Below are 57,671 nucleotides of genomic sequence, written 5' to 3'. Positions count from 1 at the left end.
AGAAGAATTGGTCATCTTAGCTCGCGATCATTGGAAGGCGCGATCGATCAGAATCGCGCTCGTCGATAGTAGCGGAATAAACTGCAGAATATTCTCAAGATTACGGCGGCCGACAGAGTCGCCGACCGTGACGATATCACCTGGATAAATCACTGGGTCTTCGTAATTTCCACGCTGGATGGCTTCGATATTGTAGACACCAATATAACGCTGATTATCGACCGTGCGCATTACCAGCACATCATCAACCTTGGCATATTCGGCCAATCCACCCGCATTATTCACCGCACGCAGCAAAGTCTGTGACGTTGCTGCAGGATAGGTTCCAGGGGCGGTCACTTCACCGCCGATTGAAATCGATGGAGCAATCATGCTCGACGGGCGAACGCGAACTTGCGGATTGACCAGATACTCGCCGCGCAGGCGATCAGCGATCATCCGCGCAGTTTGGTTGGGAGTCTTACCGGCTACGAATAAGTCGCCAACAAGCGGGAAGGCAATATAGCCTTCTGCATCAGTCAGGAACGTACCGCTCAGCATTTCCGCGTCTGCCACGGTAATTTCAAGCTGCTCCTGCTTGCCAACAGTATATGGCATTACCCCGGAAGGAGCAGGGAGCTGTGATAAAGCAGCGACTTCGATATTGGGCGCGAGGCCTACCGAGCGATCTTTGGAGGCGCAGCCAGCTAGTGAAAGCGCCATCGCCATCGATACCAGCACCGTTTTGGTCAAACCTGTCATGATGTCCTTCACGTCGCGAGAGCCGTCGCCTTAACCATACGCCCACCATAAGCAAAGAGGTTTTTCCCGGCAATCATCCTATTCGCCTCTGCTTTGTCATGCATATTGAGCCGGTTAGAGCCGCAATGCCATCCCCAAATCACCTGTGTGCAATCGCGGTTGCTCGCTCGACTGACAATATCGCGACTAGCCAAATCGCGATCACCTGAAACAATGGCGTCCTGAGTGGATAGTCGAACAGGCTGGCAAAGATGATGATCGCAAAGGTCGTCAGCCAAAATACAAGCTTGGATAGCCGGTCATGACCGGACCGAACAACATCGCGCATTGCCCGCGCCGCCCACACCAGAAATGCAATCAATATCGCGACAGCAGGCAGGCCGCCCTCGATAATAAGCTGGGCAAGATCGTTATGCGCCTGATTGACGTAAGACGGGAACATCAACGAAGCGGGTTCATGGATATGGTATAGTTCTTCAAAAGAACCGAAACCGGCCCCAAACAAGCCGTAGGTCATCACCATTTCGCGCAGCACCGGAAGCAAGATCCAGCGCAAACCCTCAAACGTACCCGCTTCAGTGACCCGCGCCAGCGCTGGGATGCGGTCAAAGATAGCAAACATTCCAACGATCGCGACCAACCCTATTGCAATGGCGCCAAAGACCAGTCCTGGGCGAACTGGCAAGCGCCCCACTTCGCGCACGTTCGTCTGCTGCTGGTTCTTCCATGCAGTGCGGAATAGGAAGCCACTTGCCGCGACAGCCATAATCGTCGTCAAAAGACCTGCTCTCGAGCCACCGACCAGCGCAACCAGGAGAACAAGTAGGTAGACCGCTCCAAGCAAGAAGCGCTGCCATGGGCGATTGATGGCAAACGCCGCGCTGGTCATCACATAGGCTATGACCAGCAGCGTCAACGCGGCGAAAACTGCGCTGTGATTGTGGTTTGCGAAGAACCCAACCGCGGATCCAAAGTTAGTGATCTCATAGAAAAACAAGGCACGGCTTTCGCCGCTGACGACTTGCAATATCCCTAGCAGCGCATTGGCAGCACCCAATCCGATCAGGACCAGAAATGGCATCGCACGGCGCGCGCCCATTGCCGCAAAAAGCAGCAATGCGGTACCGGGCAGCAGCAGGCTGAACAGCGCATTATACCCGCGCGAGGGAACCATCGAGATTGGTCGCCAAAGATCGGGTTGCCCTACCTGTGCACCCATAGCAGCAACCGGTTCGCGTCCGGGCAGCGACTGCCAAATTCCGGGCGGAAGCGGAATGAGCTGGATCACCATCCATAGCGCTAGCAGGCCAAGCAGCATCGCCGGCGTTTTGAGATCGGCCAACTTCTCTCGCGAGAAAAAATACAGTGCCGGGATCAGAAACAACGCGGCGAGTGGCCTCAGCACCGTAATCTGCACAGCGTCGTAGCGCGAACTGCCACCCAGCAGCGCCGCGACCACCGCGAAAAGCCCAAGAGCTATCCAGCCATAAGTGAGCGTCGACGTCTGTTGTCCGCGGGCAATTTTCATGAACGGTTCCGGTTCTGCAGCATGACTTTGGCCCCTCCATCTGAATCCGCGCACGCTCTCTTCCGGCAGGCCGCGAGTGTCAAGTCGCAGGTGCGGGCGCGCGCGTCAAATTTTGCTATGGGCCATTGCGGCCTTGACTGACCGCACTGCATCCGTAACGCAGCGGCGCAATCACGAATGCTAGTTTCGCGGACCGATTCTGGACCGCAACAGTGCTTCTCTCAGGAATAGTTCCCATGAATCTTAGTGACGCAAAAATCGCAGTTATCGGACTCGGCTATGTCGGCCTGCCAGTGGCTGTCGAATTCGGAAAAAACCGCGATGTGCTTGGTTTCGATATTCGCGAGGGCCGCGTTGCGCAGCTGCGTGACGGACATGATGAAACGCTGGAAGTCGATGCCGACGAACTGGCGGAAGCGAAGCACCTGGCATTCAGCGCCGATCCCGCAGACCTTCACGATTGCAGCGTGTTTATTGTTACCGTGCCGACCCCTATCGATGGCGCCAACCAGCCCGATCTAACCCCGTTGCTGAAATCTTCTGAGACTGTTGGCAAAGCTCTGAAAAAGGGCAGCGTCGTGATTTACGAATCGACGGTCTATCCCGGCTGCACGCAAAACTATTGTGTCCCGGTACTCGAACGCGTTTCGGGACTCACACACAATGTCGATTTCTTCACCGGTTACAGCCCCGAACGGATCAATCCGGGCGACAAAGAGCGCCGCCTCCCGCTGATTACCAAAATCACGAGCGGGTCGACCCCCGAAGTGGCCGACGCAGTGGACGCGCTTTATGGTGAGATCATCACCGCAGGCACGCATAAAGCCGCTTCGATTGAAGTGGCCGAGGCGGCAAAGGTAATCGAAAACACCCAGCGCGACGTGAACATTGCGCTGATCAACGAACTGGCGATCCTGTTTGAAAAACTGGGGCTCGATACACGCGAGGTTCTCGCTGCAGCAGGTACCAAATGGAACTTCCTACCCTTCACACCCGGCCTAGTGGGTGGGCACTGTATCGGGGTTGATCCGTATTACCTGACCCACCGCGCAGCGCAGGTTGGCTATCACCCTGAAATGATCTTGGCTGGTCGCCGCGTGAATGACGGAATGAGCGCCTATGTAGCCGATCGGGTCGTGCATCTGATGCTCAAAAACCGCGTGCCGGTAGCCGATGCCAAAGTGCTCGTGCTTGGACTGACCTTCAAAGAAAACTGCCCCGATCTGCGCAATTCCAAAGTTGCAGGCGTAATCGAACGGCTCCGCGAATTTAACGCCGATGTCGATGCCTATGATCCTTGGATCGACCATGACGAGGCGGAGCATGAATTTGGCATTCGGCCATTGGCCGATGCGCCTGCCGAGGGTGTGTATGACGCCGTTATTCTCGCAGTCGGACATCACCAATTCGCCGACATGGGCGCAGACGCTATTCGCGCACTGGGCCATCAAAATGCCGTGTTCTTCGATGCCAAAGGCCTGTTCCCGAAAGACCAAAGCGACGGGCGTTTGTGACGGAGGCTACCGCGCCATCTACTGACCGGGACACGCCCATGATAGACGCGGTTCTTCTCAATGACACGCGGATTGACCGCCATCACGGTTGCACAACCGTGATCGAAACCATGGACACGCTCGCCGCACGTTCGGGCATCCGCTATACTGCTAAAAGTCCCGCTCACAGTGATTGGTGTAGCGATACAGCGATCACCAACGCTATCGAGAGGGCAGATCTAGTCGTCATCAACGGCGAAGGCACAATCCATCACGACCGGCCTGCCGGGATCAAACTATTGGAGGCCGGAGAATTCGCCAAGAAGCATGGCACCAAGGCTGCTCTGATCAACTCGACCTGGCAAGCAAACAGCGCGGACGCGCTTAGGGCGCTTGAGCATTTCGACATTGTGACTGTACGCGAAAGCGCCAGTCAAGCGGAACTCACTTCGCATGGCATCGAAGCGCGGCGCATTCCCGATCTCGCGCTGTTCCATCAACCGCTTCAAGCAGAAACACGGACCGGTGTCGGCTATTGCGATAGCGTGCAGGGGCCAAAGGCATTGGCGCTCTACAAGCAAATGTGGGCGGCAAAGGCCGAACCATTGCCGCTGGTCCAACTTGATCTTGAGCCGATGACTACACTGCGGTGGTTGCTTCGCTTTGGTCAGAGCAAGAGCGCGATCTTCAATCCGATCCACGCTGCATCCGCCCTCCGGGCGACCTGGCAGGATTACCGCGAGCAGGAAGCGGAGCGCGATGTGACTACCGCTAAAGTCGCCGCGAAAGAGCTGGTCGTAACAGGCCGGTTCCATATGCTGATCTTCTGCCTCGCTGCACGCACCCCGATGCTGGCACTATCCTCCAACACGCATAAGAACGAAGCGACTTTGGCCGATGCCGGGCTGGAGCCATGGCGTTTGGTGGTATCACCGCAGGACCTCGACGCCGAGATTCTTGCGCGATCCGCACAATGGCATGGTGACGAGGCGCAGAATCTCGACCGCTTCCTCTCTGAAGGTCGCTCGGCAATGGAAACACTGTTCAAGGACCTGGCAACTTTGGCTACACGCTAAGGACGTATGCAAACACCGCAGGACATCACGGCCCGGGTCAGCGCAATGGTCGGCGAAGTATCCGATCCACTCTGGCGTTTTGAACTGGCAGCGCTGGCAACGCAGAACGGTGCACAAGAACGCACGCCAAGCAGCATCTTTATTAGCGCGATTGCACAGATTGCAGCGTTTAAATTGGCTATCGCCACGCTAGGATGGTTGATCCTGCGTCATGGAGGGTCGTCGCCACGGCTTGCTCAAACCCACCTCGCAACTGCGGAAACAATTGCCGCAATCCATGGCGAAGATACCACGCGCACGCGCCATCTATGCGGCGCTTTGCGAGAAAATCAGCAAGCGCACCCTCAAAGCCGAATTCCGATCGTACAATTGGGACGCCCCGCTGCATCGATCACAGATACAAAGGTTCTGCTCGATCTACAGAGCGATCTAACGGAATGTGTCATGATGCGCCCGCTGTCCTTTGGCAGTTATCTGACCGCATTCCCAAAGATGCTCGGGCAAATGTTCGCGAGCATCGGCCAAGTCTCGCGATATCGCGGCGCCATTCCCTTTCGTGAACGCGTAGCTGTCGCCTATCGCATGGTGCAGGGCGCCGCCTATGCGAAGTGGTGGGGCCAAGCCTCACGAGGTTCTGCGGTGAGGCACGCGCTGTTTGGCCACACCGGAAATGCGGATAGCTCTCAGCTAGAGCAAGCCATGCAGGCGCGCGGCACTATAACTGCACATATTGTCCACGGGACCAATGTGGGCTGGCCCTTTGCCGGCCTATCCGACATCGCGATCTTTCCCAGCGGCGCGGATGCCCGATTAGGGGCTTCTCTGCCCGCCTATGGTCGCACGACCGCACTTCCCTTGCCGCGACCTGCTGTGTCCGTCGGCGACGGCAGTTGGGCGCTGCTGACGTCGTACACTCACTTACAACACCCTGCCTATCACAAGAATGGTGCCGACGCCGATATTGCTCTCGTCAATATGGTTTGCAAAGCAGCGCAAGCCCTTGGTCAAGAGCCGGCCAGAGTATTTTGGAGGCCACACCCGCAAATCGACATGGTCGATCTTGCTGAAAAGGCGCGGTTAGAAAATGCCATCGCCGAGGCGGGCTTCACACGCTGGCCAGACGATTGGCCCTATGAGCGGCTAAGCGAGTTCTCCGCCGCCATAACATCGCCATCCACAGTACTTTCAGATGCGTTGAGGCTCGGTCAACCCGCGATTGTCGCAAGCCTTACGCCACTGCAGAGCGACCTGCTCTACGCCGCGCACCCGCTGCTCATCAAAGACCGCGAGGGGTTACTCGTTGCACTGGAGCGCGTGCTAGATTCTTCGCAGCGAAACGCCACGTTCAATCATGCTTGGTCGGCAATCAACCCCGGCGCGAAGCCCCAAATTCGATCAATAATCGACGCGATTGAAGAGCGCTAAGACTGCGCGGCAACAATCAATTCAAAACGCCAGTTTCCCATTCAAAAATATCGATCATGAGAAAATTGTCATATGGGAAGTGTGCGATGGCGTTGGCCGAGAAAGTTAGCCACGCCACCATCTGAGCGACAAACACAATGGCAAGACCAAGCAGAATCAAAGGCCTATTTTTCTCTTGAAACATGTACGGCACGGCTGAGAAAACAAACATCGTCATGGGGAAAACGTAGATCAGCGCGCGGGCTGTCGCCACGGGGAAAAAGTACCCCAATGGCGTCAGAAGTAATGCAAAAATGGCCATTTGGAAAACCAACCGATTTCCGAATAATATATGCCGTTTGCGCCACAGCAACGGCAGAGCCAGTGCAGGCGTGACAGTAAGAAGCATTTGCAGATATGACCCGCTAGACTGTGCGTATTCCTCCTGTGACAGATATGTCTCCTGAGCATAGTCGAGCCGTCCGGTCTGGCTCAAAATGTAAATAATCACGACGCCTGCTAGCGCGGCAGCAAAATATTTCACGACCTTGGGCATTTTCAGATCCAGCCCAACGAACAGCATAAATATCAGCGCACTTACGTGGAAGCAGGAAGCCAAAGCGATTACTGCGAGCTTGGCAATGGGAGTCGCCCTGTTCCAATGCGCAAAAATGAGCATGAGTATGCCGGCAGCCAGCGCTTGCCGATTGGCAGACATCGCCACCACGACGGTGAAAAACGGGATCCCGGCAAGCAGTGCTAGCCGGGGCGTCGGGCAACGCCGCGCAAACGCCACTAGACCTGCCGCAAAAATCGCTGCTGTCACAAGATTGGCAAAATAGATGCCGATGCCTGACAGCGAAGAAATATAGAGAAGCAACGCGTAGCCAGGCTCGGCTATGTCAAAGATCGATCCGCTATGCGAACTCCAGGCAACCGCGCCCATTTGCCGCAGATAGTTGTTCCAATCCATTCCAACATGGTGACGCAATCCGACGAACACCGTAATCACTGCAAAGCATGTGGCTGCCCAGACGGAAGAGATCGTTTGCCTTCGCACCCCCATTGCCGAAACCGTGAAAAAAAGAATGAATGCAAGATATGGCCACATGGCGGTCTTTGGCTTTCGTGCTTTAGGGGCTTTGCTTCGGTTAGATGCTTCCCTATGAACGCGCCAACCCGCGAAAACAACGTCACACTTTTTGATCGCCGCACAGCAGGAGCACCCCATGCGCGCTGCCAAGACCATTTTTTATGAGCTGAACGAAGTTCCAAAGAGAATTTTCGAGCATTTTGCTGCGATGGACGGTTTTGATGGCCTAAAGCGATTGCAAGCGCATGCTCGCAAGTATGTCACCGTCGCCGAGGATACAGGCCACCTTTCACCGTGGATTACTTGGCCGACACTTCATCGCGGAATTAGCAATGAAGAGCACGAGATCTCTGACTTCGGTATGGACCTGAGTCACGTCGATCGCGAGTTCCCATCGATTTGGCGCTTGTTGCAGCGGGGCGGGAAAAAGGTCGGGATGTTCGGATCACTCCACTCATATCCGCTCCCCGAGGAAGTTGAGGATTACGCATTCTACGTTCCCGACACATTTGCGGCGGGCCCGGAATGCTTCCCGGCGGATTTCGAGGCTTTTCAGAAGTTCAATCTGTCCATGGTTCAGCAAAATGCTTTGAACGTGAACAATAAATTGCCGCTCCTCGGTGCTGCAGAGTTCCTCGCCAAGGCGCCCGGATTAGGCCTAAGCGGAGCAACAGTAGGTAAAGTTGCAAAGCAGCTCGCTTCTGAGCGCGTCAATAAGGACCGCGTGGTTCGCCGCCGGACGACGCAGGGGCAAATTGCGTTTGATTTCTTCATCAACGCCGTTCGCAAGAACCGTCCGGATGCCGCTTTCTATTTTACCAATCACGTCGCCTCGTCGATGCACCGCTATTGGCCAGCATTGTTCCCGCAAGATTATGAGCAGGGCCGCTTCGCGCCGGAATGGTCGCAGCAGTGGGGGGGTGAGATTCCTTTCGCCATCAAAGAGGCAGACAGCCAGATCCGCCGTTTGATGGATTTTTGCGACAAGCACAGCGAGTATCAATTGGTTGTCACCAGCAGCATGGGGCAGGCCGCGGTTGACGACCGCAAGCCCGTCAACACGGCAGTTACAATCTCCAGCCTTTCTAACCTTATGTCGTCCCTCGGCCTGTCGGACGATGAGTGGAGCCGCCGGCCATCTATGGCGCCCCAATATAATGTCCTGGTTGCGGATTCGGCTCGTGATCGTCTCAAACAAAAATTGGGCGCCCTGAATATCAATGGCCATCACATTGTGGTCGATGAATTGGGATCGGGTATCTTGCGGCTCGAACTGAAGGCCGAGAATCTGGAAGCGCTTGAAGTTGATTTCGAAGGTGAGCGGATTGACCCCGCTGCGTTCGGGCTCAAAAACCTTGAGTTACAGGACGCCGCCGGCGCCAATGCCTATCACATCCCGGATGGGATTATGCTGATCTACGATCCAGCAAAATTGGCCGATAATGAGAGCTTCGAAGAACATCGGATATCAACTGTGGAAGTCGCTCCATCGATACTAAAAACTTTCGATATCGAGCGGCCGAATTACATGGCGTCAGCTCAGGCATTTTAACAAGGGACTGAGCTGTGGCCCAACCCATATATCGTCGTTCCGGAAAGATATGGCTGCTTCTCGCGTGCCTGATAGCTCCGCTGCCATCGTTCCTTAAACGCCCGCTTTATCGTGGGCTGTTTGGCTATCATATCGGCAAGCGCGTTCGGATTGGTCTGAGCGTTATCATCGCTGGCGAATGCACGATCAAGGACGATGCAAAGATCGGCCACTTCAACCTATTCCTGCACAATGGACGGCTTGAAATAGGCAGTCTGGCACTGATCCGGTTTGGTAACATCATCCGCGGCGGACGCTGTGTAGTTATAGCCGATCGCTGTCTGATTGATCGTTTTAATGAGATCAATTCCATCATTGACCCGGAAGTGGACGCATTGCCCGTCGCGGCGGACTCATTGGCTGGGACGTTTGAGGCCGGGCCAAATACCGTAATAACCGCGCAGCATAAGATAGATTTCACTGGCGGCGTAAGCTTCGGCGAGAGCGTGATCTTGGGTGGGCGGCTCTCAAGTTTATGGACTCACAATCGCCAGGCGGATGGCGCAATCACGGTGGGCCGCAACACCTATCTTGGTTCTGGACTGCAGATGGTGCCACACTCTTCAATCGGTGAATATTGCGTCGCGGGAATCGGGACCGTCGTTACCAAGCCACTCGCCGGGGATTACTCGTTAATTGGGGGAGTGCCGGCGAAAATCATCAAGCCGCTTGATGATGACCAAAAGATACTTGTGACCTATCCGACTCGGCCCGAACTGGAGGGTGTCGACGATACTCTCCCGACGGCAAGCTAGACGGTCATGCGGCTGCTCTTCGCAATCAAGGGGCTCGTTATCGCGGGCGGCGGGGCCGAACGCGTATTCGTTGATGTGGTGAATGCCCTGGCTCAGCGCGGGCATGACGTGCACGTCGCAACCTTCGACCGGTCAGACCAGCCGCTGTTCTACGATCTTGATCCTACGATACCGGTCCATCGTTTTGGAGCTGGCGACCCTGGGGTGCGGACCCCTCGCTCCAGCATGCCCAAAGTTGTGCTCGGGATTCGCAAGCTCGCGAAAGAACTGAAACCCGATGCAGCGATAGCCTTTATGCACTCCACCTATGTTCCGGTGGCATTCGGACTGCTTGGGACAGGCATTCCGATGATCCTTAGCGAGCATACCGCCGGCGCGCATTTTGAAGACCGGCGTTTACAATTGGCGCTAACCCGGCTGACCCAGCGCCTGTCCTATGCCAAAACTGTTGTGTCACCGGTAATTCGTGATGAGCACCCAGAGGCCTATCGGCGCAATCTGGTAGTGCTACCAAATCCGGTACCGATGGACGCCTTTGCGCCCGCAAAAGATGTCACGCCCGAGAAAGTCGTTCTCTGCGTCGGCGGATTGCGCGTCGAAAAGGGCCAAGGCGTATTGATCGAAGCTTTCGAAAGAATTGCGGGCGATTGTCCGAATTGGCACCTGCGATTTGTCGGAGACGGCGTAACGCGACCTGAAATTGAGACGCAGATCGCCGCATCGCCATTTGCCGATCAGATTGAACTTCCCGGCGTCCTGCGTGACGTGCCGAGCGAATACGCCAAGGCTGCCTTCGTCGTTGTACCTTCACGCTACGAATCGCTCTCCATGGTCGCGATCGAGGCCATGGCGAGCAGCCGCGCTGTGATAGGCTTTTCCGACTGCGCTGGCCCGACGGCCCTTATCAAAGACGGCGCGAATGGCTTGCTAGTTGACCCCGGACAGGATCGTGTTGGCGCACTGGCGGCAGCGCTCAAGCATCTGATCGACAACCCCGAAGAGTGTCACCAAATGGGCTCCCGCGCACCTCAAACCGTAACGGCGTACTCATCCAAACATGTGGTCGGCCAATGGGAGGCGCTGTTACAGGCTGCGGCAGCCAATCAACCTGTTCCCACGGGGAACGCATAATGCCAGAACAGGCGAAACGATCCATTTGGGCGCTGCTTTTCCGTATCGCATTGATTGCAGCATTATTGCTGGCCGCATTGGTTGGCTGGTATGTAACTGGCCCTGCCAGTGCGGTGCCCTATATCAATCGGGATGGCGTCCCCGAAAGTGCATGGCCCGAATTGACAGCGACCACGGTCCAAGACCTGCCACTCAGCTGCTCATTCGTCGCCCGCGATATTACCGATCCCGAGACCGGAAAACGCCCGCATCGTAACCACACATACCTCGCGAAGCATGACGGACAGTATTTTATCATGTTCAGCTATTGGTACGGCGCAGAGGACAAGCCCGGCCAGGTGATCCGCTATGCGATCTCTGACGACGGAATGGCATGGTCCGAGCCAAAACTTCTCGCCAGCCCGAAAGAGGGTCACGGTCTCGTCGCACGCGGCTTTGCGCAGCGCGATGGCAAGCTGTTTGGCCAATATGCCACACATGACGGCAAGGGTGTGTTTCAGGACATTCAGGAAGAAACTGGCAATTCTCTCGCCATGATTGAGGCCGAATGGCTGGGCGCAGAGAATGGCTGGGGACCTGAACGCGCGATGCTGGACGGCTACATCAATAACTACCCTGCGCGAACATTCGACGGCCAGCTGGCCATGGGTCTGCGCGACCGGTTCCGCCAAACCTACCTAGGCACCAGCGATGATGACGGCCAGACTTGGCAAATTAGCGCACGAATGCCGGTGCCCGACTTGCCCGATGACGGAGAGCAAGGTCTGGTGCTGCCTGACGAGCCGATTATCGCTGACTACGCGGACGGCGAAGCGACAGTCATGCTCCGCAATAACAGTCCATGGGACGGCCGACTATGGGCGGCAAATCTTGGTGCAGACGATGCGTGGTCGCAGCCTTATCCGCTGGCCTTTCCGTCGGACACGTCAAAGTTTTTCCCGTTCAAATTGGCCGGCGGGACCACTGCTATGGTGGGCAATTTTGACCCCACCGTGCGCCGCGCCTTGATGCACATCGCGCTGAGCGACGATGGCAAAAATTACGACCGACTTTATCGACTGGCGCTCGATGGCCAATACGGCAATTTCCGCTGGCGGTCGCCGCAATATCCGCATGTTATTGTCGATGGCGACACCATGTTGCTCGGCGCGTCCTATGGGAAATACGCGATTACCGTGTGCAAAGCACCAGCGACCGCGGCAGCCCTAGAGGAGCAATCCGAGTTTAAGCTGGTACCGCGGCTCGCACAGGGTATTTGCAGCAAAAACCATCCGCAGTTCCTGCGCCGACTGTTTGGCTATATGGGCTGTGTCGAACATTTCGTGTGGGGATAGCCTAGCATGTGCGGCCTGACAGGCGTTTTCGGACCGATAGATCAGCTAAATGGGGGTGACTATACATCGCTGACCAAGGCGATGTCTGACGCCATCGCACATCGCGGACCCGACGCAGAAGGCCTGTGGGTCGATGAGGAAGCGCAAATTGCGCTGGGGCATCGGCGGCTCTCTATCCTCGATCTGTCACCGGCCGGTGCCCAACCCATGCAATCGCAGAACGAGCGCTTCGCACTCGCGCTGAACGGCGAGATTTACAACTTCATCGAGCTGCGAGAGCAATTGGAAGCCCGCCACGGTGCGATCACATGGCGCGGACACTCAGACACGGAAATCCTGCTCGAGAGCTTTTCCCGCGACGGGATTCAGCCGACGCTGGATTTCCTCGATGGCATGTTCGGCATCGCTCTGTTCGACAAGCAAAAGCGCGCACTGACTCTGATCCGGGACGCTTTCGGCGAGAAACCGTTTTATTACGGTCTGTGCAAGGGCTGCCTGCTTTTCGGTTCGGAAATGCGCACGCTTGAGGCGGTTCCCGGTTTTGCACCGCAAATGAACCTCGATGCACTGGGTGATTTCTTCAAATATTCGTACATCCCGGGAGCGGCATCAATCTGGCAGGGCGTGGCCAAGCTTTCGCCCGCACATCGCATCACAATCCGCCCTGAGGATATTGCTGCTGGCAAATTGCCGGAGCCGCAAGCGTGGTGGGACATGTCCGGCGATGCGCTGACCAGCCGCGATGCAGGGTTTGACGGAACACTCGATCAAGCGATTGACCGCGCCGAAACCTTGATGCGGGCGGGCACTGCACGGCGGATGATTTCTGACGTACCGCTGGGCGCATTCCTTTCTGGCGGGATCGATTCCTCGCTGACGGTCGCGATGATGCAAGCGGGTGCAAGCACGCCGGTCCGCACTTTCTCTATAGGGATGGCCGAGGACGGTTTTGACGAGTCTCCTGCGGCCAAAGCAGTGGCCGAACATCTGGGCACCGATCACACCGAACTGGTGCTGACACCAAAGCAGGTACAGGACGCCGTTCCCACTATCTCTGGCGTTCATGACGAGCCGTTTGCCGATTCAAGCCAAGTACCGACATTCCTCGTCGCACAAATGGCGCGGCGCGATGTGACAGTGGCGCTATCGGGTGATGGCGGGGACGAGATATTTGGCGGCTATAATCGCTATTTCCAAGGACCGCGCGTATGGGCCAATGCCTCGCGCCTTCCAGGCCCCTTGCGGCGATTAGCTGGCGGCGCTTTGGCGAGCATTCCGGGCGGCTTGGTCAATGGGGCGGTACGCCTCGCTGGATCGCTCGCGCCGAAAGAACTGGCCGCAGGACGTCCGGCCGAAAAACTCCAAAAGCTCGCCCGCGTTATGGCGATGCCCAATGAAGCATCGTTTCATGATCGGCTGCTGGCCACATCGGATGATCCTCTGTCCATCATGGCAAAAGAGGTCAGTCTTTCCGCCCTCCCGAGCGCCTTGGACACGAGGGCTACCGGCCTATCCTTCGCCGAACGCGCGATGCTAGTCGACACTGCTACATACATGCCAGACGATGTACTAGTTAAGGTTGACCGCGCCGCGATGGCTGTCGCGCTGGAAACCCGCACACCCTATTTAGACCGGGATCTGTTCCGCTTTGCGTGGAGCCTGCCTGCGGAAATGCGCTATGGCAGCGGCGAAGGCAAAACACTGCTGCGCGAATTGCTGTATCGTCATGTGCCCCGCCAATTGGTGGATCGCCCCAAGGCCGGTTTTGCTATTCCGGTTGGGCGCTGGCTGCGTACAGGCTTGCGTGATTGGGCTGAGAGCGAACTGTCAGAGGTTGCACTTAAAGAGAGCGGCCTTCTCAATGCTGCGACCATCCGGCAACGCTGGTCCGAGCATCTTTCGGGCAAGCGCGATCACGAAACGATGCTGTGGAACGTGCTGATGTTCCAGGCGTGGCGATGCAGGCAATCGAGCCGCTGATGCTGCGCAAGCTGATCAAACAATCGCTCTCGGTCGCGGGGTTGCGGATCGTCGGTACGGGCCTATCGGTCGGCGTCTCAATTGGCATCGCGCGACTGTTCGGCGCGGAGGCGCTAGGGGTCTATGCCTATTGCATCGCTTTGTTGGGCCTCGCCGCCGTTCCGATCTCCAACGGCTGGTCTGCAATGGTGCTTCGCGCAGTATCCAAAGAGGGTATTGTCAGCGGTACCGCGCGCGCAATGACATGGATGGGTGCAGGCGGCGCTTTGATTATGGCGATCCTTGCCGGGACCATGGGCTTGATCGCGATTGATCTGGCGCAAACCGAGGTGGCCGTACTGCTCAAACCGATTGCGTTGCCCGTTGTCGGTCTGATCGCTTTTACACTGTTGTGCGATCAGATTTCGGCAATGCGGATGGCTTCCATCCGGGGCGTTGATCGGCCTGCTGTCGCGCAGATTCCCGAAGTTCTCGTCAGACCATTGCTGCTCCTCAGCGGCATGTTCCTTGGCTGGCATTTCTACGGTGTACGCGGCACTGAATACGATCTGCCGATGATTTTTGCTGCGCTGGCGCTGGCAGCTTTGATTGCCTTCGCCATTGGGCAAGTGGTTATGATGGTTATCACTGAACGCCAACCGCGTGTTGAAGTGACAAATGAGCAACGCAAGTCCTGGATTGCCAGTGCAGCCGCACTAGCGGGTAGCGCCGGACTGGTGCAGCTCAATGGCTATGTCGACATGCTGCTGCTGGGTAGTTTCGCTCCTGCCGCCGATGTTGGACTGTACCGGGCGGCGCTGCAGATCGCGATGCTGGCGAGTTTTGGCTATATCGCGCTCAACATGCTCGCGGGGCAGCGGTTCTCTAACTTCCTCGCCAAGAATGACCGCGAAAGTGTAGCGCGCACAGCCACCTTGCTCGCGCGGCTGGCACTGCTTAGCGCAATCCCGTTGCCGCTCATCATCTGGTTCTTCGGGCCGGAACTGCTCTCGCTGCTATTTGGCGCGGAATTCTCAGGGTCGGCAACGCCTGCCCTCATCATCGCCATCGGCTTCTGCTTCAGCGCATCCATCGGCATGGCGCACTCGCTGCTCATTATGAGCCATTATGAGGTGCTGGCATTGCGACTCACCGCCGTGGCGCTGGCGATCAATGTTACGCTGTGCCTGATTCTGATCCCGCCCTTCGGCCTCGTCGGTGCGGCCTGCGCCAATATGGTCGCGGCGGTGTCGTGGAATGCGCTGCTATGGTGGTTTGCCCGCAAGCATACCGGCTTCGATACCAGCCTGTTGGGTATGCCCGCTAAACCTGCCCCGCAAGCATAGGGCAATTGTCAGCCGCACCGGCAGCCTGTAGGGGCGGCCCGACTATTCCAATCCAAGACAGCGAGCATCATGTCGATCAAACAATCCCTTAAATCCGGAATGCGTTCGGCTTTGGTCAATCCGTGGATCAATGCCGCCGTTCTACCAGTCGCCAAAGCAATGCCAGGCGACACATGGCAAAAGCGCCTGCCCGTGGCGAAGCCGCTTTCCGCACTAGATCTCGGCAAAGACGGCAAAGTGTTTCTGGCACAGCCCGATCGCTGCCATGTTGCTCAGGAAATCTATTGGGGTGAGGGCAAGCTCGATTCCGGCCAAGATCGGTGGGCGCTCGACGCTGCACTGGCATTCGCGCGCCAATCTACCGTATTTCTGGATATCGGTTCTTACACTGGCCTGTTTGCAATTGCGGCAGCCAGGGTGAACCCGAAACTGCAATCCTACGCCTATGAAATCGTTGGCGAGAACTATCTCCTGCTATCTGAGAACATCCTCCACAACGATCTGGCTGCGCGCGTTGAGCCACGCCTCGTCGCGGTTGGCGATGAAGATGGCGCAATCAAGATTCCTTACGCGCAATCGACCGGTCAGCTCGCTTCCTCGGTCGATATCAGCTGGAGCACCGATCACGGCGTGACCGTGCCGATGCGCCGTCTCGATGATTTGCATCTGGATCACGACGGGCCGGTCTCGCTCAAAATCGATGTCGAAGGCTTCGAAATGGAAGTGTTTGACGGCGCGCGCAAATTCCTCGCCAAACATAAACCCGATATGGTCTGCGAAGTACTTCGCCGTGCGAAACGTGTGCCCGAGATGATGGAACTGCTCGGCGGGCTTGGCTATCGCTGGTTCCATATTCGCGAGAACGGCTTTGCCCGCCGCGAAACAATCACCGCAGACAAGCATCGCCGCGATTGGATGATGAGCTGCAAAAGCGACGAAGAACTCACCGCTATGGGCCTGAAGATCGTCGACTGATCCGGGCTATGCCGGTTTGCAATTGAGAGACAAAGAAGTGACAGACAATCCTACTGCTGCCGAGCATGGCGCCCAAGTGATCCGGACAGAGACCGACGCACTCACCCAAATGGCCGACAGCTTAGGCGACGAGTTCGCCAAGGCATGCGATCTGATGGTGGGCACCAATGGCCGTGTGGTCATCTCCGGCATGGGTAAATCGGGCCATATCGGCAACAAGATCGCTGCGACGCTTGCTTCGACCGGTACGCCATCCTTTTTCGTCCACCCAAGCGAAGCCAGCCATGGCGATCTGGGCATGATCACCAAGGATGACGTATGCATCGTGATCTCGAACTCGGGCGAGACCGCTGAACTGCACGGCTTGCTCGCTTACCTGACCCGCTTCGCGATCCCCTTTATCGCCATGACCAAGAAAGCTGACAGCACTCTAGCGCGGCAAAGCACCGTTGCGTTGCTGCTGCCCAATGCACCCGAGGCGTGCAGTGTCGGTATGGCACCGACCACATCGACCACCTGCACGCTCGCGATGGGCGACGCCTTGGCTGTTGCGGTGATGCGGATGAAGGGGTTCGCGAAGGAGGACTTCCACACCTTCCACCCGGGCGGAAAACTCGGTGCGCAATTCGTGCGCGTGCGCGACGTGATGCACACCGGCGATGAGCTGCCGAGCGTTCCAGCCAATATGCCAATGGGCGATGTGCTGGTGGAAATGAGCGCGAAGGGTTTTGGTGTCGCAGGCGTGGTTGCCGATGGCACTCTGCACGGCGTCATCACCGATGGCGATTTGCGCCGCAATCTCGACGGTTTGATGGATCGGAACGCGGGCGAAACCGCGACCACCTCTCCGCAAACCGCTGAGCCCGATATGCTGCTGACCGAAGCGATGGCGGTGATGAATGAACACAACATCAGCGCGCTGCCCGTGCTCGATGATGCGGGTGCATTTGTCGGCCTGATCCATATTCACGACTGCCTGCGCGCAGGCGCAGCCTGAATCTCTCGAAGCGAGGCCGGTAGCCCATGCATATCGTCCTGACCGTCAATGCCAGCTGGAATATCTGGAATTTTCGCCGTCCTGTGGTCGAAGCGCTGCTGGCTGACGGCCACCAGGTTACGATCCTCGCTCCTAAGGATGATACTGCCAAGCAGTTAGAAAGTCTCGGAGCGCGCTTCGTACATCTGGAAATGGATGTAGATGGGCTAAGTCCGGCATCAAGCATCGAGTTGATCGATACGTTCCGTGGTCATTTTCATGCGCTGCAACCGGACATCGTCCTCAGCTATACAGTCAAGAACAACATTTTCGGAGCTATGGCAGCACGAACGCTTGGCATTCCTTTCCTGCCCAATGTCACCGGCCTTGGCACGCTATTCCTCGGGTCCAAACCGCTCTTCCTGATTGGTAAGCTGTTGTACCGGTTCGGAATGGGCGCATTGCCGATCATTTTCGCTCAAAACGACGATGATCGCGATTTTCTGGTCGACAAGAAGCTACTCTACGCTGAACAATTGCGGATGCTTCCGGGCTCGGGAATTGATCTAGAGAGTTTTGCAACCACCCCGCTGCCCGCCTTCAGTGATGGCACCAAGTTCCTGATGATTTCGCGCTTGATCCGCGACAAGGGCACGATGGAATATTGCGAAGCAGCGCGCATCGCTCGCAAAGCAAACCCGGAATGCACATTCCAACTTCTCGGACCAATGGGATCTGCCAACCGCACCGCAATTTCAGAAAGCGAACTCAAACCGTATTTTGAGGATGGTTCCATCGAATATCTCGGTGCCACCGACGATGTGCGCCCCTATGTCGCAGATGCGCATTGCGTTGTTCTGCCATCCTATCGCGAGGGTGCACCGCGTTCACTGATTGAAGCAGCCGCAATGGGCCGTCCCCTGGTCACAACCAACGTTCCCGGCTGCCGCGCCGTAGTCGAGAACGGCAAATCGGGATTGCTGTGCAAAGTGCGTGATGCAAACAGCCTTGCCGAGGCCTGTCTGCAGTTTGCCTCCCTAGACCCGGCCACCCAGCAGGCAATGGGTCATGCAGGTCGCGATCTGATGGCGCGCGAATATGATGTCAGCATCGTCATTGATCGCTATCGCACCGCGATTGCCGAACTGACCGGCTCCGACTAAACGCACCGCACACTGCAAAAACTGGAAAGTCCCACCATGTCCGGCGAAATCCTTATCGTCATTCCCGCCCGCTATGCTTCGCAGCGCTATCCCGGAAAGCCGCTCGCCGAATTGCGCGGAGCCACAGGCACCGCCAAAACGCTTATCGAGCGCAGCTGGGGAGCTGCCAAACGCGTTCCATCGGGCACCCGTGTAGTCGTGGCTTCCGACAGCGATAAAATACTCGATGCAGCCCGGGCATTCGGAGCAGAGGCGATTTTCACCTCATCTGCCTGTCGGAACGGAACCGAGCGCTGCGCCGAACTGCTAGGCACCCTCGACAACGAGCCTGACATCGTCGTGAACTTGCAAGGCGATGCTCCGCTGATTCCCGACTATTTCGTCGAAAGCCTGATTGAAGCGATGCAAGCCGACGCGTCGATCGAAGTGGCGACACCCGTCGTCCGCTGCACCCGCACACTGTATGACAAGCTGGTCGCCGACGAGAAGAAGAACATCGTTGGCGGGACGTTTGGCGCGATCTCCTCGGCTGGAAACGCGCACTATTTCTCCAAGCGAATCATTCCGCATTTCGATGCCGACAAGGCCGACGACAACACTCTGCCGGTGCTCCTGCATATCGGGCTTTACGCATATCGACCGGCGGCGCTGCGCAAATATGTCGCTTGCGAGCCCAGCGCTTTGGAACAACTCGAAGGCCTGGAGCAGTTGCGCTTCCTCGATCTGGACGTCGGTATCCGCACGATCGAAGTACAGTCGCCCGAATGGGAAATCTGGGAGCTCAACAACCCCAGCGATATCCCGCATATCGAGCAATCTCTGAAGATTATGGGCCTCGACTAGCCGCATCTTTGGCCAAGGCGCCCCTCCCGCTCGACGGAACCCATTTTCTTTTTCGTGCGTTTGACCTAAAGGCTGCGCCACATCGACATTCTTGGCAGTCATCCGATTGCCATCTGCATCCTGTAACGCACCTATGCGTAACGGCTGTAACCCCCGAATAATTGAAGAAAGACTGACATGAAACTCTGCGGCAAAGATATTGGCCTCGACCAACCGTTTTTCCTGATTGCTGGCCCCTGCGTGATCGAATCCGAAGATATGGCGATGCGCACATCTGAAGCGATCAAAGAGATCACTGACGATCTCGGCATCCACTTCATTTATAAGAGTTCTTTTGACAAAGCGAACCGCACGTCGGGTACCAGCTTCCGTGGTCCCGGCCTCGATGAAGGCCTAGAGATTCTTGCCAAAGTTAAGCGTGAAATCGGTGTCCCGGTTCTGACCGACGTACACGAGAAGGAGCAGGTAGCGCCTGTTTCAGAAGTCGTCGATATTATGCAGACCCCTGCATTCCTCGCCCGCCAAACGGACTTCATCACCACGGTCGCCGCTGCTGGTGTTCCAGTGAACATCAAGAAGGCGCAATTCATGGCGCCGGGCGATATGGTCAATGTGGTCGACAAAGCTGTGGCCGCATCCAAGGCCGCCGGTCACGATGGCGATAACATCATGGTTTGCGAACGCGGCGCATCTTTCGGTTACCAGAACCTGGTGTCGGACATGCGCAGCCTCGCGATTATGCGCGAAACCGGCCGTCCGGTCGTGTTCGATGCAACCCACTCGGTCCAGCTTCCCGGCGGCCAAGGCAAGAGCTCCGGCGGGCAGCGTGAATTCGTTCCCGTTCTGGCCCGCGCGGCTGTCGCAGTCGGTGTGTCCGGCCTGTTCATGGAAACACACCCCAACCCGAAAGAAGCCAAATCGGATGGTCCCAACGCGATGCCGCTTGGCCACCTTGCCGATTTGCTGCGCAGCTTGATGGCAATCGATCAGACCGTGAAAGGCACCGCATTCCTCGAGGATACGCTGGCCGATTTCGACGGTTGATGAAAACACTACGCAGGGCCGTTTCTTGTGCGGATGCGTGAAATTGCTTAGGTGGCGGGCAGCTTGCGATAGCTGGCTAACGGGGTTGATCGCCGTCACAGCGATCCGAAGGGACTTTCGATGCTGATGCAACAGGCGGAACCAAAGGTTGTACAAGACAGCCATCCGCTGACCAGACAGGGCGTACAGTTTACCTGCTATTTGCTGTTTGGTGTGGTTGCCCCCTTGCTGATCTGGTTTGCTGCGCGCGACCCCAGCCTGACATCACCGATTGTCGAAAGTACCGTCCCGGCAGTCATTATCGCCTGCGTCGCCAGTTGGTATATCCTCGCACGGCTGCGACTCTATGCGAAGGCGCGCAGGCTTTCCTACGTACTACCGGTCAATTTTCTGACCTTTGCGGTAGCGGCCTCGGTGATTTTCATTATCCGCGCACCTTATAGTGTTTCGCTGATCGGCTCGTGCTTCGTCGCGACTTTGATCACCAGTTACACTCTGACCGCATTGACCCGCTTGGGCAGCAAGCCGCAATATATTGTCGAAGGTGGGCGCGTATCTGAACTGCCTGATCGGCCCGGCCAACATCGCGTCAGCTCGCTTGCAGACGTCGAGGCGATGATCGACAATCGCACTCTACAAGGTTCGCTGGTCGGCGATCTACATTTTGATCACCAAGACGAATGGGAACGACTGTTCGCCAAAGCCGCGCTGCATGGGATTCCGGTCTATCATTACCGCCAGATTCTGGAGTTGGAGACCGGACAAGTCCGGATCGATCGACTCAGCGAAAATGTGCTTGGCTCACTGATACCCAATCTGCCCTATATGGCTCTCAAGCGCACAATTGATGTGCTGGCAGTGCTGATACTAAGCCCCGTGCTACTCATTCTGATGGCGGCCATCGGGCTGATCATCAAAATGGACTCGAAGGGTTCTGTCCTGTTCATTCAAGAACGAACGGGCTTTCGCGGCGAGATGTTCCGGATGGTCAAATTCCGCACCATGCGAACCCGTGAGGTTCAGGATGATGCCTTGGCCAAGCGCGAAGATGCGATGACGAAGAGCGATGATGACCGCATTACACGCGTCGGCCGTTTCCTGCGCAAAGTCCGGTTGGACGAATTGCCGCAGGCTTGGAACATCCTGAAGGGTGAGATGAGCTGGATCGGTCCGAGGCCCGAGGCAACCAGCCTTTCCGAATGGTACGAGAAGGAAATCCCCTTCTATTCCTACCGCCATATCGTCCGTCCGGGGCTGACCGGATGGGCGCAAGTCAATCAGGGCCACGTCACCGATCTCGGCGATGCGAACGCAAAACTCCGTTACGATTTCTACTATGTGAAAAACATCTCCCACTGGCTCGACATGCTGATCGCGTTGAAGACGATCCGCGTCGTGCTGGGAGGGTTCGGGGCGAAATAACGCTCCGCCAATTTCCAAGGGTACAGACACAATGCGCAAGGTTCTCGTCACCGGAACAGCCGGTTTCATCGGCTTCCATCTCGCTCAATTGCTCTTGAAAGAGGGCTTTGCAGTCGTCGGTTTTGACGGAATGACCGATTATTACGATGTCCGCATCAAAGAACGACGCCATCAAATGCTGCTCCAGAACGAGCATTTCAAAGCGCATGTTGGAATGCTCGAAGATTTCGATGCGCTGCGCGATTTGATGCTCAAAGAAAAGCCAGATGTAATCGTCCATTTGGCGGCTCAAGCCGGGGTTCGATACAGCTTGGAAAATCCACGCGCCTATCTCGATTCCAACATCACCGGCACATTCAACATCATGGAGTGCGCACGCGAATTGGATGTCGACCATCTGCTGATGGCCAGCACCAGCAGCGTCTATGGCGCAAATGAAGAAATGCCATTCGACGAATTGGAGCGGGTCGAAACTCCACTCACCTTCTACGCCGCGACCAAAAAAGCGAATGAGTCGATGGCCCATTCCTACGCCCATCTGTGGAAGCTACCGACGACTATGTTCCGCTTCTTTACTGTCTACGGGCCGTGGGGTCGGCCCGATATGGCGCTATTCAAATTTACCAAGGGTATTCTCGATGGCACGCCCATCGACATCTATAATCACGGCGAAATGTACCGCGATTTCACCTTCGTAACCGATCTGGTGCGCGGGATCCGGTTGCTGATTGATGCGGTGCCGGAGCGTCCTGAAAGCAAAGATGATATTGCCGAAGGCGACAGCCTATCCCCTGCCGCACCGTTCCGCGTGGTCAATATCGGCAATAGCGACAAGGTGAAGCTCACCGACTTTATCGATGCGATAGAAGAAGAATGCGGTGTGAAGGCTGAGCGCAACTACATGGAAATGCAGAAAGGCGACGTTCCCGCCACTTGGGCCAACGCCGATTTGCTTAAAACGCTTACCGGATACCAACCGCAGACCGATTTCCGCGATGGAATCCGGCGGTTCGTGGAATGGTACCGCGCTTATTACAGCGTGTAATTGGCGGGCTGTGTTAACTGGCTAAGCGAAGGCCTGGCTTGCTCGGTTTCATCTGCGCATCGGGCCAGATGCCGCGCGTGTCATAGACAATCGCATGCTGGCGTTCCTCGGCAGGCACGACTTTGAAGATATCATGGTCGACCAGAACGATCAGAATTCCGCAATTCTCCAACGCGAAGTCGATATCGACCAGTTCAGCGCCGGTTGATTCAAATTCACGGGGTAATTCAGCCGCATAGGGCTCGACGATTTTCACCCGCTCGCCAAACTGGCGGGCAATCTTCGCTGCGACAAATCGTGCGGGGCTTTCCCGAAAGTCATCGATATTGGCTTTAAATGCTAATCCCAGACACGCGACCGGCGCGCCGGGGTTCGCTTCGATCAGCTTGGTCGCTTGCTCAACCACATGGTGCATTTTCGCGTCATTCACTTCGCGGCCTGTACGGATCAGTGGTGACTGCTCGGGCGCGCCGTGGATGATAAAATAGGGGTCGACCGCAATGCAGTGCCCGCCGACACCTGGACCCGGCTGCAGAATGTTTACGCGCGGATGCCGATTGGCTAATTTGATAACCTCCCAAACATCCAGATCCATCTCGTCCGAGATCATCGAGAGTTCGTTTGCAAAAGCGATATTCACGTCACGATAGGCATTTTCGACCAGTTTGGTCATCTCCGCCGACCGAGCGTCAGTGGTTACGCAAGTTCCGCGCACGAAACGCTTGTAGAATGCCAGCGCCTTGCGGGCGCAACGCGGGGTGATGCCGCCAATAGATCGGTCATTATGGGTCAATTCCTCTAGGATTTTCCCCGGAAGAACGCGCTCGGGGCAATATGCAATCGCCACATCGGGCGTTTCATCGGTCTTGCCGGGGAGTTTGAGGTCTGGGCGCAGGCCTGAGATCAATTCGCGCATCGCCTCAGTCGTGCCGACGGGCGATGTCGATTCGAGGATGATTGTATCACCCTTCTTCAAAACGCCAGCCACTTCGGCGGCGGCGGACATGACGTAAGATGTGTCCGGCGTATGGTGACCGTCTTTTTCAAACGGTGTTGGGACAGCGATCACGAATACGTCCGCAGGGACAATCTCGGTCGACGCTTTGAGCATCCCGCGCTGGACTACACCGCGAACTAGCCCGTCAAGATCGACTTCCTCGATGTGGATTTCGCCGCGATTGATCGTCTCAACGACACTCTCGGTTACGTCGACACCAGTGACGGGGCAATTTGCCCGCGCGATAATCGCGGCCGTCGGGAGACCGATATAGCCAAGGCCGATAACACAGACTTGAGGTTTTTCTTCGCCGCGCATGATTGTCCTGCTGATAAAGTTACAGCCTGACAATTACGGGCAAAGGGTAAATATAGCGGTAACGATGGTTGTTTGTTCAGACCCTCAAGCGCCGGGCGCTGACATCCGTCAGCTTGGCTGCCTCGCATAAGCTCGGGCGGGCGCCAGAACGTTTGAGCGGCCTTGCGATTCGCTTACGCGAACCGGATCAGTTCTCAGCCAGAGCCTCAACAATGCGGCCCACCGCTTGACCATCGCCAAATGGGTTGTGGGACTGAGACATCGCTTCGTAAGCGGCCTGATCGTCAAGCAACCGATTACATTCAGCGACGATCATATCCGCGTCGGTTCCAACCAGTTTAGCTGTACCCGCTTCGACACCTTCTGGCCTCTCAGTGGTCTCACGCATCACAAGTACTGGCTTACCAAGCGCTGGCGCTTCTTCCTGCACACCGCCGCTGTCAGTCAGCATTAGCGTGCAAATATCAAGCAGGCGCGCAAAATGCGGGTAATCGAGCGGTTCAATCAGCGCGACATTATCCAACCCTTCAAGCTCCGCATTCATCACCTTGCGAACATTGGGATTCAGGTGAACCGGAAAAATCATTGCAACGTCATCGCGCGCGGCAATGCGGCGGATTGCATCGGCAATCGCCTCCATTCCGCCGCCGAAGTTTTCTCGACGATGACTGGTCACACCTATGATGCGTTTGCCGGAAAAGCGTGTCTCCAGATCGGCCAGATTAGTTGCCAGTTCGGGCTTCTGCTCGATCTGTGCCGTGATCCAGTGCAACGCATCGATGACAGTATTGCCGGTGACATGGATGCCAGCCGGATCAATTGCCTCGCGCTTCAGTGCATTTGCGGCCGTTTCGGTCGGGGCGAAATGCAACGCAGCAAAGCTGCCAACAATCTTGCGATTGACCTCTTCCGGCCATGGATGATGGATATTACCGCTGCGCAGACCGGCTTCGACATGCGCGACCGGGATCTTGCGATAATAAGCAGCCAGTGCGCCGCTCATAGCGGTCGCGGTATCGCCTTGGACCATCACCCAATCTGGTTTCTCTTTGTCGAGCACCTTGCCGATACCGGTCAAAAGGTTGGCGGTCAGTGCATCCAACGTCTGATCGGGCTGCATCAGATCAAGATCATGGTCCGGCACAATGTTAGCAATCTCAAGCACCTGATCAAGCATTCCGCGATGTTGACCTGACACGCAAACGCGCGAGTCGAACCGCTCGTCACGCTCTAGCGCGTGAACTAGCGGGAAGAATTTGATGGCTTCGGGACGTGTGCCGAAAACACTAAGGATCTTGATTGGCGTGCTCATGGGCCTCGCCTTACCCTAGGAAGGTTAATTCTGCCTATCTGCGAGTTAACTTAGTCGCTTAGCCTTCCGGGGTTGCGTTCGGATCAGGCAGAGGCTCTGCATCGGCCGCATTGCCTTCATCACCCGGAAGCGGCGCATCGCGCTCTTTCTCCAAGCGCTCAAGATATTCACGCTCAATCTGCTCAACCCGCTGTTGCTCTTCTGCGGCATCGCTATCGATTTCTGCCAAACGCTCAGCGCGAGCTTCTTCGATCAACTGCCCGAAACGAATGTTCTTGCTTTCGCCCTTTTCGCCGTAGGCAGCGTTGATCATTTCTTGTGTACAGCCGGTAACACCGCCCGCACCTGCTGGAGAGCAAGACAAAGTGCCAAACGCTCCGACAGTTTCAAAACTCTCTACGCGCTCTGCCCAGGCGACGTTCTCACCGCTGTCGCTTTCGCGCAGATTCTCAGGGATGCGGTAACGCTCGCCCTCCGCCTTGCGCGCGCACACATTGATCACGTCTTCGGTCGATTCGGGACACGCATCATCGCCATAGATAATGACCATATTGACCTTATCACCCGCTTCATCCTGCGCGGCGGCAGGCGCTGCCAACATCGTAGATGCGGCGAGTAGTGAAGCGGCGAGTAGGTTTTTCATCAGTCAGATCCCGTGACAAATAATATGAAGCGGCACTAAGCGCGCGATGCGCTGAACACTATATGAAGCGCACAAAAGGGGGAAGTGGTTCCCGTGTGAAGCTGGGTCAGACCCGTTCCGCCAGTTTGATTGCCACTCGGCAACCAAGGCGAATTGCACCAGACAAGAACGGATAGGCAGGTGCTTTTTCAGCACCGGCAGCCAAGGCCGTATCGCGATGCTCACGCTCATCTTCGCGGAATTCTTCGATCATGTCCGCCAGTTCTGGATCCGCGCCATCCTTTTCAAGCGCATCAAGCTGGTCCGAGTAGTGTTTGTCGATCTCGGTCTCGACGGCTGCTGTGCAGGCCATCGCCGCCTCTGGGCCCAACAATGCCGTGCCCGCGCCCAGCGCATAGCCAGCCGCTGACCAGAATGGGTGCAGAACTGTCGGGCGCACACCGCGACGCGCCATCAGTGCATTGAATTTCTCGTGATGGCGATCTTCTTCCGCTGCCATCGCCGTAATTTCGGCCGACATCGGATGGCGGTCACCCATTACTGCAAGCTGACCTGCATAGATGCGCGTTGCGCCGAATTCGCCTGCCTGGTCTACGCGGATCATCCGGTCGATATCGACTTTACTTTTGTTCATCTTACTCATGCGCGACCTTTGGCCAGCAATCCGAGAATTGTGCAACCCGCAGCAGTCGAAATCAGGAAATTCCACCCGGCAAGGCTAATACCGAACAGGTCCCACGGCGATTTGTCGCACCGGACCAATGGTGCGTTCATGATTGCATCGAGCGCGCTGACACCTTCGGCAGCAGTTGTGACCGCGCAATCGGTGACCCCTTCCCACCAGCCATATTCGACGCCCGCGTGAAATCCGCCAATCAGTCCGGAAGCGACAATCGCGAGTGCGGCAAGAGCAACCCAAATGCGGTGCGGCGGCACTCCAATTGAAACGAGCGCCAAGCCTAATGCCGCAAAATGCGGCCAGCGCTGCCACCAGCACATTTCGCAAGGAAACAGGCCGAACACATATTCAGAGGCATAGGCCCCGCCGAGCAACAACGCTGGGATGGCGAGCGCAAGCCGCTGCGCCAAACGACCATTGGGCGTGTCGATCATCGTTTAGTCGCGACGGGCTACGGTGCTGGTCTTAGTGCGGCGCAGAGTTTCGAGAGCATAATGCAGTTGGAAATCCTCGACGCCTTGCTCTTTCAGCTCGGCGGAAGTCAGTTGGAAACGCGGATCGTCCAGCTTGTCGGCTTCCAATGCCTTGTCTTCCAGAGCCAGCTCATTGACCAAATGTCCACGCAGATCGGATTCGCGGAGTTGGAACTTCGCGCGTTTCTCGTAATCCGGATCGGACAATTGTGGTACCTTGATGTCAGGCGTGATCCCGCCCTCCTGCACCGATTTGCCTGCTGGCGTATAATAGCGCGCAGTGGTGAGCTTCAGAGCACTATCGCGGCCCAGCGCGAGCAGTGTTTGGACACTGCCCTTACCGAAGCTTTGTTGCCCCATAATCACCGCGCGGCGGTGGTCTTGCAGCGCGCCAGCAACGATTTCGGAAGCAGAAGCAGAACCTGCGTCGATTAAAACCACAACCGGCAGATCAGATGCAATCGCGCCGCGGAATACCGATTCGGAATCGTAATAGATGGTTTCACCGCGAGCGCGCCCGCGCTGGGAGACAATCCGACCCTCTTCGAGGAACAAATCGGACAATGCGACAGCTTCGTCGAGCGAACCGCCCGGGTTCGAGCGCAAATCGAGGACCAGACCGTTCACGCGCCCAGTCGCCTCCTTGCGGATTGCCTGCCAAGCTTTGAACACGTCAGAACCGACATCGCGCGAGAATTCATTGACTGCAATTACGCCGATATTGCCATCAGCCAGCGAGTGAGTGACCGGCTCAAGCTCGATCACGCCGCGCGTAACCGTCACATCAAATGGCTCGTCACGGCCGGAGCGGAATACAGTCAGACGAATGGATGTGCCCGCAGGGCCGCGCATACGGCTCACTGCTTCATCCAGATCGCCGCCATAAATCAGTTCACCATCGAGGTGAGTAATGTAATCGCCAGCCTTGATGCCCGCCTTGTCAGCGGGGCTGCCACGGAAAGGCGAAATAATCTTGACCGCGCCGTCATCCATGATGACCGAAAGGCCGAGGCCGGAATAATTGCCATCGATCATTGTTTCGAGGCGTTGGAGGTCCGAACCGTCAAGATAGCCCGAATGCGGATCCAGCGATGCCAGCATTCCGTCAATCGCGCCGCGAATCAGTGTCTCATCGTCGACTTCCTCAACATAATTCGCCTTAATCTGCTGATAAGTTGCGAACAATTTTGCGAACTCCGGACCAACACGCCCATCGACTTGGGCGAAACCGGCGGTGGTCGCAGGAATAAGCGCGACAGCGGTCACGAGCGCTGTGGAGCGGGCGATGGAGGCAAATTTCGTGCGAGCCAGTTTCATAGAATGGGCCTTTCGATTTCTGCAGACACTATCGCGCATGTTTGCTGAATACCAGATGAGGATTGGTCGCTCCTCTCATAGCGTCCCACGCTGGGGCGAACGGGTTTCGATGAGTTACTGACGCGCACCGATGAAGTGGGCGAGACTTTGGTCAATCTACTGCAAATATTCGAGCGGATTCACCGGTGTGCCGTTGCGACGCAACTCGAATGTAACAACTGGCAGCTCCGACCCGGCGACGCCAAGTGGCGATCCGGACACCAGTTCCTGACCGACAGAAATATCTGTGCGAGCAAGACCGGTTACAAGGCTGGTCCAGCCGCCAACATGCTCAATGATCACGATACGGTCATAACCGCGGTACGGGCCTGCAAAGGCCACGCGCCCTTCCGCTGGTGCAACGATCTGCGCGCCCGTGCGAGGCGAGAGTGAAATGCCAGAATTGCGCACTCCGCCATCGCTTGCTTCACCGAAGCCGGCGATTGTGCGGCCCGATACGGGTAGGCGGAACCCAGATGCAGGGCCGGTTGAAGTTGGCGTTGGCGAAGGTGTGCCGCTGGCGAGCGATGTTTGCGGACTGCTGGGGCGCATGGTTGGCCCAGGGAGCGCCGCCAGTTCTTTGCGCAGGCTACCCGCAGCATCGAGTTGATCAACCAGCGAATCAAGGTCGCGCGCTTCTTCCGCCAAAGCCAGAGCGCGTTCGACTTCGCGATCGGCGTCGCCGCTGGCTTGGCGTGATGCCAAACGTTGCCGCGTTTCAAGAGCGGCAAGGCTACTCCGCCGCTCGTCGAGCTGTTCTTCGCTGGCTCGCAATGCGGAAAGCGCTTGCTGCGCCTCTTCCTCAAGCGCGAGGCCTTTTTCGATCTCGCCGCGAAGTGCCGCCGTCCGCTTGCGTACTTCAGGGATCGTGCTTTCAAGCATGGCGCGCAGATAGACGGTCTCGCGCAGGCTGCCCGGCTTCAGTGCGGAGAGCGCCAACGGGCGGCGGGCAAGCTTTTGCAGCGCACCGGTCAACCGCACAAGCGGACCACGCCGCGCCGCCAGCCTCCGGTTTAATGTGTTTTGCTGCTCACCGATCAACGCAATGCGCGCCTCAGCAGCAGCGATACCCGCTTCCGCTTGCTGGATGCGCGCAGCCAGTGCGGCAGCTTCAGTGGCGGTTTTCTCCGCAGCCTCGGTGGCGGCGCGGGCCTCAGCCTCTAACCGTTGGCCGCGTTCTTCGGCGTCCTTTGCTTCAGTGAGCGCGCGGTTCAGCGCTTCTCGCGTCGTCGCCGGATCATCAAACACCGCATCGCGCTGCGCATAGGCGACCGTTCCCGCAGCAACGGGCACAAGAAATGCCAGAACAAAAAATTTAGGCGCGAACCGCATAGGCCTACCCTGCACGATGATAGGGATGCCCGGCAAGGATTGTCGTGGCACGGTAGAGTTGCTCCATCAACATCGCCCGGGCAATCAAATGCGGCCAAGTGGCTTTTCCGAATGCCAACAGCACATCGGCCTGATCGCGTTCTTCGCGCGTATGCCCGTCCGCCGCGCCAATCACAAAACGTACTTCACGCATGCCATCATCACGCCACCCGCCAAGTAGCGCGGCGAAACTTTGCGAATCGAATTGCTTCCCCCGCTCATCAAGCAGGACGGTTTTGAACGGAGTTTGCGGCTCTGGGATTTTGCCGCCGGTTTCAGGCAGTTCCGTGAGTTTCACTGGCCATGTCAGGCGCTTTTCATAGCGCGCGACCAACTCAGCCTCTGGAGACCGGGCGATCTTTCCGCGCGCGATAACATGAAGCCGCATGGATCAGTGCCGCGCAGCCAGTTGTTACGCGTTACCCGATGCCACCGGAGGTGCATCGCCGAAAGCCCACATCCGTTCGAGATTGTAGAAGCTACGGACTTCGGGACGAAACAAGTGGACGACAACATCACCGCCATCGATCAGCACCCAATCCGCTGCCGGCAAGCCTTCCAAGCGAACCGGGCCATGCCCTTCCTTCTTGATCCGCTCTGCCAGCTTTTGCGCCATTGAGGCGACTTGCCGTGTCGAACGGCCAGAAGCGATCACCATGTGATCAGCGATGCTCGATTTTCCTTCAAGCGGGATCGTCACGATGTCTTGCGCCTGATCGTCGTCTAGCTGTGACAGCACGACGGCTAACGGCGAGCCAGGCTCAGCCTTGACCTCAGTCATAGCAGAATCGGCATTGGTTGGTGGCGCCTGAGTCATAGGCGTTTTGGATACCTCGGTTATCATGAATGAACTTTGTATAATTGGTCGATGGAAAGAACGAGCAGCCTATCATGCTGCTGTTATCGCTTCATTTGTTGAAACTATGCGGTGGGTCACTTGGTCACGCAGCGAATTGGCCGACAATCGGGATGCCCAGTTCGGATCGGCCTGCCGAATGGCGGTAGCCGAGCGTGAATCAGGGTCAAATCGTAATGTCACCAGTGCCGGTGCGCTCCTTATGGTCCCATGTCTAAACTGCGCTGCAGATGTCTGATAACGTCTGAGCCACGCCATTGCGGGACTGGCAACAGCATCTGCATCATAGCCGGGCCGCGCGATCACCGCAATCGGCATTGTCCGCGCGATATCCCGCCAACGCCGCCAACGGTGGAATTGCGCGAGATTATCTGAACCCATGAGCCATGTGAAATTGCGTTTGGGATAACGCTGAGTGATCTTCTTAAGTGTATCGACTGTGTAACGCGTCTGCATTTCGCGCTCGATCGCAGTGACTTTGATCGGCACGCGTTTCGCTTGCTCGATGGCGGACTGCATCCGCACGGCGAGAGGCGCCATGCCTGTTTTGGGCTTGAGCGGATTTCCCGGTGAAACCAGCCACCAGATTTCATCCAGCCCCAGTGCATCCATCGCGAACAGCGACACCCGGCGATGCCCGCCATGGGCAGGATTGAAACTGCCGCCGAGAAGCCCTGTCCGGATTGTCATGCAGACCGTCTAGCAGCGGCTGCGAGTTCTGTCAGGCAGCCAAATTACACTCCGCGAATCGAACAGCTGGTACGTGCCAGCCAACGATTCGCGCACCGATTCTGTCCAATAATGGGAACGCTCAAACGTTTCATCCCGGGATTCTGTCGATTCGGCTCCGAATGCACTTACGCAAGGGTAAACCGATTCGACCCTAAGCGCTTGGCATGCTAGCTGCGCTGTTCAATAACAAGAATCGGGTCGTGGGGACTTTCATTGGATAAGAACACAACAGCAGACGGTTGGCGTAGCCGTTTGGCTGACTGGTTCCCGGATCGCGAATTTTTCATGCGGTCCCAAGGCCAAGTTCGCTTCATCAAAGTATCGTCCAAAGTTCAGAAAGTCGCAGCGCTTGCAGTGCTGGCGGCTTTGCTCGCTTGGGGTATATCCATGGCGGTTATGGCATGGGCCCAATATCAGGCACAGGCTGAACGCTCATCTCTGTTAGAACGTGAAGCGCGCGTAGCTACGACGCAAGAACGCATCGATGCCTATTCAGGCGACATCGATAAGGTTGCGGCTGATCTTGCTGCACGACAGGATTTTGTGGAAGCGGCAGCAGCAGCGCTGCCCGAGGATGTTACTACCAAGTCCGAAAATGACACAGTCACCGATTCGACCAGCGAAGCGACTGAAACTGTTTCCAAGATCAGCGCATTGATCCCGGAAGCAGCAGCGCTTGCCGAACTTGAAGCACGCCAACTGGCCTTTGTTGAACGGCTGACACGTTTCGCTGATCGCCGTGCAGCGCGAGCTGCCAGTGCTATCCGGCAGCTCGGCCTCGATCCGCGCGCCATCGAACAGTACGCTGGTCAAGAAGCGATGGGTGGTCCCCTCAATACCCTATCGACCAGTGCAAACGGCGAAATTGATCCGCGATTTGAGCGGCTCGGCCTCAGCATGGCCCGGATGGCGGCGTTGGAGCGCGGCCTTCAAGGTATTCCACAAGTAGCCCCTGCTAATCCGGAGTCCATTTCGTCCGGCTTTGGCTATCGACGTGATCCATTCACCCGGCGCGGCGCGATGCATTCCGGGCTCGACTTCAAAGGCCCTCGCGGCGCGCCGATCTATTCCGCTGCGCAGGGCACCGTGTCATATGTCGGCTGGAAATCCGGCTACGGCAAAACCGTCGAGGTCAGCCACGGCAATGGATTGATGACCCGCTACGCTCACATGTCCAAATTCGCAGCCACTGTGGGGCAGGATGTCGCCGCCGGTGATGTCATTGGCGCGATTGGCAACACCGGCCGTTCAACCGGCCCGCACTTGCATTTCGAAGTGCGCATTAACGGCCGGCCTGTAAATCCTCGCCCCTTCTTGGAGAAAGCCCCCCATGTTCTCAAAAAAGCCCGAGCAGCAGACGCCTCGCGTCAGTCAGGCCAGTAAGCCAATGTCCAGCAAGAACTCGACCTTTTCGGTAATCGGTTCGGACGTGACCATCAAAGGCGATGTGTCGGCGTCAACCGAACTGCACGTAGATGGCGCAATAGAAGGTGACATCACCTGCGCCTCACTGGTTCAAGGCGAGTCAAGCGTCATCGACGGCGCGATCAAAGCCGAATCTGCGCGGATGGCCGGCACATTGACCGGTTCGATTACCGCTCGCGAATTGGTGATTCTAAAATCAGCCAGAATCCGTGGCGATGTGCAATATGATGCGCTGACGATTGAGCAAGGCGCTCAGGTCGAAGGCCGTTTTGCGCCGCAGGGATCGCAAAGTAGTAGTCCTGCCAAAAGCAAGTCTGCCGGTAGCGAAGAAGAGCCTAAGCTGATCGTCGCCAACTAAGCGGCTGCCGGCACTCCTGCCCGTTTGGGCAGCGTCACATCCAGACTATTTCTGAACTTCGGCGCGCAACGCCTTTCGGTCGAGCTTGCCGATCATCGTTTTGGGTAATTCGTACCGAATAACGACTTTCGACACGCGCTCATGCTTGCCGACACGATCGTTGAGCCATGCAGCCAGATCTTCACCGCTTGTATCGACCCCATCGTTGAGCGTGATGTATGCGTGCGGAGTTTCGCCAAGATAATCATCCGGCATACCGATCACGAGGGCTTCCTTCACCGCTTCATGCTCGACCAACACTTCTTCAACTTGGCTCGGAAAGACTTTGAAGCCGCCGACAGCGATCATGTCCTTGCTGCGATCAACGATCTGGATGAAGCCTTCATCATCCATGACTGCGATGTCGCCGGTCCGCAGCCACGGCTCGCCGTCGATGATGACAAAGGCGGTCGCTGCAGCTTCGGGCCGGTTCCAATAGCCTTGCATGATCTGCGGTCCACGAATGACCAACTCACCCGGCTCGCCCGGTTTGGCGGGTTGTGACGCATCTTCTTTATCGACGAAACGAACCTTTGTGCCCGGGACGACTTGTCCGATGGTGCCCGATTTGCGCACCCCATCGTAGGGATTGACCGATACAACGCCTGAACTTTCAGTCAGGCCGTAACCTTCAACAACTCGAACGCCCGTTGCGGTTTCAAAGTTCTCTCGCGTCGGTGCGGAGATAGGCGCACCGCCAGAGATACAGACCTTGAGCGAGGACATATCTGTCTTCGCGAGTTTAGGGTTATCAAGCAGTGCCTGAAACATTGTTGGCACGCCAGGAAATCCGGTCGCGCCATACTTGGCTATTGTATCCAGCACCTGCGCAACTTCAAATCGAGGGACCATCGCAATCGACGCCCCGGTTACAATCGCGTGATTGAGTAGCGCCGTGTTTGCGAACACATGGAACATCGGCAATGCGCCCATGAACACTTCGTCCTGCGCATTATCGAACGGGTTAATCGATGCGACTTGCTGCGCGTTGATCGACAAATTGGCGTGACTGAGCATCGCTCCCTTTGGCGCGCCGGTAGTGCCTCCGGTATATTGGAGCAGTGCCAGTGCGTCGGTTGCGACATCGGGCAAATCAGGGTGCTTTTCGTCCAAGCACAGTGTCCAATTCGCGCCGGGCAGCAGCTGGTCCCAAGCAAGGATTGTGTCCGAATAGGCAATCTTGGCAATCTTGCTGCGCGCGAAAATCCTCATCGCCAGGCCTTTTAGTCCAGGCAGCATTGTCGCCAGTTCGCCGACCACTAGCGTTTCGAGTTCCGAGCACTCGAGAACCTTGGCCGCAGTATCGAACAATTCCGGCACATCGACAGTCACCAGCATCTTGGTGCCAGAATCAGCAACCTGCTGTGCCAGTTCCTCAACTGTGTAGAGCGGCGAGAAGTTTACCACCACAGCGCCAGCCATCATCGCGCCGTAATAGACCGAGATATAGAGCGGGACATTGGGCAGAAACAGACCGATCCGGTCACCCGGTGCAACGCCACGCTCTTTTAGTGCAATCGCAAAGCGCTGTGCATCGCTGAACAGCTCTGTGTAGGAAAAGCTACGCCCCATAAAATGTGCAAGCGGCGCATTAGGGAAGCGGCGCGTGGTGGCCGCGAACATATCGGGCAGCGCCATTGGTTCAAACGCGGTGTCCCACGGCGATGCGTGGTGATAGGCGATTTCGGCGAACGGATTGCTTGCGCTACTGACACTCATGTAAGTGGGAATGGCAGCGCCCTGCGGTCAGGGCAAGGCCATTCCGGCCAGCTCAGTCTCTTTTTGCCAAGTGCGGCAAATTTACGCGCTGTCGCCAGCGCTTTCTTCAGTGCTGTCCTGCGTAGCCTCTTCGGCACTCTCTTCGGCAGGCTCCTCATGCGGATTCTGCTCTGCCGCTGCAGCGCTGCCATCGGCTTCACCCGCACGCTTGGCTTCAAGCCATGCAGCAGCTTCGGCTTCCTGCGCAGCTTCAGCCGCAGCTTTTTCTTCCGCTGCACGTTCCGCGTGGAGTTCAGCAATCAGCTTATCCTTATCGCTGACTTTCTCGACGACCGGAGCCGCGACTTCGGCATCTTCATCCACTTCGGGAGCAGGAATGTTCTTCGCCGCTTTGGCAACAACCGCGTCGAGTTCGCGCTGCGAACACAGACCCAGCGTTACCGGATCTTTGGGCTGAATGTTCTGGATGTTCCAGTGTGTCCGGTCACGGATCGCGTTGATGGTATTGCGCGTCGTACCGATCAGCTTCGAAACCTGCGCATCTGAAATCTCGGGGTGATTGCGCAGCAGCCAGGCAATGCCATCGGGCTTATCCTGCCGCTTCGACACCGGCGTGTAACGTGGGCCCTTGGTCCGGGTAACTTCGACCGGAGCCTTTTGCATCACCAGACTATAGGTCGAATCTGCTTCGCCCTTGGCAATCTCTTCCTGCGTCAATTCGCCAGAATGCAACGGGTCACGACCAGTATATTTGCTACCCGCAAGATCATCAGCCATCGCCTGCACTTCGAGGATATGGAGGCCGCAAAATTCAGCAATCTGTTCAAAAGCGAGGCCGCTATTGTCAATCAGCCATGTTGCCGTCGCGTGCGGCATGAGAGGTTTGGCTTGAGCTTTGGTTTGCGCCACGGGAAGTCTCCGGAAAATACGGGCAAAAATAATAGGGCCGCCCCTTGCGGAGCGGCCGTCGTAGGCATGATCTAGGGCATGCGCTGCATTTCGGCAAGCAATTACGCTGCTTCACTGATGGTGCCTAATGTCAGTCAGGACAACTGAGGCCCCAGCGCGCTCAATCCATGGCGATAAAATCCGATAGCGCCTGCACACGCTCAATCCACGCCCATATATGCGCATAGTCGGCGAGCGGAAATCCGCCTGCATCTGCGACATGCGTATAAGGGTAGAGCACGATATCAGCGAGGCTCGCAGCATCGCCCGCCATCCATTCGCGCGTCGCAAGGTGCCTATCCATCAATTCGAGCGCATCCTGGCCCGCAATCCGTTTCAGCTGGATTTGCGCCTTCTGCTGCTCTGATAAATTCGCCTCACCAACAAATTGCATCCAGAACCGCAATGTCGCGATGTTGGGTTCGTGGCTATATTGTTCAAAGAACATCCAGCTGAGCATCTCTGCCCGGGTGAAGCGGTCATCTGGAATGAGCGAGGAGCCCTCTGCCAGATACCAACAGGCTGCATTGCTCTCCGGCAGAAAGCGATCGCCTATTTGCAAAGTCGGAATACGGCCATTCGGGTTCACATTGGCCATAAAGTCAGGCGTGCGTGTCTCGCCTTTCAGAATGTCATATTGTCTGGATTCAAGAGCGAGACCGAGCAGCGCCGCGGTCAGCTTTATCTTGTAGCAATTGCCGCTGCGTGGATCTTCGTGAAGCGTGTAGCGCTCAGCCATTTCCGGTTTCCAATACGATTTTCCCGATATGGCTGCCGGCTTCCATGTGCGCATGGGCCGCGCCCGCCTCGCGCAGTGGGAACACCCGGTCCATTTCAGGGCGCAGCGAGCCATCTTCGACATGTGGCCAAACGGTGCCGAATATTTCATCGCACAGCAGAGCTTTGAACTCGTCAGGCCTCGCGCGCAAAGTCGAACCCGTCAATGTCAGCCGCCGCGCCATGATTTGTGCCATATTCAATTCCGCCTTCATCCCGCCGAGCACGGCAATGGTTACATGGCGGCCATCTTCGGCGAGGCAGGCGAGGTTGCGCGGCACGTAGTCGCCTGAGACCATGTCGAGCACCAATTGCGCACCCTTGCCCTCGGTGATGCGCTTCACTTCCTCTACGAAGTCGGCTGATTTGTAATTGATCGCATGATCCGCGCCGATTGTGACCGCTGCAGCACATTTCTCGTCGCTTCCACACGTCACGATCACGGTCAGGCCGAACAGCTTGCCCAGCTTGATCGCCATTGTGCCGATCCCGCTAGTCCCGCCGTGCACAAGCAGAGTTTCTCCCTCGCACGCCCAACCGCGCTCGAACACATTATGCCACACGGTAAACAGCGTTTCCGGCAGTGCCGCCGCTTCGGCAAGCGACATTCCCTCCGGCACAGGCAAACAATGCGCGATCTTTGCAATGCAGTATTCGGCATAGCCGCCGCCGGTGACGAGAGCGCAAACATGCTGCCCTATCGAATCCGGCGTTACGCCCTCACCCTGGGCAACCACTGCACCCGCAATTTCCAAACCGGGGATCGGCGATGCGCCTGGAGGGGCCGGATAACGCCCCATCCGCTGGATCACATCGGGACGGTTGACCCCCGCATAGGCGACGCGGATCAACACTTCGCCCTCTGCGGGTTGCGGTACAGCCAGGCTCTCCGCACGCAGCACATCCGGCCCGCCGGGCTCGTCAAAGCCTATGGCCTGCATCGTCGCTGGAATTCCGGTCCTCATTCAAAACCCCCTCGAGTCTCCGCTCGATTATGTCGTCTATTGTGCTGCCTAACGTTCAAACAGCACCCGATCTGTGGCTAAGTCGTAACAGATCACTTGTTTGTCGCCGAACTACCCCCACCTGACATTGACAGCAAGCACTCCCCCTTGCGAGTTTGTAAATTATGGAAAACGACGACCTCCCCCGCCACACCGGCGACGCCGCGAGCAAGCTCGCGACCGAGGATCTCGGCCCCTATTCGCAAGACGAGCTGGCGGAACGCATCATTCTGCTGGAAGCGGAAATCGCCCGGGTGAAGGCGCACCGTGACAAAGCATCGGCGCATATGGCCGCTGCAGATGCCTTATTCGGGAAAAAGAGTTGATGGCGGCAATCGTTCACAGCTCTCGCTTCGATACCTATTTAGGTTTGGTTAACCATGCCTGTTCATACTTCCTCGAAAGAGGACTTAATTATCTAGCGCAGAAAGATAGCTAAATGCCCAGTTTCGCTCAGAACCTCGAAAAGACGCTTCACAACGCTCTCGCGAATGCGTCCGACCGGCGGCATGAATATGCCACGCTGGAGCATTTACTGCTCGCGCTGATCGAAGATGAAGACGCGGCAGCAGTAATGAAAAGCTGCGGCGTTGATTTGGGTGAATTGAGCGAGGTGGTGAAAACCTATCTCGACCAAGAATACCAATCGCTCAAAACAGAGGAAGATTCCGACCCGCAACCGACCGCCGGTTTCCAGCGGGTGATCCAGCGCGCTATCCTGCACGTACAATCCTCGGGCAAAGACACCGTTACCGGCGCCAATGTGTTGGTCGCATTGTTCTCCGAGCGTGATTCCTACGCAGTCTATTTCCTCCAGCAGCAGGATATGAGCCGGCTCGATGCAGTCAGCTTTATCAGTCACGGCATCGGCAAGGGTGGCAAGCAACTCGATGTTGGCACGCCGCAAGGCGCTGAAGACACGACCGGGGACGAGAAACCGGGCGAAGGTGGCGGCAAGAAAGAAACCGCACTCGACCAGTTTACGGTCAATCTCAACAAGAAGGCCGAAGACGGCAAGATCGATCCACTGATCGGCCGCGGTCCGGAAGTGGACCGGACGATCCAGATTCTGTGCCGCCGCAGCAAGAATAACCCGCTCTATGTCGGCGATCCCGGCGTCGGGAAAACCGCGATTGCTGAAGGCCTCGCGCGCAAAATCGTTGAAGGCGATGTGCCTGAAGTGCTCGCCGATGCAGTGATTTACTCGCTTGATATGGGCGCACTCCTCGCGGGCACGCGCTACCGTGGCGATTTCGAGGAGCGGCTGAAGCAAGTCGTGGGCGAGCTCGAGCAAATGCCCGAAGCGGTTCTGTTCATTGACGAGATTCACACCGTGATCGGTGCAGGCGCAACGAGCGGCGGGGCGATGGATGCCTCCAACCTGCTCAAGCCAGCGCTTAGCGGCGGAACAATCCGCTGCGTCGGCTCGACCACGTACAAAGAATTCCGCAATCACTTCGAGAAGGACCGCGCGCTGCTGCGCCGGTTCCAGAAAATCGATGTGAACGAGCCCACAGTCGAAGACACGATCAAGATCCTCAAAGGTTTGCGCAGCGCGTTCGAGGATCACCACAAGGTCAAATACACACCCGATGCGCTGAAAACCGCCGTCGAACTATCGGCCCGTTATATCAACGACCGGAAGCTGCCCGATAAGGCGATCGACGTGATTGACGAAGTCGGCGCGATGCAAATGCTGATGCCGCCAAGCCGCCGCAAGAAGAAGATCACCGCGCGCGAGATCGAGCAAGTCATCGCAACGATGGCGCGCATACCGCCCAAATCAGTCTCCAAGGATGACAAGAAAGCGCTCGAAAATCTTGGGCGAGATCTGAAGCACGTTGTATTCGGTCAGGATGAAGCGATTACCCGCCTCTCCACTGCCATGAAACTAAGCCGTGCCGGTCTGCGCGATCCGGACAAGCCGATCGGCTCGTTCCTGTTCAGCGGTCCTACCGGCGTCGGTAAGACCGAAGTCGCGCGCCAGCTAGCCTCAATCATGGGTATCGAACTGAAGCGGTTCGATATGTCCGAATATATGGAGCGTCACAGCGTCAGCCGCTTGATCGGTGCGCCTCCGGGCTATGTCGGTTATGACCAAGGCGGTTTGCTGACCGATGCCATCGACCAGAACCCGCATTGCGTGTTGCTGCTCGACGAGATCGAGAAAGCCCATCCGGATCTGTTCAACATTCTGTTGCAGGTAATGGATAATGGCCGTTTGACCGATCATCACGGCAAGACGGTCGATTTCCGCAATGTTGTGCTGGTCATGACCACCAATGCCGGTGCGTCCGATATGGCACGCAGCGGGATCGGGTTTGGCGATGTGTCGAAGGAAGACGCAGGGACAGAGGCTGTGAAGAAGATGTTCACACCCGAATTCCGCAACCGCTTGGATGCGATCGTACCGTTTGCCTATCTCGGCAAAACCACGGTCAGCCGCGTGGTCGACAAATTCATCCTGCAACTCGAGCTGCAGCTGGCCGACCAAAATGTTCACATCCAGTTCGATTCGGATGCACGTGATTGGCTCGCTGCGAATGGGTACGACAAGCTCTACGGCGCACGTCCGATGGGCCGCCTAATCCAGGACAAAATCAAGCAGCCGCTCGCAGAAGAACTTCTGTTCGGCAAACTGACCGGCGGCGGCGAAGTGCATGTGAGTGTGAAGGATGGAAAGCCCACCTTCGAACTGACCCCGGCCCCCCCGAAGGCCACAGCAAAGAAGAAGCCGAAAAAGAAGCCGGCGGCAAAGAAGGCACCCCCGAAGAAGCCTGACGCGGAAACCGGCGATGACAAAGCCGACAGCAAAGACTGACGGAACTCAGTTCGGTACAAAATGGGGCGTGAGTCTGAACGGACTTGCACCCCTTCTTTTCCAGTTGCAATTTGCAACTTGATTGCATAGATGGGTGGGTGAAGGAGACCTCCCCATGAACCTCTATGAACAATCAATTCCCGTATATCGCCAAGGTTTGACGATGTTGTCCGGCCTGTTGACCAAAGCCGAAGCGCATTCAAAAGGTGATGCCCTGCTCGAAGCCAAGCTTGCGGACGACATGCATCCGTTGGCGGTGCAAATCCGCTTTCTGTCCAACCAGCCGGGCGAAGCGGCCGAGCGGTTGACTGGGCGCGCTTTCACGTCGCGCGATGACAATGATGCATCTCTCGCCGATGCCAGAAACGTTCTCGCCAAGATGGACGAGCACCTTGGCGCGATTAAGGAAGGCGATATGAAAGACGGCGACAGCCAGACGGTGATGGATCTGCCTAATGGCATGCAGTTCACGATGACTCTGTCTGAATATATCCGCGATTGGGCGATGCCGAACTTCTACTTTCACCTGACCACAGCCTACGCGATCCTTCGCGCAGAAGGGCTAGAGATCGGGAAGGCGGATTTCGTCCCGCATATGTTCAAATATGCGACCAAGATGCCCGACAGCTAACGCTGCAGCCAAGCAGTTGCGCGGCGCAACATCTGGTGTCGTGACGCCTTAGGAAATGTCAGCCTCGCCAACCGCGGCACTGTGGTGTTTGGCGTTCTCGACATAATGCGCCACGCCGACGCGCATCCCTGCAATCGCCGGGTCAGGGAGATCACGCAGGAACTTCGCCGGGCGCCCCGCCCATAGCTGGCGGGGTTCCATCACCTTGTTCTCGGTGAGCATCGCGCCAGCCGCCAGCATCGCATCGCTACCAATTCGAGAATTGTTCATCGCAATCGCGCCTAAACCCACAAAGCCGCGATCTTCGATCACGCATCCATGAACCATCGCCATATGGCCGATCAAAACATCGTCGCCGATGATGCACGGTGAACCGCCCGGTGATCCGGGGCGCTCGGGATCGCAATGGACTACGGTGCCATCCTGAATATTGGACCGCTCGCCGATCACAATCCGGCTGACATCCGCGCGCAGCACGCAATTATACCAGATCGAGCTATCCGCACCGATCTCGACATCGCCCACCAGCACACTGCCTGGTGCGACGAAGGCGCTATCGTGGATTTGCGGACTCTTGCCATGAATGGGAATGATGGCGACGCCGGGTCGGGAGTTTTTCATACTCACTTACCGAGCACATTTTCCCACTGGATGAAAGGGAGGATCGATGCGAAATCATCGGTCCAGACCGTATCCACACGTTGCGGTAACTGTTGCCAATCGGCACTCTCTTCCGATTGAGCCAGTTCCTCTATCTTTGCTGGATTGGGAGACAGCGCGACCCACATCGAAGCGGTGATGCCCGCTTCCTTATCGGCATTGTCAATCCGCACCCGAGCAGTCAGGCCCTGCTCATCGGCCAAAGCCGCAATCACCGGCTGCAGATCCATAAATCGGTTTGAAATGTGCACCATTACCACACCGTCAGCGCCGACCATCCGACGGTACAATCCGAACGCTTCTGATGTCATCAGATGAACGGGGATAGAGTCCGAGCTAAACGCATCGACAACCAACATGTTGAAGCGACCGTCTTCCATGCCCTCCAGCACCACCCGTGCATCACCAATATGCATTTCTGAATTGGGGCTGCAGTGGCTGACAAAACTGAACGAGCCGTCGCGCGAATATTCCACCACCTTGGGATCGATCTCGAAGAACTCCCAGCTCTGTCCGGGCTTCCGATAGCAAGCGAGTGTCCCGACACCGAGACCAACAACACCAACACTTGCTTCCGGTCCGACAAGCTCTGGCGCAGCAGCCAGCGCCAAGCCTACACCCGACGTTCGTCCGTAATAGGTAGTTGGATCGAACTGCTCTGCGGGATTGGTGTTCTGCGCACCGTGAACGGTCGTGCCATGGATCAAGCGGCGTCTGTCGTTCACAGGATCGTCGGTCACTGTGTAAATGCCGAAATAGCTACGATCGCGATCACCTTTGATTGAGGTCGCCAACGTCGCATATCCGCCGCGGGCAATCATCAACACCAGCAAAATCGCTACCATCGCCCAGCGATTACCCAACACAAGTACGCCGCATAATGTGACCGCCAAGACCATTGCGTAGAGCCCCAGAGTGCTCTCGCTCGCGACAAAGTGATCAAGCAGATTGGCGAACAAAACCGCGGCCAGCAAAATCACCAAGACCGCAATTCGCTTGCTGCTCTCGCCGAAACCGAACCGCTTCATCCAATCGATCAGCGGTGTGTTTGGTAGCAAGGCAGCAGCTGCAAGGACGAGGAGCGGGTGCTCCCAAACCCAATCAAACAGGGCGGGAGCCAGCAAGGCGGTGAACGCGCCGCCCAGGACGCCGCCCGCACTCATCACCAGATAGAAAAACGTCAGACGCTCAACTCCCGGCCGATCCTGATAAAGCCGCCGATGCAGCGCCACCGCAGCGACAAACAGCAGACCCACAGACGCCAAAGCAGCGTTTAGACCGCCCGAACTGCCGCTGACCATCGCCAAGCTGCCCAGCAATATTACGGTTACAGGCGCCACTTTCGCCAACACCCAGCCAATTGTGCTGTTCTCGTTGAATGCGAACACGAAGCTCAACAAATATAGACCTAGAGGAATAACCCACAGCAACGGCATCGCCACAATGTCAGTCGTCAAATGTGTCGTCGTCGAAAGCATCAAGCCTGACGGCACGGCGGCTAACGCCAACCACAAACATATCCGCCGTGCGCCGATCGGTTCTGCCTTTTCACGGCCGTCAGCATCGTCCGTCTCGTTGGCCGCTTTCCAGCGCGAGACGGCCGCTAAGACCACAAGGGCTAACAACAGCCCATAGCCAACGCTCCAAACTGTACTTTGATCGGCCAGCGCGTAGTTCGGTTCCAGCAGCAACGGATAAGCTAACAATCCCGAGAAGCTGCCGATATTTGATGCCGCATAAAGCCAATAGGGGTCGCCCGCACCCTCATTGGCGGCATACCACCGCTGGATCAGTGGTGCCTGAGCGGAAACGACAAAGAACACTGGGCCAATTGTCGCGAGAAACAGTAGCGGCACCCAAACCACTTCGAGTCCCGGCGAAGGGGGTGGTAAATCGGCCAGCGCAATCGGCAATGTTAGGCCGGCGAGAACCAGAAGCGCGATATGGATGCTTGCTTGCCGTGCGATTGTGAAACGCGAAAGAGCATGGGCATAAGCATATCCACCCAGCAACAGCGCCTGATAGACCAGCATTGCGCTGTTCCACACCGCTGATGCCCCGCCGAGGCGCGGCAAAGCCATGCGCGCAACCAATGGCTGCACCAGAAACAGCAGAAAGCTGCCCGTGAGTATTGTAGCAACAAACAGCCACCGCCGTGTGTGTGTCATCTAGCCCGCTTCCCGCCAATCATCGCGACCGATCCGATAGACGATAATCGTTGAATCTTCGTCACTGAAATCATCGTTCTCGAAATCGAGATCTTTGCGGCGCTTCATGCCAAGGCGCTCCATCAAGCCCCAGCTGCCAATGTTGCCATCAACCGTGAGCGCAAGGATATGCGGCGCGTCAAATCGTTCGAAGCCGACGCGCAAACTCGCCTGCGCCGCTTCTCGGGCATAGCCCTTGCCCCAAGCATCTTCGCGTAGCCGCCAACCAATCTCGTGCTCGCCCATCGGACCACCTTCTTGGTTGGACATCTTCAATCCGCAAAAACCGATGATCTCGCCGGCCAGATGACCGCCGTCCGATTTGCGTTCAACCACCCAGAAAGTGAAGCCATGGTCGCGTTGATATCCCTCCAGCCTGCCCCGCATCCATGCCTGCTTTTCTGCATTGAGGACTCCACCGAGCCAGCGCATAACCGCAGGCGTGTTGGTATGTTCAAGAAAAGGCGGCCAGTCCTCGTCACGCCAATCGCGCAAGATCAGGCGCTCGGTTTCCAAACGGAAGCCGCTCATGCTGCACGCGCCAACCAGTCGTGGCTGTCGAGCCGATAGACAATCGTTGGACTATCGCGCTCAGCAAAGGCCGGATCGACAAAATCGAGATCCTTGCGCCGAACCATTCCAAGCTTTTCCATAAAGCGCCAACTTGGCGCGTTCCGCTCGCTGGTGAGTGCAACGACGTGCGGCGCAAGTTCGCGCGCAAACGCCATATCGAGCGTCGCGCAAACAGCTTCACTGGCATAACCCATGCGCCATCGATCTTCACGGATCAGCCAGCCGACCTCCAAATCGCCAATGTTCTTTGCCAATGGATGATCAACGCGTTTCAGGCCACAATGCCCAACCATATCTCCAGTCGCTTTTTCGATTGCCATCATGAAGCCAAAATTCTCGCGGGCGAATGATGCCTCGACCTTGGCGTGCTTGGCTTCGATCTCATGGAGCTCTTTCGGGCCGCCCAGATGCTCCATTACTGCTGGAGTGTTCAAGCATTCCATTTGCAGCAGCGCATCGCCGTCCTGCGGCTTGCGAAGGACAAGCCGGGCAGTCTCCAAAACCAGATCACCCATTCAACAGCTTGGCCGCATGTTCCGAATGGTAGGTCAGCACACCGGTGCACCCAGCGCGTTTGAAGCTCATCAAGGTTTCGAGCACCAGCGCATCGCGATCGCCGGCACCAGCTGCCGCAGCGGCTTCAATCATCGCGTATTCGCCGCTGACTTGGTACGCGAAGGTCGGAACTTCAAAGCGCTCTTTCACCCGGCGAACGATATCGAGGTAAGGCAGTCCAGGTTTGACCATTACGCTGTCCGCGCCTTCGGAGATATCGAGCGCGACTTCGCGTAGCGCCTCTTCGCCATTGGCTGGATCCATCTGATAACTTTTCTTATCGCCCTTCAGTAGACCACCTGACCCCACTGCATCACGAAACGGCCCGTAGAAGGCAGAGGCATATTTGGCCGCATAGGCCATGATCTGCACATTGACGTGGCCTTCGCCTTCCAGAGCGGCACGGATCGAGCCAATCCGGCCATCCATCATGTCCGATGGTGCAATAATGTCGGCACCGGCGACCGTCTGATTGAGGGCCTGCCCAACCAACACTTCGACAGTCGGGTCGTTCACCACATAACCGGCATCATCGAGCAAACCATCTTGACCGTGCGCGGTGTAGGGATCGAGCGCGACATCAGTCAGAATGCCTACATCCGAGCCGCACGCGTCGCGTATCGCCTTGATGGCTCGGCACATTAGATTGTCGGGGTTGAGGGCTTCCGCGCCATCGTCCGACCGGCGGTCAGGCTGCGTGTTTGGAAACAGAGCGATGCATGGAATACCAAGCTGTACCGCTTCTTTGGCGCGTGCAGCGATTCCATCGACCGACCAGCGCGATACGCCTGGCAGAGAGGCGATAGGCTCTTCCACGCCACTCCCTTCAGTCACGAAGAGCGGCCAGATCAAGTCTGCTGGCGTCAAGACGGTTTCGCGGTGGAGCGCGCGGCTCCAGCCGGAGGCACGCGTACGGCGCAGGCGAGTGTCGGGGAATAATCCAGTCATCGCCGCATCATGTGCCGCAATTACCAGCGCGGTTCAATCCGCGGTTCGATTATCGGGCGCAGAAAGCTGCGTCAGCTGATCTTCTTAGGCGTTTCCAGCTTATCGATCTCACGCTCAGGCTCGCCCATTTCCGATGGTTTCTGCTCCAGATCAGCGAGCGCAGCGCCTTCTTCTACCGTTTTGAGCTTGGCCAGCGCCGCGCGAAATTTCCGCAGGTCCTCGCCCGAAAGCTGTGCGCGGGTGACAAAGCGAACCGATGCAGGGTTCACCGAACGGCCACCGCGATACATCTCGTAATGCAAGTGCGGTCCGGTTGAGAGCCCGGTTGAACCAACATAGCCAATGATCTGCCCGCGCTGGACCGATTGACCGCGCCGCACGGCGATCCGGCTCATATGGCAATAGCGTGTCGCAAGATTGCCTGAGTGATTGAGACGAACCGCTTTGCCACAGCCACCCATGCGCCCGGCACCGACAACACGGCCATCAGTCACTGCCACAATCGGAGTGCCGGTGCGTGCCCGGAAATCGAGACCCGCGTGCATTCGGCGATATCCTAGGATCGGGTGGCGGCGCATACCGTACCGAGAACTGATCGGACCCGGCACAGGTGCGACAAGCCCGCTGCGCTGCTCACCAACTCCTGACGCTTCGTAGAAGCGGCCATCTTTGCCCCAGCGCATCAGCTGAGTCTTTGGCGTTCCGCTGCGATCGATACCCGCATAGAGCAACTTGCCCGCCTGGCGCTCACCAGTAGCGGCGCGGCGATGCGATACAATAATATCGAATGTGTCGGTCGACCGCACTTCACGGTCCATATCGATCTGGTCGCCCAATGCGGAAAGATATTGCTGGACGGCACTGGCTGGAGCCCCTGCTGCACGGGCAGAGCGATACAGGCTACTGCCGACCGTACCGCGAATCCTCAGCGGCGTGTCATCAACCCGGATCGGGATACGTTTTAACGCCAGATTGCCATCAACGCGCTCGATCTGCAGAGCGAGATCGAAGCGCGCCCGAAAGCTGAGATTGTCGAGGGGCCGTGTTTCACCCGGAGCGGGACGGCGGCCCAATGTGATATCCACCTGCGTGCCCGACTCGATATCGCTCAGCGACATGGTTCGGCCGATCAATTCGCTTACTCGGTCGGCATCGCGCGAGCCGACACCAGCCCGCTGCAACATCCGCCCAAAACTGTCACCGCGCGCCAACGTCGCGAGCATATCGAGTTGCGGGCGCTCCGGTGCACTTTGGAGCTCCACTACCGTCGGTGTTGCGCCCATATGCCGTCCGCTATCCGCGCCGAGCGCGAGGGGCATGATCATCTGGCTACGAAACTCGTCACGAACGCTGTCATTCACGTCCATGACCGGTGCGGCCTCGAGCGGTGAGAAGTCGGGCCACATTGCGAGCGCAATGGCGGAGAGCCCCAACATCGTGCCGAGACCGCGGAACCAGCGCTTGCTGCCAATCGATTCTGCCAGATCGGGCGTCAGATCGACTTTCTCCAACCTCTCCGAAGCAGAAAAACGCCATTCGTCGAATTTTTCGGTGAGGCCGCTAGCGCGTTGGAGAACTTGCGGGCGGTCGTCATCAATAATCTGGTCGTGCGTAAGCGCAACGGTACGCCATGACGTCTCGCCATTGCCCCCATCATAGGGCGCGTCTATTGCTGCATCTTCTGCAGCGTCGCTTTTAGGCGGTGTGTACAACCCGCTCTCCAATTGAAGTCGCGCGTGATCAGCGGACGACTTGACCCATTGGCCGACCCAATGGCCCGTCTATGCGTGGTTTCTTGCAGAATTAAAGTTAATTCCGCCCTAATCTGCGGCGGGCGGACTCGGCTTTGAGACGGGCTGTTGATCGCGTGCGGCGAGCGGTTGCCGGGCGGGCAAGCGAGTGCCACATTGGTCGCGAAGCACACCACATGCGCAACCAATCCACCATTAAGGCCGTCCTGGGACCCACCAACACTGGCAAGACCCATCTCGCCATCGAGCGGATGTGCGCGCATTCGAGCGGTGCGATGGGGTTTCCGCTGCGACTGCTCGCGCGCGAAGTCTATGACCGGGTGGTCGGGATCAAAGGCGAGGCGCAGGTTGCGCTGATTACGGGCGAAGAGCGGATTGAGCCGCCCAATGCGCGCTATTTTCTGTGCACTGCAGAAGCCATGCCCAAGAATGGCGGCGACCATGCCTTCGTCGCGCTCGATGAAGCACAGCTCGGCGGAAACCGCGAGCGCGGCCATATCTTTACCGACCACTTGCTCCATGCACGCGGTCGTGAGGAGACGTTGTTATTGGGCGCTGCGACGCTGGCACCGCTTGTGCGTTCGCTCATTCCAAAGGCGGAGATTTCCGAACGCCCGCGTTTTTCTACACTCACCCATATTGGCCCACGCAAACTCTCCCGTCTGCCTCCTCGCAGCGCGATTGTCGCCTTTTCGGCCGAGCAAGTTTACGCGGTTGCCGAGATGCTCCGCCGTTTTCGTGGTGGCTCCGCCGTTGTCATGGGCGCGCTGAGCCCGGAAACCCGCAATCGCCAGGTCGAACTCTTCCAATCGGGCGAAGTTGATTACATCGTCGCAACAGACGCGATCGGGATGGGTCTAAATCTCGACATCAATCATGTGGCCTTCGCATCGCTGAAGAAATTTGACGGCGTGCGGATGCGGCGATTGCGCCCTGCCGAAATGGCGCAAATCGCGGGTCGGGCGGGCCGGCACCAGCGTGATGGAACGTTCGGTACGCTTTCGGGTGCAGGCGATACCAAAGCGGAACCGGCCGAATTTACTGAAGAAGAGATCTACGCAATCGAAGAGCACCGGTTCGCGCCGATGACCAAGCTGTATTGGCGCGACGCGCAGCCGCGTTTCGATACGCTCAAAGTCCTGATCGGCGATCTCGAACGCATTCCGCATGAACCCGAATTGCAGATCATGCCCGAGACGGTTGATCTGGCGGTTTTAAAGCGCTTGGCAGATGATCCTATTGGCAAGGACGTCAAGACGGCGTCGCAAGTCCGTAGATTCTGGGAAGTTTGTTCGCTGCCAGACTTCCGCCAACAGGGCGCCGAGACGCATTCGCGCTTCGTCGCGCGACTGTGGCAGGATCTGCGGCACGACTATATCGGCGCCGATTATGTTGCGGCGCGGATTTCTGAACTCGACAATATGCAGGGCGACATTCACGCGCTGCAGGGGCGAATTGCCGCGATCCGCAGTTGGGCTTACATTTGCCAGAGACCCGATTGGGTTCTAGCGCGCGATGAAATGGCCAGCCGCGCAAGGGGCGTCGAGGCCAAGCTGTCCGATGCACTGCATGGGCGGCTGACCGAACGTTTTGTGAGTAGAAGGACTGCAATCCTGATGAAATCTTTAGGCCAGGACGCCTCGTTGTTAGCCGTGAATCTGTCTGATGACGGCGTACTCTCGGTTGAGGACGAGCCCATTGGCGAGGTGAAAGGGTTCCGTTTCACGGTTGATCCAAGTGCCAATCACACCGATCGTAAGATGCTGCTGTCAGCAGGCGAGAAGGCTCTGCCGCGTATTCTCGGCGAAAGAGCGCGCAGATTGGCAGATGGAGGACTCGATACGCTTGAACTCCGAAAGGGTGCGGTCTGGTGGGAGGCGCAGCGGATTGCCAAACTCGATCTCGGCACCAATCCGGCACGCACGAAACTGGCACTAGAGCGTGATCTGGATGTTCTGAACGAAGCAGATCGGGCAATATTGACCAAAGCGCTTGAGGGATGGCTCGCAAAACAGATCGAATCTATAGCGCCGCTCGGCAAAATGGAGGACGCAACGCATGACTCAGATGCCGGATCTGAAGCGCGCGCCTTACTGCTCACGCTGATTGCCGGTCACGGCTTTGTCACTCGCGAAAAAGCGGGCCTGCAACACTTACCCAAGGAAATGAGGCCTTTCCTGCGCCGCCTTGGTGTCACTTTCGGTGCGCTCGACATCTTTGCACCAGTGCTGCTCAAGCCAGCACCACGCAAAGTGCTCCACGCGATGGGGGTTGATCGCAGGCCGCTCAACGATGCGATGATTCCAGTCATCGATGGCGCGGGCAAGCATCCTTCTGGCTACCGGCCCGCCGGCAAGCAGGCCGTGCGGATCGATATTGCCGAGAAAATCCTCCGGGCCACGCATGATGCGCGTGCAAAGACAGGCAAGAAGCGTTTCTTTGTCGACCCGGCATTGGCGATTTCGACCGGGCTTACTCCCGATAGCTACAAAAGACTGCTTGGTGCCGCAGGGTTCCGCATTCACGCGGCAAAGGCTCTACCCGAAGGCGCTTTTGGCCCGGCGACCCCCGATTCGTGCGAATGGCGCCCATCGCGGCGCAAGCAGGAACGCTCAAAGCCAACCAAACCGCGCGAAGGCAACGCGTTTGCAGCTTTGGCGGTTCTTGTCCGGTAGTATGAAATCTGCATGAGGATCGACCGGCTGCTTTGCTATTTGCGCTTTGCCAAAACGCGCAGTCAGGCGCATCAGCTGGTGGACGAAGGGCACATACGCTGTAACGGCAACCGGATTGAACGCGACAGCTATACAGTGTCGGTCGGAGACGTACTGGTCTTGCCGATAGGAAGCGGCGTGACCGTGATAGAAATTCTCTCCATTCCCGAGCGCCGTGGACCGCCCGCTGTCGCACAGTCATGCTATCGCGTTCTTGACCCGCAAGGCGAACGACCATAGCAGGCCAAAGAGAATTTCTTCCGAGCGTTTCAGAATAAAAGGAATACGCCGCAATGACATATGTCGTCACCGATGCGTGCATCAAATGCAAATATACCGATTGCGTCGAAGTCTGTCCGGTGGATTGCTTCTATGAAGGCGAGAACATGCTGGTCATCAACCCCAGCGAATGTATCGATTGCGGCGTGTGCGAGCCAGAGTGTCCCGCCGAAGCAATTCTGCCCGACACCGAAGATGGCCTCGAGAAAATTCTCGAGATGAATACCAAGTACTCGGCGGAATGGCCAAACATCACCAGCCAGAAAGAGCCGCCTGCCGATGCAGACGACTATAAAGGCATGGAAGGCAAAATGGAGAAGTTCTTCTCTGCCGAGCCCGGAGAAGGTGACTAGAGGGCGACTTGGCTCAGCGCTAAATGCCGCGCTAACCGCTCAAAATCCAGATGAGTGTTGACTAGCTTTCCAGCTCGGCCACGATGTCGGCCGCTTGTTTGCGGCGCTCTTCATTGTAGTCGACCTGTGCCGCGATCCGGCCCCATTCGAGAATATGCGGAGTATAGGCAGGATCGATCACTGTCTTTCCATCGCGCTTGCTCGCTGCATCGGTAAGGAATGACAGCATCAACCGATAAGGCGCATCATCACGGCCAAGCCGGTGAGCAATTTTGTACCAATCGCGTGACTTCGTGGTGTCGCGACCAACCCCGTCACCTTTCTCGTAAATCTGGCCGAGCAAATAGCTGGCATTGCCCTGTTCCTGGTTGGCCGCTCTGGTCAGCCATTCACGCGCCTCGACGGGCTTGCGCTCGGTCACTTTGCCCATCAGCAAATACCCGCCGAGATCGGTTTGCGCGTTCTTGTCGCCAAGATCTGCGGCGAAGCGGCATAGTTCCAAACCGCGTCCCACATCAACATCACCGCCCTGCCCTTTGATCAGCATGTTGCCACGCGCGCAATAGGACATGAGCCAACCGGCCTCGGCCGCCTGCGCATAGAGAATGCGCGCTTTGGCGTGGTTTTCTGCTCGGCCGCGTCCGTTGTAAAAACAGGTTGCCATGTTGTGCAACGAATCAGCGCGGGCGTTACCCACGCGTTCGAAGTAATCGCATGCCTTCACTTCATCTTTTGGCCGATTCAGAAGTCCTGCCTCATATATCTCGCCAAGATATTCCAGCGCGCCAACATCGCCCCTATCGGCCAACTTCTCCAACTCTGCGATGAAGGCATCGGGTTCAAGCTCGCTGCGCCGTTTCATCACGGCGACCACCTCGTCCGAAACCGACGGATCGAACGCTATAAATTGTGGCGCCTCATTCGCCATCAATACCGGCAATAGGGCAGTCATGAGGTGCATATTGGATGTTCTCAATTATGGCAGGAAGTAGCGACAAGAGCACATCTTCACGGGACTCGCAATTTTGTTGAAATTGTGCTACATAATAATGCAACCGCGCCGGTTGGTCCCGGCGTCAGGTGGATATTAGAAAGGCGCAGACCACCCAATACACACAAATCGCGCTACGACCGCATCAGGCGATGCGGGCGCTAGAGCATTTGACTGTTTTGAAGTGATCGGCCCGCACGAAAGGACTTTTTATGGCAGCCAAAGGCCTTGCCTTCGATGTCGGCGACTATGTCGTCTACCCCAAGCACGGTGTCGGCCGTGTTACCGAGATTCAGAATGAAGAAATCGCAGGCATGGACCTCGAGCTCTACGTTCTCCGCTTTGAAAAGGAGCGAATGACGCTCCGTGTGCCAACAAACAAAGTCGAAGCCATTGGCATGCGCAAACTGTCGAGCGACAAGACTTTGAAAGAGGCGATGGAAACGCTCAAAGGCAAGCCCAAGGTCAAGCGAACCATGTGGAGCCGTCGTGCGCAAGAATATGAAGCGAAGATCAATTCGGGCGAGATTGTTCTCATCGCCGAGGTGACTCGCGATCTGTTCCGCCCGGACGACCAGCCCGAGCAAAGCTATTCGGAACGCCAGATTTTCGAAGCAGCCTCCAGCCGCCTTGCTCGCGAATTGGCAGCAATGGACAAGACCGACGAACCGACCGCTCTCGAAAAGGTTCTGGACATTCTGCGCGAGCACGCGCCGCAATATTATGACAATGACGACGACGATAGCTGATCGACCAGCTGCGTAATCACACCGATAGGGGCCGTCCGATTGGGCGGCCCTTTTTCGTTGCATGGTTGTATCCGACCTCAGGCTGTATTATGTAAGCAATACAGTTATTGGAGGATGGTATGGTTAGTCAGAATTTCAAACGCACAGCTTCTGCAGCGGCACTTGCTTTCGGCTTGGCTCTGGGCGGGTGCGAAATGGACATTCAAATGAGCGGCAGCGACGGCGTACCGCTCGCTGATCTCGATATGTCGGGCGATGCGCCCACTGCACTGGCCATTGCCGGCCCGGACAAGGTCATTATTACCGAAGGCGATACGCTGAATATCACCGTCGATGGTGACGCCGACGCTGCGGCAGAGCTTCGCTTCGATATTGACGGCGACACTTTGGAAATCGGGCGCGAGAGCGGAAATTGGGGCGGCAGCGGCTCAACGACTGTGAACGTCACCATGCCTGTACCCAAATCGCTATCGATCGGCGGATCGGGCACTGTCGAAGCCCCGTCTCTGGCAAAAGAGGCTGATGTAAACATTGGCGGCAGCGGCAATGTCATAATTGCTGCTCTCGACGTCGATGATCTCGATATCAATGTCGGCGGGTCCGGAGAGGTGAGCGCAAAAGGTACGGTCAAAAAGCTCGATGTCACGATCGGCGGAAATGGCGACATTAAGTTTGCCGACGTCCAGGTTGATGATGCCGACATTACCATTGGTGGATCGGGTGACGTTGCCTTTGCCTCTGATGGTACAGTCGAGGCAACCATCGGCGGGTCCGGTGACATCAAGGTGGTCGGCAACGCCAAATGTGAGCTGAGTTCTTTCGGGTCAGGCACTCTCGATTGCGGGCCGGCAGAAGTGACAGCGGACGCAGCCGAGCCCGAAGCAGGCGGCAATACTGCCGAATAACACCGATCATCGACGATTCACTCCAAAGGGGTTATGCAGTCAGGGAAAGGAATTCCAATGTCCCTTCCCACTCGTCGCATAACCCCTTTTGTAGTCGTCGCCCTCGCTTTCACATTGCAGGGCTGCCTCGCCAAAGCTGCGGTTGACGTAGTGACGGCCCCCGTCCGCGTGGCGGGCAAGGCTGTGGACCTTGCGACTACCAGCCAATCCGAAGCTGACGAGAAGCGCGGGCGCGAAATCCGCAAGCGCGAGGAAGAGCTCGGCAAACTCCAACGCGACTACGAAAAGCAGCAGCAGAAATGCGCAGATGGCGACCGGCGCGGCTGCGAGAAAGCGCAGAAAATCTACGCCGAGATGCAGGTCCTGATGCCGAGCGTGCCAGTCGAGCCGGAGTCCCGCTAGTTAGGCAGCGGCTCTGCGGAGCCGGTCGTTGATTGCTTTCCCGATTCCGTCATTCGGAATTGGGGCAATTGCGATTTTTGGACAGTCTGATTGCGCCGCCTGATGAAGGTAGGAGTATAGTTTGGCGGCCGCTTCTCCGAGATCGCCCTTTTCCGACAGGCTGCAAGCGCCTCGGATCAAGCCGAAGCCGATCAGGAATTCTCCTGCCTCACTCACGCGCGCGTTCAATCGCACCGGTTTGCCCGGAGAGTAATGCCGCACCATCTGGCCCGGTGCCTCTATCTCCCCTGTTGCCTCCGCTCCACGTAGCGGTCGACCAAAGAAATGCTCATGGAGCAGGGATACGTCGACCGGCCCGGGACGCAGTTCTTCCCAAGAGCCGTCATGGCGGATCGCCAAGATCGTGGATTCCAAGCCCTTTTCCGAAGCACCCGCATCAAGCACCAGATCAATCCGTCCGTCGAGCGTCGCCAGCACATGCCCAGCGCTAGTCGGGCTGATCGCATTACTGCGGTTCGCCGATGGGGCCGCCAACGGAAAATCACACGCTTCTATCAATGCACGCATAGTGGGATGCGCGGGCATCCGGATTGCAACTGTCGGCAGCCCGGCGGAGATTGGTGCGGCAAGCTGAGCATCCGGCTTTCTTGGCAGGACCAAAGTCAGCGCTCCCGGCCACGCAGCGGCAGCAACCTCCTCGGCATGGCCTACAAACTCTGCGAGCGCCCTAGCCTGCCCCAATGATGCAACATGGACGATAAGCGGATTGATCGAAGGTCGCCCCTTCGCAGCGTAAATCTTTGCCACGGCTTCGTCGCTGTCTGCACGCGCGGCGAGCCCGTAAACTGTCTCTGTCGGTACTGCTACCAACCCGCCAGCGCGCAAGATTTCAGCCGCGCGGGCTATTCCGGCGGCATCCGCACCTATCGTTTCCGTAGCGTCCTTGTCGCTCATGGCGTGGCGCTATAGGTGAGGGGAAGAAAAAGCCAAGGGAATCGCCGATTCAATAGGCGGCAAAGGAACCTCAATTGACACCGTATACAGCGCCTACCCAAGACCAACTGCTCGCTATCACAGTCAATGCCGGTATCGGCGAACTCGCCCAAAGCGAACGCTTCGCCGCGGCTGAAGAGGATATGGTTGAGGCTATTGTCCAGGGCGTCGGCGATTTTGCCGCTGGCGAATTCGCACCGCTCAACCGGATCGGCGATCTTGAGGGCGCAAAGCTGGAAAATGGCGTAGTGCGACTGCCCGAAGGATATGAAGCTGCGTATCGCGAATATGTCGAGCAGGGATGGAATGCGATTGCATCGCCCGAAGAGTTCGGCGGCCAAGCACTGCCCTTCACGCTCGCCTGCAATGTGATCGAAAATCTCGGCGCGGCGAATATGGCATTTACGCTGCTACCAATGCTCTCAGTTGGCGCGATTGAGGCGATTGAACATCACGGAAGTGATGCGCAGAAAGCAGCGTATATGCCCAAGCTGGTCAGCGGCGAATGGTCAGGCACTATGAATCTGACCGAACCGCAAGCAGGTAGCGATGTCGGTGCCTTACGCTCGACCGCCACACCCATCGACGCTAGTCAGTTTGGGGGCGATCACGCAGGCAAATATCTGATTAAAGGTCAGAAGATCTACATCACCTGGGGTGAGCATGAGCTGGCGAAGAACATCGTCCATCTGGTGCTTGCTCGCCTGCCCGGCGCTCCCGAAGGCAGTCGCGGTATCTCGCTGTTCCTCGTGCCCAAATATCATCTCAAAGATGATGGTTCGCTCGGCGGTAGAAACGACCTGCGCTGCGTCAGCCTTGAACATAAGCTTGGCATCAATGCCTCTCCCACATGTGTGATGAGCTATGGCGACAATGATGAATGTATCGGTGAGCTGATCGGTGCGGAGAATCGCGGTCTTGCGGCGATGTTCACGATGATGAACAATGCGCGGATCAATGTTGGCAGCCAAGGTGTGCAAATCGCGGAGCGCGCAACACAGCAGGCAGCGCATTACGCCAAAGAACGCGTACAGTCCTCTCGCGCCGGTTCGCCTGATCGCACGCCCGTGGCGATTGCCGAGCACCCCGATGTGCGGCGGATGCTGCTGCGGATGAAATCGCTGACTGAAGCTATGCGCGCGCTACTGTACTACACAACCGGCCAATCTGACCGCGGGACGCTAGGCGATGAAGGTGCCGGCCAGCGCGGCGAAGTGCTGGTGCCGATGATCAAGGCATGGGGCACCGACACCGGTATCGATGTGACCAGCATCGGCGTGCAAATCCACGGCGGAATGGGCTTTGTCGAAGAAACCGGCGCGGCACAGCATTACCGCGATGCCCGGATCGCGCCGATCTACGAAGGCACGAATGGCATTCAGGCGGCCGATTTGGTCACCCGCAAGCTCGGTTTTGAAAACGGCGAAGTCTACGCGGCCCTGATGGCAGATATCATCCGCGGTGCTGCGGAAGAGCCCGCCTTAAGAGCGCTGGCCGAAGAGTGTGCAGAAATCGCCATCTGGATGCGCGATGATGCGTCGCTCGATGATAGGCTGGCTGGCAGCGTTCCGTTCTGCACCATGTCGGCAGTCGCAGTCGCTGGCTGGCAAATGCTGCTGCAGAAACGCGCAGTCGATGCGGGTAGCGCGCCTGCTTTGGCAGCGACCAAACCGGTTACCGCGCGCTATTTCCTAGATCATGTTGTGCCGGAAGCGGCGGGCCTTAAAGCAGCAGCGACCAGCGGTGCCGCGCTGTTCTACTCCGTCACCACCGAGCAGCTGACCGGCTGATCAATTTACCGGCATCTGGATTTCGCGAGCGAAGTCATCGGTGAAGACAGCGCGGGGGTCGCCGATCAACTCACGCTGAGGCGGCAATGAATCTGTCGCCAAACGCTCGATCGCTGCACCGGGTTCTGCACTCGGATCGATCACTCGCCAGATAATTCCAGCCGTGTCGTCGCTCACCAACAGCGAGCCATCCTGCGCCCATTCGACCCAGGTCGGGCGGCCGCGCGTAGTGCCTTCGCCGGTTAGGAACTCGGTCAGAACTGGCACAGGTTTGCCAAGCGGATTGCCGCGCTCATCAAAGGCGACATAGACCACATCATAGCCTGATGCGGGCTTGCGGTTCCACGAGCCATGGCGGGCAATAAAGGCACCTTGCCCGAATGCTTCGCCCATCCGGTGGCCCTCTTTGGTGAATACCAGACC

The 57,671-nt window shown here is 57.2% G+C and carries 55 protein-coding genes (2 of these 55 only partly in view); 28 read left to right on the top strand and 27 right to left on the bottom strand.

The features are described from left to right. From J9777_RS12455 to J9777_RS12445, 3 genes are all read right to left on the bottom strand, one after another. On the bottom strand, positions 1–15 hold the start of the coding sequence (locus tag J9777_RS12455) for a polysaccharide biosynthesis tyrosine autokinase (RefSeq protein WP_209349138.1). Its footprint begins 2,145 nt before the window's first position; the window shows 15 of its 2,160 coding nt (coding positions 1–15); the start codon lies at positions 13–15; its stop codon lies off the left edge, out of view. 12 nt (positions 16–27) lie between these two features. After that, complete coding sequence (locus tag J9777_RS12450) at positions 28–741, bottom strand: polysaccharide biosynthesis/export family protein (RefSeq protein WP_209349137.1); 714 nt, start codon at positions 739–741, stop codon at positions 28–30. Between the two features lie 139 nt (positions 742–880). Then, complete coding sequence (locus J9777_RS12445; RefSeq protein ID WP_209349136.1) at positions 881–2,269, bottom strand: O-antigen ligase family protein; 1,389 nt, start codon at positions 2,267–2,269, stop codon at positions 881–883. Positions 2,270–2,505: 236 nt separating this feature from the next. On the opposite strand from J9777_RS12445, the gene J9777_RS12440 reads away from it, so the two are divergent. Genes J9777_RS12440 through J9777_RS12430 form a run of 3 tightly spaced genes read left to right on the top strand, consistent with a single transcriptional unit; the run spans position 2,506 to position 6,263 of the window. Continuing rightward, on the top strand, positions 2,506–3,783 hold the full coding sequence (locus J9777_RS12440; RefSeq protein ID WP_348631999.1) for a nucleotide sugar dehydrogenase: 1,278 nt from the start codon (positions 2,506–2,508) through the stop codon (positions 3,781–3,783). A 38-nt stretch (positions 3,784–3,821) separates the two neighbouring features. Continuing rightward, complete coding sequence (locus tag J9777_RS12435) at positions 3,822–4,838, top strand: polysaccharide pyruvyl transferase family protein (RefSeq protein WP_209349135.1); 1,017 nt, start codon at positions 3,822–3,824, stop codon at positions 4,836–4,838. A 6-nt stretch (positions 4,839–4,844) separates the two neighbouring features. Continuing rightward, positions 4,845–6,263 carry a hypothetical protein gene (locus J9777_RS12430; protein ID WP_209349134.1) on the top strand — a complete coding sequence of 473 codons (1,419 nt, stop codon included), beginning with the start codon at positions 4,845–4,847 and terminating at the stop codon, positions 6,261–6,263. A gap of 16 nt (positions 6,264–6,279) precedes the next feature. On the opposite strand, the gene J9777_RS12425 is transcribed toward J9777_RS12430, so the two are convergent. Then, a complete protein-coding gene (locus tag J9777_RS12425) occupies positions 6,280–7,491 on the bottom strand; it encodes an EpsG family protein (RefSeq protein WP_209349133.1) in 1,212 nt (403 codons plus the stop codon). On the opposite strand from J9777_RS12425, the gene J9777_RS12420 reads away from it, so the two are divergent. From J9777_RS12420 to J9777_RS12360, 13 genes are all read left to right on the top strand, one after another. Further along, the gene (locus tag J9777_RS12420; protein ID WP_209349132.1) at positions 7,472–8,887 is read left to right on the top strand and encodes an alkaline phosphatase family protein; all 1,416 of its coding nucleotides are present in this window, start codon (positions 7,472–7,474) and stop codon (positions 8,885–8,887) included. The genes J9777_RS12425 and J9777_RS12420 overlap by 20 nt on opposite strands. A gap of 14 nt (positions 8,888–8,901) precedes the next feature. After that, positions 8,902–9,681 (top strand): hypothetical protein, encoded by a 780-nt coding sequence (locus J9777_RS12415; RefSeq protein ID WP_209349131.1) that lies wholly within the window; start codon positions 8,902–8,904, stop codon positions 9,679–9,681. A 6-nt stretch (positions 9,682–9,687) separates the two neighbouring features. Beyond that, complete coding sequence (locus J9777_RS12410) at positions 9,688–10,812, top strand: glycosyltransferase (protein ID WP_209349130.1); 1,125 nt, start codon at positions 9,688–9,690, stop codon at positions 10,810–10,812. Continuing rightward, the gene (locus J9777_RS12405) at positions 10,812–12,146 is read left to right on the top strand and encodes an exo-alpha-sialidase (RefSeq protein ID WP_209349129.1); all 1,335 of its coding nucleotides are present in this window, start codon (positions 10,812–10,814) and stop codon (positions 12,144–12,146) included. The genes J9777_RS12410 and J9777_RS12405 overlap by 1 nt, the downstream gene beginning before the upstream one ends. 6 nt (positions 12,147–12,152) lie before the next feature. Further along, a complete protein-coding gene (gene asnB, locus J9777_RS12400; protein WP_209349128.1) occupies positions 12,153–14,126 on the top strand; it encodes an asparagine synthase (glutamine-hydrolyzing) in 1,974 nt (657 codons plus the stop codon). Next, a complete protein-coding gene (locus tag J9777_RS12395; RefSeq protein WP_209349127.1) occupies positions 14,075–15,451 on the top strand; it encodes a polysaccharide biosynthesis C-terminal domain-containing protein in 1,377 nt (458 codons plus the stop codon). Before asnB ends, J9777_RS12395 begins: the two co-directional genes overlap by 52 nt. 69 nt (positions 15,452–15,520) lie before the next feature. Then, positions 15,521–16,426 (top strand): FkbM family methyltransferase, encoded by a 906-nt coding sequence (locus tag J9777_RS12390; protein ID WP_209349126.1) that lies wholly within the window; start codon positions 15,521–15,523, stop codon positions 16,424–16,426. Positions 16,427–16,463: 37 nt separating this feature from the next. Further along, a complete protein-coding gene (locus J9777_RS12385) occupies positions 16,464–17,423 on the top strand; it encodes a KpsF/GutQ family sugar-phosphate isomerase (RefSeq protein WP_348631998.1) in 960 nt (319 codons plus the stop codon). A 26-nt stretch (positions 17,424–17,449) separates the two neighbouring features. Continuing rightward, positions 17,450–18,565 carry a glycosyltransferase family 4 protein gene (locus tag J9777_RS12380; RefSeq protein WP_209349125.1) on the top strand — a complete coding sequence of 372 codons (1,116 nt, stop codon included), beginning with the start codon at positions 17,450–17,452 and terminating at the stop codon, positions 18,563–18,565. Between the two features lie 36 nt (positions 18,566–18,601). Continuing rightward, positions 18,602–19,408: a 3-deoxy-manno-octulosonate cytidylyltransferase gene (locus J9777_RS12375; protein ID WP_209349124.1), complete on the top strand. Its 807-nt coding sequence runs from the start codon at positions 18,602–18,604 to the stop codon at positions 19,406–19,408. Positions 19,409–19,585: 177 nt separating this feature from the next. Next, positions 19,586–20,452: a 3-deoxy-8-phosphooctulonate synthase gene (kdsA, locus tag J9777_RS12370; protein WP_209349123.1), complete on the top strand. Its 867-nt coding sequence runs from the start codon at positions 19,586–19,588 to the stop codon at positions 20,450–20,452. 120 nt (positions 20,453–20,572) lie between these two features. Continuing rightward, the gene (locus J9777_RS12365; protein ID WP_209349122.1) at positions 20,573–21,874 is read left to right on the top strand and encodes a sugar transferase; all 1,302 of its coding nucleotides are present in this window, start codon (positions 20,573–20,575) and stop codon (positions 21,872–21,874) included. 31 nt (positions 21,875–21,905) lie between these two features. Then, positions 21,906–22,919, top strand: coding sequence for a GDP-mannose 4,6-dehydratase (locus J9777_RS12360; RefSeq protein WP_209349121.1), 1,014 nt, complete (start codon positions 21,906–21,908; stop codon positions 22,917–22,919). Positions 22,920–22,932: 13 nt separating this feature from the next. On the opposite strand, the gene wecC is transcribed toward J9777_RS12360, so the two are convergent. The 10 genes from wecC to J9777_RS12310 all read right to left on the bottom strand — a co-directional run bounded on the left by wecC (position 22,933) and on the right by J9777_RS12310 (position 31,614). Beyond that, complete coding sequence (wecC, locus tag J9777_RS12355; RefSeq protein WP_209349120.1) at positions 22,933–24,234, bottom strand: UDP-N-acetyl-D-mannosamine dehydrogenase; 1,302 nt, start codon at positions 24,232–24,234, stop codon at positions 22,933–22,935. Positions 24,235–24,421: 187 nt separating this feature from the next. After that, entirely contained in the window at positions 24,422–25,546 is a 1,125-nt protein-coding gene (wecB, locus tag J9777_RS12350; protein WP_209349119.1) for a UDP-N-acetylglucosamine 2-epimerase (non-hydrolyzing), read from the bottom strand. 58 nt (positions 25,547–25,604) lie between these two features. Continuing rightward, positions 25,605–26,189: a hypothetical protein gene (locus J9777_RS12345; RefSeq protein ID WP_209349118.1), complete on the bottom strand. Its 585-nt coding sequence runs from the start codon at positions 26,187–26,189 to the stop codon at positions 25,605–25,607. A gap of 106 nt (positions 26,190–26,295) precedes the next feature. Then, entirely contained in the window at positions 26,296–26,832 is a 537-nt protein-coding gene (locus J9777_RS12340) for a demethoxyubiquinone hydroxylase family protein (RefSeq protein WP_209349117.1), read from the bottom strand. Continuing rightward, a complete protein-coding gene (locus J9777_RS12335; protein WP_209349116.1) occupies positions 26,829–27,302 on the bottom strand; it encodes a disulfide bond formation protein B in 474 nt (157 codons plus the stop codon). Before J9777_RS12335 ends, J9777_RS12340 begins: the two co-directional genes overlap by 4 nt. Positions 27,303–27,305: 3 nt before the next feature. Further along, positions 27,306–28,658: a S41 family peptidase gene (locus J9777_RS12330; protein WP_209349115.1), complete on the bottom strand. Its 1,353-nt coding sequence runs from the start codon at positions 28,656–28,658 to the stop codon at positions 27,306–27,308. A 156-nt stretch (positions 28,659–28,814) separates the two neighbouring features. Next, a complete protein-coding gene (locus tag J9777_RS12325; RefSeq protein WP_209349114.1) occupies positions 28,815–30,029 on the bottom strand; it encodes a peptidoglycan DD-metalloendopeptidase family protein in 1,215 nt (404 codons plus the stop codon). Between the two features lie 4 nt (positions 30,030–30,033). Then, positions 30,034–30,456 carry a 23S rRNA (pseudouridine(1915)-N(3))-methyltransferase RlmH gene (locus J9777_RS12320; RefSeq protein ID WP_209349113.1) on the bottom strand — a complete coding sequence of 141 codons (423 nt, stop codon included), beginning with the start codon at positions 30,454–30,456 and terminating at the stop codon, positions 30,034–30,036. Between the two features lie 24 nt (positions 30,457–30,480). Further along, positions 30,481–30,849, bottom strand: coding sequence for a ribosome silencing factor (rsfS, locus tag J9777_RS12315; protein WP_245228730.1), 369 nt, complete (start codon positions 30,847–30,849; stop codon positions 30,481–30,483). Positions 30,850–30,957: 108 nt separating this feature from the next. Beyond that, on the bottom strand, positions 30,958–31,614 hold the full coding sequence (locus J9777_RS12310) for a nicotinate-nucleotide adenylyltransferase (RefSeq protein WP_209349111.1): 657 nt from the start codon (positions 31,612–31,614) through the stop codon (positions 30,958–30,960). 255 nt (positions 31,615–31,869) lie between these two features. Here J9777_RS12310 and J9777_RS12305 point away from each other — a divergent pair, with 255 nt between their 5' ends. Continuing rightward, positions 31,870–33,039, top strand: a complete 1,170-nt coding sequence (locus tag J9777_RS12305) for a M23 family metallopeptidase (RefSeq protein ID WP_280842203.1) — start codon at positions 31,870–31,872, stop codon at positions 33,037–33,039. Between the two features lie 4 nt (positions 33,040–33,043). After that, entirely contained in the window at positions 33,044–33,439 is a 396-nt protein-coding gene (locus tag J9777_RS12300; protein ID WP_209349110.1) for a polymer-forming cytoskeletal protein, read from the top strand. Positions 33,440–33,484: 45 nt separating this feature from the next. On the opposite strand, the gene J9777_RS12295 is transcribed toward J9777_RS12300, so the two are convergent. The 4 genes from J9777_RS12295 to J9777_RS12280 form a co-directional block, all read right to left on the bottom strand. Beyond that, on the bottom strand, positions 33,485–35,197 hold the full coding sequence (locus tag J9777_RS12295) for a long-chain fatty acid--CoA ligase (protein WP_209349109.1): 1,713 nt from the start codon (positions 35,195–35,197) through the stop codon (positions 33,485–33,487). 81 nt (positions 35,198–35,278) lie between these two features. Next, positions 35,279–36,073 (bottom strand): DUF1013 domain-containing protein, encoded by a 795-nt coding sequence (locus J9777_RS12290; protein WP_209349563.1) that lies wholly within the window; start codon positions 36,071–36,073, stop codon positions 35,279–35,281. A gap of 193 nt (positions 36,074–36,266) precedes the next feature. After that, positions 36,267–36,884, bottom strand: a complete 618-nt coding sequence (locus J9777_RS12285; protein WP_209349108.1) for a glutathione S-transferase family protein — start codon at positions 36,882–36,884, stop codon at positions 36,267–36,269. Further along, on the bottom strand, positions 36,877–37,887 hold the full coding sequence (locus J9777_RS12280) for an NAD(P)H-quinone oxidoreductase (protein WP_209349107.1): 1,011 nt from the start codon (positions 37,885–37,887) through the stop codon (positions 36,877–36,879). The genes J9777_RS12285 and J9777_RS12280 overlap by 8 nt, the downstream gene beginning before the upstream one ends. Before the next feature lie 164 nt (positions 37,888–38,051). On the opposite strand from J9777_RS12280, the gene J9777_RS12275 reads away from it, so the two are divergent. From J9777_RS12275 to J9777_RS12265, 3 genes are all read left to right on the top strand, one after another. Continuing rightward, entirely contained in the window at positions 38,052–38,252 is a 201-nt protein-coding gene (locus tag J9777_RS12275) for a DUF1192 domain-containing protein (RefSeq protein ID WP_209349106.1), read from the top strand. A gap of 113 nt (positions 38,253–38,365) precedes the next feature. Continuing rightward, complete coding sequence (gene clpA / locus J9777_RS12270) at positions 38,366–40,747, top strand: ATP-dependent Clp protease ATP-binding subunit ClpA (protein ID WP_209349105.1); 2,382 nt, start codon at positions 38,366–38,368, stop codon at positions 40,745–40,747. A 115-nt stretch (positions 40,748–40,862) separates the two neighbouring features. Beyond that, positions 40,863–41,378, top strand: coding sequence for a DUF1993 domain-containing protein (locus J9777_RS12265; RefSeq protein WP_209349104.1), 516 nt, complete (start codon positions 40,863–40,865; stop codon positions 41,376–41,378). A gap of 48 nt (positions 41,379–41,426) precedes the next feature. Here the strand turns inward: J9777_RS12265 and J9777_RS12260 are convergent, their stop codons facing one another. The 6 genes from J9777_RS12260 to J9777_RS12235 all read right to left on the bottom strand — a co-directional run bounded on the left by J9777_RS12260 (position 41,427) and on the right by J9777_RS12235 (position 48,033). Continuing rightward, a complete protein-coding gene (locus J9777_RS12260) occupies positions 41,427–41,999 on the bottom strand; it encodes a gamma carbonic anhydrase family protein (protein WP_209349103.1) in 573 nt (190 codons plus the stop codon). Positions 42,000–42,001: 2 nt separating this feature from the next. Further along, entirely contained in the window at positions 42,002–44,206 is a 2,205-nt protein-coding gene (locus J9777_RS12255) for a fused MFS/spermidine synthase (RefSeq protein ID WP_209349102.1), read from the bottom strand. Further along, positions 44,207–44,776, bottom strand: coding sequence for a GNAT family N-acetyltransferase (locus J9777_RS12250; protein WP_209349101.1), 570 nt, complete (start codon positions 44,774–44,776; stop codon positions 44,207–44,209). It lies immediately after the preceding gene. Then, positions 44,773–45,333, bottom strand: a complete 561-nt coding sequence (locus tag J9777_RS12245) for a GNAT family N-acetyltransferase (RefSeq protein WP_209349100.1) — start codon at positions 45,331–45,333, stop codon at positions 44,773–44,775. The genes J9777_RS12250 and J9777_RS12245 overlap by 4 nt, the downstream gene beginning before the upstream one ends. Beyond that, positions 45,326–46,321 carry a porphobilinogen synthase gene (gene hemB, locus J9777_RS12240; RefSeq protein ID WP_209349099.1) on the bottom strand — a complete coding sequence of 332 codons (996 nt, stop codon included), beginning with the start codon at positions 46,319–46,321 and terminating at the stop codon, positions 45,326–45,328. The genes J9777_RS12245 and hemB overlap by 8 nt, the downstream gene beginning before the upstream one ends. A gap of 71 nt (positions 46,322–46,392) precedes the next feature. Further along, positions 46,393–48,033 carry a M23 family metallopeptidase gene (locus tag J9777_RS12235; RefSeq protein ID WP_245228729.1) on the bottom strand — a complete coding sequence of 547 codons (1,641 nt, stop codon included), beginning with the start codon at positions 48,031–48,033 and terminating at the stop codon, positions 46,393–46,395. Between the two features lie 215 nt (positions 48,034–48,248). Here J9777_RS12235 and J9777_RS12230 point away from each other — a divergent pair, with 215 nt between their 5' ends. From J9777_RS12230 to fdxA, 3 genes are read left to right on the top strand one after another with little or no spacing between them, the layout of a single operon-like run. Then, positions 48,249–50,747: a helicase-related protein gene (locus tag J9777_RS12230; protein WP_209349097.1), complete on the top strand. Its 2,499-nt coding sequence runs from the start codon at positions 48,249–48,251 to the stop codon at positions 50,745–50,747. Between the two features lie 12 nt (positions 50,748–50,759). Next, entirely contained in the window at positions 50,760–51,026 is a 267-nt protein-coding gene (locus J9777_RS12225) for a S4 domain-containing protein (protein WP_209349096.1), read from the top strand. Positions 51,027–51,079: 53 nt separating this feature from the next. After that, positions 51,080–51,418: a ferredoxin FdxA gene (gene fdxA, locus J9777_RS12220; RefSeq protein ID WP_209349095.1), complete on the top strand. Its 339-nt coding sequence runs from the start codon at positions 51,080–51,082 to the stop codon at positions 51,416–51,418. A 61-nt stretch (positions 51,419–51,479) separates the two neighbouring features. Here fdxA and J9777_RS12215 read toward each other — a convergent pair whose 3' ends face one another. Continuing rightward, a complete protein-coding gene (locus J9777_RS12215) occupies positions 51,480–52,370 on the bottom strand; it encodes a tetratricopeptide repeat protein (RefSeq protein ID WP_209349094.1) in 891 nt (296 codons plus the stop codon). A 251-nt stretch (positions 52,371–52,621) separates the two neighbouring features. Between J9777_RS12215 and J9777_RS12210 the strand changes: the two genes are divergently transcribed. The 3 genes from J9777_RS12210 (at position 52,622) to J9777_RS12200 (ending at position 54,465) form a co-directional block, all read left to right on the top strand. Next, a complete protein-coding gene (locus tag J9777_RS12210; RefSeq protein WP_209349093.1) occupies positions 52,622–53,158 on the top strand; it encodes a CarD family transcriptional regulator in 537 nt (178 codons plus the stop codon). 119 nt (positions 53,159–53,277) lie between these two features. Then, a complete protein-coding gene (locus tag J9777_RS12205) occupies positions 53,278–54,063 on the top strand; it encodes a head GIN domain-containing protein (RefSeq protein WP_245228728.1) in 786 nt (261 codons plus the stop codon). Positions 54,064–54,120: 57 nt separating this feature from the next. Beyond that, complete coding sequence (locus J9777_RS12200; RefSeq protein ID WP_209349092.1) at positions 54,121–54,465, top strand: hypothetical protein; 345 nt, start codon at positions 54,121–54,123, stop codon at positions 54,463–54,465. Here the strand turns inward: J9777_RS12200 and J9777_RS12195 are convergent, their stop codons facing one another. Continuing rightward, on the bottom strand, positions 54,466–55,419 hold the full coding sequence (locus J9777_RS12195; RefSeq protein WP_209349091.1) for an L-threonylcarbamoyladenylate synthase: 954 nt from the start codon (positions 55,417–55,419) through the stop codon (positions 54,466–54,468). Positions 55,420–55,493: 74 nt separating this feature from the next. On the opposite strand from J9777_RS12195, the gene J9777_RS12190 reads away from it, so the two are divergent. After that, positions 55,494–57,248 carry an acyl-CoA dehydrogenase gene (locus J9777_RS12190; RefSeq protein ID WP_245228727.1) on the top strand — a complete coding sequence of 585 codons (1,755 nt, stop codon included), beginning with the start codon at positions 55,494–55,496 and terminating at the stop codon, positions 57,246–57,248. Here J9777_RS12190 and J9777_RS12185 read toward each other — a convergent pair whose 3' ends face one another. Further along, a protein-coding gene (locus tag J9777_RS12185; protein ID WP_209349090.1) for a PQQ-dependent sugar dehydrogenase crosses the window boundary here: on the bottom strand, positions 57,249–57,671 show its 3' end. It continues 1,038 nt past the right edge of the window; only the last 423 of its 1,461 coding nucleotides appear in the window; its start codon lies beyond the right edge, outside the window — the gene reads right to left on this strand; the stop codon is at positions 57,249–57,251. It lies immediately after the preceding gene.

The organism is Pontixanthobacter sp. CEM42 (genome assembly GCF_017812015.1).
Taxonomy (GTDB): domain Bacteria; phylum Pseudomonadota; class Alphaproteobacteria; order Sphingomonadales; family Sphingomonadaceae; genus Pontixanthobacter.
The sequence above is the reverse complement of the archived record's forward strand: the minus strand, read 5'-3'. Positions and strand labels throughout refer to the sequence as shown.

Bases quoted from the DNA above. Each gene is read 5' to 3' on its own strand.
- J9777_RS12450 (WP_209349137.1), bottom strand. From the start codon at position 741: ATGACAGGTTTGACCAAAACGGTGCTGGTATCGATGGCGATGGCGCTT.
- J9777_RS12445 (WP_209349136.1), bottom strand. From the start codon at position 2,269: ATGAAAATTGCCCGCGGACAACAGACGTCGACGCTCACTTATGGCTGG.
- J9777_RS12440 (WP_348631999.1), top strand. From the start codon at position 2,506: ATGAATCTTAGTGACGCAAAAATCGCAGTTATCGGACTCGGCTATGTC.
- J9777_RS12435 (WP_209349135.1), top strand. From the start codon at position 3,822: ATGATAGACGCGGTTCTTCTCAATGACACGCGGATTGACCGCCATCAC.
- J9777_RS12430 (WP_209349134.1), top strand. From the start codon at position 4,845: ATGCAAACACCGCAGGACATCACGGCCCGGGTCAGCGCAATGGTCGGC.
- J9777_RS12420 (WP_209349132.1), top strand. From the start codon at position 7,472: ATGCGCGCTGCCAAGACCATTTTTTATGAGCTGAACGAAGTTCCAAAG.
- J9777_RS12425 (WP_209349133.1), bottom strand. From the start codon at position 7,491: ATGGTCTTGGCAGCGCGCATGGGGTGCTCCTGCTGTGCGGCGATCAAA.
- J9777_RS12410 (WP_209349130.1), top strand. From the start codon at position 9,688: ATGCGGCTGCTCTTCGCAATCAAGGGGCTCGTTATCGCGGGCGGCGGG.
- J9777_RS12405 (WP_209349129.1), top strand. From the start codon at position 10,812: ATGCCAGAACAGGCGAAACGATCCATTTGGGCGCTGCTTTTCCGTATC.
- asnB (WP_209349128.1), top strand. From the start codon at position 12,153: ATGTGCGGCCTGACAGGCGTTTTCGGACCGATAGATCAGCTAAATGGG.
- J9777_RS12390 (WP_209349126.1), top strand. From the start codon at position 15,521: ATGTCGATCAAACAATCCCTTAAATCCGGAATGCGTTCGGCTTTGGTC.
- J9777_RS12380 (WP_209349125.1), top strand. From the start codon at position 17,450: ATGCATATCGTCCTGACCGTCAATGCCAGCTGGAATATCTGGAATTTT.
- J9777_RS12375 (WP_209349124.1), top strand. From the start codon at position 18,602: ATGTCCGGCGAAATCCTTATCGTCATTCCCGCCCGCTATGCTTCGCAG.
- kdsA (WP_209349123.1), top strand. From the start codon at position 19,586: ATGAAACTCTGCGGCAAAGATATTGGCCTCGACCAACCGTTTTTCCTG.
- J9777_RS12365 (WP_209349122.1), top strand. From the start codon at position 20,573: ATGCTGATGCAACAGGCGGAACCAAAGGTTGTACAAGACAGCCATCCG.
- J9777_RS12360 (WP_209349121.1), top strand. From the start codon at position 21,906: ATGCGCAAGGTTCTCGTCACCGGAACAGCCGGTTTCATCGGCTTCCAT.
- wecC (WP_209349120.1), bottom strand. From the start codon at position 24,234: ATGCGCGGCGAAGAAAAACCTCAAGTCTGTGTTATCGGCCTTGGCTAT.
- wecB (WP_209349119.1), bottom strand. From the start codon at position 25,546: ATGAGCACGCCAATCAAGATCCTTAGTGTTTTCGGCACACGTCCCGAA.
- J9777_RS12345 (WP_209349118.1), bottom strand. From the start codon at position 26,189: ATGAAAAACCTACTCGCCGCTTCACTACTCGCCGCATCTACGATGTTG.
- J9777_RS12340 (WP_209349117.1), bottom strand. From the start codon at position 26,832: ATGAGTAAGATGAACAAAAGTAAAGTCGATATCGACCGGATGATCCGC.
- J9777_RS12335 (WP_209349116.1), bottom strand. From the start codon at position 27,302: ATGATCGACACGCCCAATGGTCGTTTGGCGCAGCGGCTTGCGCTCGCC.
- J9777_RS12330 (WP_209349115.1), bottom strand. From the start codon at position 28,658: ATGAAACTGGCTCGCACGAAATTTGCCTCCATCGCCCGCTCCACAGCG.
- J9777_RS12325 (WP_209349114.1), bottom strand. From the start codon at position 30,029: ATGCGGTTCGCGCCTAAATTTTTTGTTCTGGCATTTCTTGTGCCCGTT.
- J9777_RS12320 (WP_209349113.1), bottom strand. From the start codon at position 30,456: ATGCGGCTTCATGTTATCGCGCGCGGAAAGATCGCCCGGTCTCCAGAG.
- rsfS (WP_245228730.1), bottom strand. From the start codon at position 30,849: ATGACTGAGGTCAAGGCTGAGCCTGGCTCGCCGTTAGCCGTCGTGCTG.
- J9777_RS12310 (WP_209349111.1), bottom strand. From the start codon at position 31,614: ATGACAATCCGGACAGGGCTTCTCGGCGGCAGTTTCAATCCTGCCCAT.
- J9777_RS12300 (WP_209349110.1), top strand. From the start codon at position 33,044: ATGTCCAGCAAGAACTCGACCTTTTCGGTAATCGGTTCGGACGTGACC.
- J9777_RS12295 (WP_209349109.1), bottom strand. From the start codon at position 35,197: ATGAGTGTCAGTAGCGCAAGCAATCCGTTCGCCGAAATCGCCTATCAC.
- J9777_RS12290 (WP_209349563.1), bottom strand. From the start codon at position 36,073: ATGCCGCACGCGACGGCAACATGGCTGATTGACAATAGCGGCCTCGCT.
- J9777_RS12285 (WP_209349108.1), bottom strand. From the start codon at position 36,884: ATGGCTGAGCGCTACACGCTTCACGAAGATCCACGCAGCGGCAATTGC.
- J9777_RS12280 (WP_209349107.1), bottom strand. From the start codon at position 37,887: ATGAGGACCGGAATTCCAGCGACGATGCAGGCCATAGGCTTTGACGAG.
- J9777_RS12275 (WP_209349106.1), top strand. From the start codon at position 38,052: ATGGAAAACGACGACCTCCCCCGCCACACCGGCGACGCCGCGAGCAAG.
- clpA (WP_209349105.1), top strand. From the start codon at position 38,366: ATGCCCAGTTTCGCTCAGAACCTCGAAAAGACGCTTCACAACGCTCTC.
- J9777_RS12265 (WP_209349104.1), top strand. From the start codon at position 40,863: ATGAACCTCTATGAACAATCAATTCCCGTATATCGCCAAGGTTTGACG.
- J9777_RS12260 (WP_209349103.1), bottom strand. From the start codon at position 41,999: ATGAAAAACTCCCGACCCGGCGTCGCCATCATTCCCATTCATGGCAAG.
- J9777_RS12255 (WP_209349102.1), bottom strand. From the start codon at position 44,206: ATGACACACACACGGCGGTGGCTGTTTGTTGCTACAATACTCACGGGC.
- J9777_RS12250 (WP_209349101.1), bottom strand. From the start codon at position 44,776: ATGAGCGGCTTCCGTTTGGAAACCGAGCGCCTGATCTTGCGCGATTGG.
- J9777_RS12245 (WP_209349100.1), bottom strand. From the start codon at position 45,333: ATGGGTGATCTGGTTTTGGAGACTGCCCGGCTTGTCCTTCGCAAGCCG.
- hemB (WP_209349099.1), bottom strand. From the start codon at position 46,321: ATGACTGGATTATTCCCCGACACTCGCCTGCGCCGTACGCGTGCCTCC.
- J9777_RS12230 (WP_209349097.1), top strand. From the start codon at position 48,249: ATGCGCAACCAATCCACCATTAAGGCCGTCCTGGGACCCACCAACACT.
- J9777_RS12225 (WP_209349096.1), top strand. From the start codon at position 50,760: ATGAGGATCGACCGGCTGCTTTGCTATTTGCGCTTTGCCAAAACGCGC.
- fdxA (WP_209349095.1), top strand. From the start codon at position 51,080: ATGACATATGTCGTCACCGATGCGTGCATCAAATGCAAATATACCGAT.
- J9777_RS12215 (WP_209349094.1), bottom strand. From the start codon at position 52,370: ATGACTGCCCTATTGCCGGTATTGATGGCGAATGAGGCGCCACAATTT.
- J9777_RS12210 (WP_209349093.1), top strand. From the start codon at position 52,622: ATGGCAGCCAAAGGCCTTGCCTTCGATGTCGGCGACTATGTCGTCTAC.
- J9777_RS12205 (WP_245228728.1), top strand. From the start codon at position 53,278: ATGGTTAGTCAGAATTTCAAACGCACAGCTTCTGCAGCGGCACTTGCT.
- J9777_RS12200 (WP_209349092.1), top strand. From the start codon at position 54,121: ATGTCCCTTCCCACTCGTCGCATAACCCCTTTTGTAGTCGTCGCCCTC.
- J9777_RS12195 (WP_209349091.1), bottom strand. From the start codon at position 55,419: ATGAGCGACAAGGACGCTACGGAAACGATAGGTGCGGATGCCGCCGGA.